The sequence below is a fragment of the Roseivivax halotolerans genome (assembly GCF_900115815.1).
Lineage (GTDB): Bacteria > Pseudomonadota > Alphaproteobacteria > Rhodobacterales > Rhodobacteraceae > Roseivivax > Roseivivax halotolerans.
In genome coordinates, this window is sequence record NZ_FOXV01000002.1 from 53,581 (window position 1) to 104,656 (window position 51,076).

Annotated in this window: 74 protein-coding genes (2 of these 74 running past the window's edge); 63 read left to right on the forward strand and 11 right to left on the reverse strand. The window is 63.9% G+C overall.

Annotated elements, in window-relative coordinates; genetic code table 11:
• The 3 genes in view from BM171_RS02985 to BM171_RS02995 are tightly spaced (at most 6 nt apart) and all read right to left on the reverse strand, a layout consistent with a single transcriptional unit that may run on beyond the window.
• A protein-coding gene (locus tag BM171_RS02985; RefSeq protein ID WP_093009343.1) for a hypothetical protein crosses the window boundary here: on the reverse strand, positions 1-115 show its 5' portion. It extends 284 nt beyond the left edge of the window; only the first 115 of its 399 coding nucleotides appear in the window; it begins with the start codon at positions 113-115; the stop codon falls past the left edge of the window.
• Positions 112-747, reverse strand: coding sequence for a DUF5671 domain-containing protein (locus BM171_RS02990; protein ID WP_093009344.1), 636 nt, complete (start codon positions 745-747; stop codon positions 112-114). The genes BM171_RS02985 and BM171_RS02990 overlap by 4 nt, the downstream gene beginning before the upstream one ends.
• A gap of 6 nt (positions 748-753) precedes the next feature.
• Positions 754-1,068, reverse strand: a complete 315-nt coding sequence (locus tag BM171_RS02995; protein ID WP_093009345.1) for a DUF1244 domain-containing protein — start codon at positions 1,066-1,068, stop codon at positions 754-756.
• Positions 1,069-1,290: 222 nt separating this feature from the next.
• Between BM171_RS02995 and pyk the strand changes: the two genes are divergently transcribed.
• The 4 genes from pyk (at position 1,291) to rplT (ending at position 3,706) form a co-directional block, all read left to right on the forward strand.
• Positions 1,291-2,736: a pyruvate kinase gene (pyk, locus tag BM171_RS03000; RefSeq protein WP_093009346.1), complete on the forward strand. Its 1,446-nt coding sequence runs from the start codon at positions 1,291-1,293 to the stop codon at positions 2,734-2,736.
• A gap of 32 nt (positions 2,737-2,768) precedes the next feature.
• Positions 2,769-2,990: a hypothetical protein gene (locus BM171_RS03005; protein ID WP_093009347.1), complete on the forward strand. Its 222-nt coding sequence runs from the start codon at positions 2,769-2,771 to the stop codon at positions 2,988-2,990.
• A gap of 121 nt (positions 2,991-3,111) precedes the next feature.
• On the forward strand, positions 3,112-3,312 hold the full coding sequence (gene rpmI, locus BM171_RS03010) for a 50S ribosomal protein L35 (RefSeq protein WP_093009715.1): 201 nt from the start codon (positions 3,112-3,114) through the stop codon (positions 3,310-3,312).
• A 28-nt stretch (positions 3,313-3,340) separates the two neighbouring features.
• On the forward strand, positions 3,341-3,706 hold the full coding sequence (rplT, locus tag BM171_RS03015; protein WP_093009348.1) for a 50S ribosomal protein L20: 366 nt from the start codon (positions 3,341-3,343) through the stop codon (positions 3,704-3,706).
• A gap of 71 nt (positions 3,707-3,777) precedes the next feature.
• Here the strand turns inward: rplT and BM171_RS03020 are convergent, their stop codons facing one another.
• Together BM171_RS03020 and BM171_RS03025 are read right to left on the reverse strand one after the other, a co-directional pair.
• Positions 3,778-4,452 carry an SGNH/GDSL hydrolase family protein gene (locus BM171_RS03020; protein ID WP_093009349.1) on the reverse strand — a complete coding sequence of 225 codons (675 nt, stop codon included), beginning with the start codon at positions 4,450-4,452 and terminating at the stop codon, positions 3,778-3,780.
• 139 nt (positions 4,453-4,591) lie between these two features.
• Positions 4,592-5,431: a DUF4394 domain-containing protein gene (locus BM171_RS03025; protein WP_093009350.1), complete on the reverse strand. Its 840-nt coding sequence runs from the start codon at positions 5,429-5,431 to the stop codon at positions 4,592-4,594.
• 189 nt (positions 5,432-5,620) lie between these two features.
• On the opposite strand from BM171_RS03025, the gene pheS reads away from it, so the two are divergent.
• The 4 genes from pheS (at position 5,621) to BM171_RS03045 (ending at position 10,138) form a co-directional block, all read left to right on the forward strand.
• Complete coding sequence (gene pheS, locus BM171_RS03030; protein WP_093009351.1) at positions 5,621-6,694, forward strand: phenylalanine--tRNA ligase subunit alpha; 1,074 nt, start codon at positions 5,621-5,623, stop codon at positions 6,692-6,694.
• Between the two features lie 178 nt (positions 6,695-6,872).
• Positions 6,873-7,157, forward strand: coding sequence for a YrhK family protein (locus BM171_RS03035; protein ID WP_093009352.1), 285 nt, complete (start codon positions 6,873-6,875; stop codon positions 7,155-7,157).
• Between the two features lie 69 nt (positions 7,158-7,226).
• Entirely contained in the window at positions 7,227-9,623 is a 2,397-nt protein-coding gene (pheT, locus tag BM171_RS03040; protein WP_093009353.1) for a phenylalanine--tRNA ligase subunit beta, read from the forward strand.
• A 65-nt stretch (positions 9,624-9,688) separates the two neighbouring features.
• On the forward strand, positions 9,689-10,138 hold the full coding sequence (locus tag BM171_RS03045) for a YtoQ family protein (protein WP_093009354.1): 450 nt from the start codon (positions 9,689-9,691) through the stop codon (positions 10,136-10,138).
• A gap of 422 nt (positions 10,139-10,560) precedes the next feature.
• Here BM171_RS03045 and BM171_RS03050 read toward each other — a convergent pair whose 3' ends face one another.
• Both BM171_RS03050 and BM171_RS19425 read right to left on the reverse strand, forming a co-directional pair.
• Entirely contained in the window at positions 10,561-10,923 is a 363-nt protein-coding gene (locus BM171_RS03050; RefSeq protein ID WP_093009355.1) for a hypothetical protein, read from the reverse strand.
• A gap of 25 nt (positions 10,924-10,948) precedes the next feature.
• A complete protein-coding gene (locus BM171_RS19425) occupies positions 10,949-11,776 on the reverse strand; it encodes an XRE family transcriptional regulator (protein ID WP_217646672.1) in 828 nt (275 codons plus the stop codon).
• Positions 11,777-12,016: 240 nt separating this feature from the next.
• Here BM171_RS19425 and BM171_RS03060 point away from each other — a divergent pair, with 240 nt between their 5' ends.
• Positions 12,017-12,208, forward strand: a complete 192-nt coding sequence (locus BM171_RS03060) for a hypothetical protein (protein WP_093009357.1) — start codon at positions 12,017-12,019, stop codon at positions 12,206-12,208.
• Between the two features lie 526 nt (positions 12,209-12,734).
• Here BM171_RS03060 and BM171_RS03065 read toward each other — a convergent pair.
• Positions 12,735-13,268: a hypothetical protein gene (locus BM171_RS03065; RefSeq protein ID WP_093009358.1), complete on the reverse strand. Its 534-nt coding sequence runs from the start codon at positions 13,266-13,268 to the stop codon at positions 12,735-12,737.
• A 271-nt stretch (positions 13,269-13,539) separates the two neighbouring features.
• Here BM171_RS03065 and BM171_RS03070 point away from each other — a divergent pair, with 271 nt between their 5' ends.
• The 52 genes from BM171_RS03070 (at position 13,540) to BM171_RS18670 (ending at position 48,210) form a co-directional block, all read left to right on the forward strand.
• Entirely contained in the window at positions 13,540-13,776 is a 237-nt protein-coding gene (locus tag BM171_RS03070; protein ID WP_093009359.1) for a hypothetical protein, read from the forward strand.
• Positions 13,776-14,006, forward strand: a complete 231-nt coding sequence (locus BM171_RS03075; protein ID WP_093009360.1) for a hypothetical protein — start codon at positions 13,776-13,778, stop codon at positions 14,004-14,006. Before BM171_RS03070 ends, BM171_RS03075 begins: the two co-directional genes overlap by 1 nt.
• Entirely contained in the window at positions 13,999-14,859 is an 861-nt protein-coding gene (locus BM171_RS03080; protein ID WP_093009361.1) for a ParB N-terminal domain-containing protein, read from the forward strand. Before BM171_RS03075 ends, BM171_RS03080 begins: the two co-directional genes overlap by 8 nt.
• Positions 14,856-17,018: a transposase domain-containing protein gene (locus tag BM171_RS03085; RefSeq protein WP_093009362.1), complete on the forward strand. Its 2,163-nt coding sequence runs from the start codon at positions 14,856-14,858 to the stop codon at positions 17,016-17,018. Before BM171_RS03080 ends, BM171_RS03085 begins: the two co-directional genes overlap by 4 nt.
• Before the next feature lie 66 nt (positions 17,019-17,084).
• Positions 17,085-17,828 carry an AAA family ATPase gene (locus BM171_RS03090; RefSeq protein WP_093009363.1) on the forward strand — a complete coding sequence of 248 codons (744 nt, stop codon included), beginning with the start codon at positions 17,085-17,087 and terminating at the stop codon, positions 17,826-17,828.
• On the forward strand, positions 17,828-18,625 hold the full coding sequence (locus tag BM171_RS03095; RefSeq protein WP_093009364.1) for a hypothetical protein: 798 nt from the start codon (positions 17,828-17,830) through the stop codon (positions 18,623-18,625). Before BM171_RS03090 ends, BM171_RS03095 begins: the two co-directional genes overlap by 1 nt.
• Positions 18,622-18,999: a hypothetical protein gene (locus BM171_RS03100; RefSeq protein ID WP_093009365.1), complete on the forward strand. Its 378-nt coding sequence runs from the start codon at positions 18,622-18,624 to the stop codon at positions 18,997-18,999. Before BM171_RS03095 ends, BM171_RS03100 begins: the two co-directional genes overlap by 4 nt.
• The gene (locus BM171_RS03105; RefSeq protein WP_093009366.1) at positions 18,989-19,336 is read left to right on the forward strand and encodes a helix-turn-helix domain-containing protein; all 348 of its coding nucleotides are present in this window, start codon (positions 18,989-18,991) and stop codon (positions 19,334-19,336) included. Before BM171_RS03100 ends, BM171_RS03105 begins: the two co-directional genes overlap by 11 nt.
• Complete coding sequence (locus BM171_RS03110; RefSeq protein ID WP_139218661.1) at positions 19,329-19,721, forward strand: hypothetical protein; 393 nt, start codon at positions 19,329-19,331, stop codon at positions 19,719-19,721. Before BM171_RS03105 ends, BM171_RS03110 begins: the two co-directional genes overlap by 8 nt.
• Complete coding sequence (locus BM171_RS03115; RefSeq protein ID WP_093009368.1) at positions 19,718-20,368, forward strand: DUF3164 family protein; 651 nt, start codon at positions 19,718-19,720, stop codon at positions 20,366-20,368. The genes BM171_RS03110 and BM171_RS03115 overlap by 4 nt, the downstream gene beginning before the upstream one ends.
• A gap of 4 nt (positions 20,369-20,372) precedes the next feature.
• The gene (locus tag BM171_RS03120) at positions 20,373-20,636 is read left to right on the forward strand and encodes a hypothetical protein (RefSeq protein WP_093009369.1); all 264 of its coding nucleotides are present in this window, start codon (positions 20,373-20,375) and stop codon (positions 20,634-20,636) included.
• The gene (locus BM171_RS03125) at positions 20,636-20,854 is read left to right on the forward strand and encodes a hypothetical protein (RefSeq protein WP_093009370.1); all 219 of its coding nucleotides are present in this window, start codon (positions 20,636-20,638) and stop codon (positions 20,852-20,854) included. Before BM171_RS03120 ends, BM171_RS03125 begins: the two co-directional genes overlap by 1 nt.
• 2 nt (positions 20,855-20,856) lie before the next feature.
• Positions 20,857-21,294, forward strand: a complete 438-nt coding sequence (locus BM171_RS03130) for a regulatory protein GemA (RefSeq protein WP_093009371.1) — start codon at positions 20,857-20,859, stop codon at positions 21,292-21,294.
• A complete protein-coding gene (locus BM171_RS03135; protein ID WP_093009372.1) occupies positions 21,291-21,530 on the forward strand; it encodes a hypothetical protein in 240 nt (79 codons plus the stop codon). The genes BM171_RS03130 and BM171_RS03135 overlap by 4 nt, the downstream gene beginning before the upstream one ends.
• Positions 21,527-21,892, forward strand: a complete 366-nt coding sequence (locus BM171_RS03140; protein WP_093009373.1) for a hypothetical protein — start codon at positions 21,527-21,529, stop codon at positions 21,890-21,892. Before BM171_RS03135 ends, BM171_RS03140 begins: the two co-directional genes overlap by 4 nt.
• A gap of 79 nt (positions 21,893-21,971) precedes the next feature.
• Positions 21,972-22,685, forward strand: a complete 714-nt coding sequence (locus BM171_RS03145) for a lysozyme (RefSeq protein WP_093009374.1) — start codon at positions 21,972-21,974, stop codon at positions 22,683-22,685.
• Positions 22,685-23,236 carry a hypothetical protein gene (locus BM171_RS03150; protein WP_093009375.1) on the forward strand — a complete coding sequence of 184 codons (552 nt, stop codon included), beginning with the start codon at positions 22,685-22,687 and terminating at the stop codon, positions 23,234-23,236. Before BM171_RS03145 ends, BM171_RS03150 begins: the two co-directional genes overlap by 1 nt.
• A complete protein-coding gene (locus tag BM171_RS03155) occupies positions 23,236-23,634 on the forward strand; it encodes a hypothetical protein (protein ID WP_093009376.1) in 399 nt (132 codons plus the stop codon). The genes BM171_RS03150 and BM171_RS03155 overlap by 1 nt, the downstream gene beginning before the upstream one ends.
• Complete coding sequence (locus BM171_RS03160) at positions 23,628-23,996, forward strand: hypothetical protein (protein ID WP_139218662.1); 369 nt, start codon at positions 23,628-23,630, stop codon at positions 23,994-23,996. Before BM171_RS03155 ends, BM171_RS03160 begins: the two co-directional genes overlap by 7 nt.
• Entirely contained in the window at positions 23,993-24,310 is a 318-nt protein-coding gene (locus tag BM171_RS03165; RefSeq protein ID WP_093009378.1) for a VpaChn25_0724 family phage protein, read from the forward strand. The genes BM171_RS03160 and BM171_RS03165 overlap by 4 nt, the downstream gene beginning before the upstream one ends.
• A gap of 12 nt (positions 24,311-24,322) precedes the next feature.
• Positions 24,323-24,613: a VpaChn25_0724 family phage protein gene (locus BM171_RS03170; protein WP_093009379.1), complete on the forward strand. Its 291-nt coding sequence runs from the start codon at positions 24,323-24,325 to the stop codon at positions 24,611-24,613.
• Positions 24,614-24,616: 3 nt separating this feature from the next.
• A complete protein-coding gene (locus BM171_RS03175) occupies positions 24,617-25,156 on the forward strand; it encodes a phage protein Gp27 family protein (RefSeq protein ID WP_093009380.1) in 540 nt (179 codons plus the stop codon).
• Entirely contained in the window at positions 25,156-25,437 is a 282-nt protein-coding gene (locus tag BM171_RS03180) for a DUF5658 family protein (protein ID WP_093009381.1), read from the forward strand. Before BM171_RS03175 ends, BM171_RS03180 begins: the two co-directional genes overlap by 1 nt.
• A 1-nt stretch (position 25,438) precedes the next feature.
• On the forward strand, positions 25,439-25,684 hold the full coding sequence (locus BM171_RS03185; protein WP_093009382.1) for a hypothetical protein: 246 nt from the start codon (positions 25,439-25,441) through the stop codon (positions 25,682-25,684).
• Positions 25,681-27,069 carry a phage terminase large subunit family protein gene (locus BM171_RS03190; protein ID WP_093009383.1) on the forward strand — a complete coding sequence of 463 codons (1,389 nt, stop codon included), beginning with the start codon at positions 25,681-25,683 and terminating at the stop codon, positions 27,067-27,069. The genes BM171_RS03185 and BM171_RS03190 overlap by 4 nt, the downstream gene beginning before the upstream one ends.
• Positions 27,066-28,601 carry a DUF935 domain-containing protein gene (locus BM171_RS03195; protein WP_175497478.1) on the forward strand — a complete coding sequence of 512 codons (1,536 nt, stop codon included), beginning with the start codon at positions 27,066-27,068 and terminating at the stop codon, positions 28,599-28,601. Before BM171_RS03190 ends, BM171_RS03195 begins: the two co-directional genes overlap by 4 nt.
• Positions 28,594-29,805 carry a phage head morphogenesis protein gene (locus BM171_RS03200; RefSeq protein WP_093009385.1) on the forward strand — a complete coding sequence of 404 codons (1,212 nt, stop codon included), beginning with the start codon at positions 28,594-28,596 and terminating at the stop codon, positions 29,803-29,805. The genes BM171_RS03195 and BM171_RS03200 overlap by 8 nt, the downstream gene beginning before the upstream one ends.
• Before the next feature lie 301 nt (positions 29,806-30,106).
• Positions 30,107-31,075, forward strand: coding sequence for a phage protease (locus tag BM171_RS03205; protein WP_093009386.1), 969 nt, complete (start codon positions 30,107-30,109; stop codon positions 31,073-31,075).
• Between the two features lie 5 nt (positions 31,076-31,080).
• Positions 31,081-32,004, forward strand: coding sequence for a Mu-like prophage major head subunit gpT family protein (locus BM171_RS03210; RefSeq protein WP_093009387.1), 924 nt, complete (start codon positions 31,081-31,083; stop codon positions 32,002-32,004).
• A 12-nt stretch (positions 32,005-32,016) separates the two neighbouring features.
• Entirely contained in the window at positions 32,017-32,436 is a 420-nt protein-coding gene (locus tag BM171_RS03215) for a hypothetical protein (protein WP_093009388.1), read from the forward strand.
• A gap of 246 nt (positions 32,437-32,682) precedes the next feature.
• A complete protein-coding gene (locus BM171_RS03220; RefSeq protein WP_093009389.1) occupies positions 32,683-33,117 on the forward strand; it encodes a gp436 family protein in 435 nt (144 codons plus the stop codon).
• Complete coding sequence (locus BM171_RS03225; protein WP_093009390.1) at positions 33,117-33,557, forward strand: phage virion morphogenesis protein; 441 nt, start codon at positions 33,117-33,119, stop codon at positions 33,555-33,557. The genes BM171_RS03220 and BM171_RS03225 overlap by 1 nt, the downstream gene beginning before the upstream one ends.
• A complete protein-coding gene (locus BM171_RS18835; RefSeq protein ID WP_175497479.1) occupies positions 33,557-34,108 on the forward strand; it encodes a hypothetical protein in 552 nt (183 codons plus the stop codon). Before BM171_RS03225 ends, BM171_RS18835 begins: the two co-directional genes overlap by 1 nt.
• Entirely contained in the window at positions 34,105-34,554 is a 450-nt protein-coding gene (locus BM171_RS03230) for a phage baseplate assembly protein V (RefSeq protein WP_175497480.1), read from the forward strand. The genes BM171_RS18835 and BM171_RS03230 overlap by 4 nt, the downstream gene beginning before the upstream one ends.
• Positions 34,551-34,757, forward strand: coding sequence for a hypothetical protein (locus BM171_RS03235; protein ID WP_093009392.1), 207 nt, complete (start codon positions 34,551-34,553; stop codon positions 34,755-34,757). Before BM171_RS03230 ends, BM171_RS03235 begins: the two co-directional genes overlap by 4 nt.
• Entirely contained in the window at positions 34,754-35,134 is a 381-nt protein-coding gene (locus BM171_RS03240) for a GPW/gp25 family protein (protein WP_093009393.1), read from the forward strand. Before BM171_RS03235 ends, BM171_RS03240 begins: the two co-directional genes overlap by 4 nt.
• Positions 35,131-36,036: a baseplate assembly protein gene (locus BM171_RS03245; RefSeq protein ID WP_093009394.1), complete on the forward strand. Its 906-nt coding sequence runs from the start codon at positions 35,131-35,133 to the stop codon at positions 36,034-36,036. Before BM171_RS03240 ends, BM171_RS03245 begins: the two co-directional genes overlap by 4 nt.
• Positions 36,029-36,682: a phage tail protein I gene (locus tag BM171_RS03250; protein ID WP_093009395.1), complete on the forward strand. Its 654-nt coding sequence runs from the start codon at positions 36,029-36,031 to the stop codon at positions 36,680-36,682. The genes BM171_RS03245 and BM171_RS03250 overlap by 8 nt, the downstream gene beginning before the upstream one ends.
• The gene (locus BM171_RS03255; protein ID WP_093009396.1) at positions 36,682-37,203 is read left to right on the forward strand and encodes a phage tail-collar fiber domain-containing protein; all 522 of its coding nucleotides are present in this window, start codon (positions 36,682-36,684) and stop codon (positions 37,201-37,203) included. Before BM171_RS03250 ends, BM171_RS03255 begins: the two co-directional genes overlap by 1 nt.
• Before the next feature lie 13 nt (positions 37,204-37,216).
• On the forward strand, positions 37,217-38,014 hold the full coding sequence (locus BM171_RS03260) for a hypothetical protein (protein ID WP_093009397.1): 798 nt from the start codon (positions 37,217-37,219) through the stop codon (positions 38,012-38,014).
• Between the two features lie 5 nt (positions 38,015-38,019).
• Entirely contained in the window at positions 38,020-38,532 is a 513-nt protein-coding gene (locus tag BM171_RS03265; RefSeq protein ID WP_093009398.1) for a hypothetical protein, read from the forward strand.
• Entirely contained in the window at positions 38,529-38,879 is a 351-nt protein-coding gene (locus BM171_RS03270) for a DUF1353 domain-containing protein (RefSeq protein ID WP_093009399.1), read from the forward strand. Before BM171_RS03265 ends, BM171_RS03270 begins: the two co-directional genes overlap by 4 nt.
• 79 nt (positions 38,880-38,958) lie before the next feature.
• Positions 38,959-40,140, forward strand: coding sequence for a phage tail sheath subtilisin-like domain-containing protein (locus tag BM171_RS03275; protein ID WP_093009400.1), 1,182 nt, complete (start codon positions 38,959-38,961; stop codon positions 40,138-40,140).
• Between the two features lie 18 nt (positions 40,141-40,158).
• Positions 40,159-40,668, forward strand: coding sequence for a phage major tail tube protein (locus BM171_RS03280; protein WP_093009401.1), 510 nt, complete (start codon positions 40,159-40,161; stop codon positions 40,666-40,668).
• Positions 40,669-40,679: 11 nt separating this feature from the next.
• Positions 40,680-41,000, forward strand: coding sequence for a phage tail assembly protein (locus tag BM171_RS03285; protein ID WP_093009402.1), 321 nt, complete (start codon positions 40,680-40,682; stop codon positions 40,998-41,000).
• Between the two features lie 26 nt (positions 41,001-41,026).
• Positions 41,027-41,152 (forward strand): GpE family phage tail protein, encoded by a 126-nt coding sequence (locus tag BM171_RS03290; protein ID WP_093009403.1) that lies wholly within the window; start codon positions 41,027-41,029, stop codon positions 41,150-41,152.
• A gap of 6 nt (positions 41,153-41,158) precedes the next feature.
• On the forward strand, positions 41,159-44,170 hold the full coding sequence (locus tag BM171_RS03295) for a phage tail tape measure protein (protein WP_093009404.1): 3,012 nt from the start codon (positions 41,159-41,161) through the stop codon (positions 44,168-44,170).
• The gene (locus tag BM171_RS03300) at positions 44,163-44,561 is read left to right on the forward strand and encodes a phage tail protein (protein ID WP_093009405.1); all 399 of its coding nucleotides are present in this window, start codon (positions 44,163-44,165) and stop codon (positions 44,559-44,561) included. The genes BM171_RS03295 and BM171_RS03300 overlap by 8 nt, the downstream gene beginning before the upstream one ends.
• A complete protein-coding gene (locus BM171_RS03305; RefSeq protein WP_093009406.1) occupies positions 44,558-44,770 on the forward strand; it encodes a tail protein X in 213 nt (70 codons plus the stop codon). The genes BM171_RS03300 and BM171_RS03305 overlap by 4 nt, the downstream gene beginning before the upstream one ends.
• Positions 44,767-45,744, forward strand: coding sequence for a phage late control D family protein (locus BM171_RS03310; protein WP_093009407.1), 978 nt, complete (start codon positions 44,767-44,769; stop codon positions 45,742-45,744). Before BM171_RS03305 ends, BM171_RS03310 begins: the two co-directional genes overlap by 4 nt.
• A 62-nt stretch (positions 45,745-45,806) precedes the next feature.
• Positions 45,807-46,766 carry a winged helix-turn-helix domain-containing protein gene (locus BM171_RS03315; protein WP_093009408.1) on the forward strand — a complete coding sequence of 320 codons (960 nt, stop codon included), beginning with the start codon at positions 45,807-45,809 and terminating at the stop codon, positions 46,764-46,766.
• A complete protein-coding gene (locus BM171_RS18670; RefSeq protein WP_139218663.1) occupies positions 46,726-48,210 on the forward strand; it encodes a HEAT repeat domain-containing protein in 1,485 nt (494 codons plus the stop codon). The genes BM171_RS03315 and BM171_RS18670 overlap by 41 nt, the downstream gene beginning before the upstream one ends.
• On the opposite strand, the gene BM171_RS19475 is transcribed toward BM171_RS18670, so the two are convergent.
• Positions 48,207-48,431: a WYL domain-containing protein gene (locus BM171_RS19475; RefSeq protein WP_093009410.1), complete on the reverse strand. Its 225-nt coding sequence runs from the start codon at positions 48,429-48,431 to the stop codon at positions 48,207-48,209. The genes BM171_RS18670 and BM171_RS19475 overlap by 4 nt on opposite strands.
• 279 nt (positions 48,432-48,710) lie before the next feature.
• Between BM171_RS19475 and mscL the strand changes: the two genes are divergently transcribed.
• The gene (mscL, locus tag BM171_RS03330; RefSeq protein WP_093009411.1) at positions 48,711-49,133 is read left to right on the forward strand and encodes a large conductance mechanosensitive channel protein MscL; all 423 of its coding nucleotides are present in this window, start codon (positions 48,711-48,713) and stop codon (positions 49,131-49,133) included.
• Between the two features lie 120 nt (positions 49,134-49,253).
• A complete protein-coding gene (locus tag BM171_RS03335) occupies positions 49,254-50,141 on the forward strand; it encodes a cation diffusion facilitator family transporter (protein WP_093009716.1) in 888 nt (295 codons plus the stop codon).
• 2 nt (positions 50,142-50,143) lie between these two features.
• Here BM171_RS03335 and BM171_RS03340 read toward each other — a convergent pair whose 3' ends face one another.
• The gene (locus BM171_RS03340) at positions 50,144-50,866 is read right to left on the reverse strand and encodes an FG-GAP repeat domain-containing protein (protein WP_093009412.1); all 723 of its coding nucleotides are present in this window, start codon (positions 50,864-50,866) and stop codon (positions 50,144-50,146) included.
• Positions 50,866-51,076, reverse strand: partial view of a 2Fe-2S iron-sulfur cluster-binding protein gene (locus tag BM171_RS03345; RefSeq protein ID WP_093009413.1) — the 3' portion only. 113 nt of this gene lie beyond the right edge of the window; the window shows 211 of its 324 coding nt (coding positions 114-324); its start codon lies off the right edge, out of view — the gene reads right to left on this strand; its stop codon occupies positions 50,866-50,868. The genes BM171_RS03340 and BM171_RS03345 overlap by 1 nt, the downstream gene beginning before the upstream one ends.

Here is a 51,076-nt window from a genome sequence, read left to right on the forward strand (position 1 = left end):
CGTCGCGCGCTTCCATCCGCCCGGCCTGCGGACCGCCGACTTGCCAGAGCGCGGCCACGACCAGGAGCACGGCCAACCCGGTGACGCCCGCCACGGCGATACGATCGGGCGTCATGCGCGCGCTCCTTCGGCCATGAGGCCCCTGAGATAGAGGAAGACCAGCCCGGCCGCGGCAGCGACCAGCGCCGCCTTGGCTACGAAGCGGATCGTCAGATCCCCCGACAGGAACGCGTAAAGGACCGCCACGGCATCGCAGATAAGCGCCGCCGCCGCGAGAAACAGCAGGACATGGCCGAGCCAGGCCCGCGTCGAGGACCGTCCTCCCGCCGGATCGCTCTGCCGGTTCACGACCATTCTGCGGTCAAGCAGCAGGAACAGCGGCACGAAGATCACGAGGTTCGCGATCGACCATCGCATCGTCCACGAGAAGCCGGACCGCCAGGGACGATCGGCGGCATCGGGAAACCACACGTTTATGAGCGAGAAGCCGAGCGAGATGATATAGCCGATACTGGCCCCGAGCGCGAGGAACAGGACGCCGTAGAGAAAGGCGTCGCGCGCGCCGAGCGCAGGCTGCGGACGCGGCACCGGCATTCCGCCCGGACCGTCAGCCCATTGACCGAGCGCGCGAGCGATCTCGGCCTCGGACCATCCGACATCCGCAAGGGCGGCGCTGATTTCCGCGCGCGCCGTGCCGCGCGCCAGGGCCTCGCGCACGAAGGCGTCCCGGCGTTCCTCCGGCCGCACCGGGCGCTACTCCTTCGAACCCACGTTCTGCGCGAAGGCGGTCTCGAAGGCGGTCTGTTTGTCGGCCCCGGCTTCGGTCTGGTACTTCGCCTTCCACTCGGACATCGGCATTCCGTAGAAGATCTCGCGCGCCTCTTCCTTGTCCATCTCGATGCCGCGCGCGTTTGCGGCCTCCTGGTACCAGCGCGACAGGCAGTTCCGGCAGAAGCCCGCAAGGTTCATCATGTCGATGTTCTGCACATCCGTGCGCTCCTCCATCAGGTGCTGTCGCAGGCCGCGGAAGGCGGCGGCTTCGAGCTCGAGGCGGGTCTGATCGTCCATCTGAGGTCTCCTGATGATCGCTTAAGTCAAAAAATCGTCTCTCTCTGCGGCATGTGCAAGGCCCCGCTTGCGCGATGCGTCCCAAGACTTGCGCCGCGCGTCCCTGTTCGGTTGAAGTTGAGCCGGGCGCGACCTTGCGTCATAAGGCGGTCAACCGATAGCGGTAACAGCTGCAAGAGACCCCAAGCGGACGCCCCAAGGCGCGTCGAGGAGCAGAACGATATGAGACGGATGCGAAACGTGAAGATCGTGGCCACGCTGGGCCCGGCCTCCTCGGATTACGAGATGATCCGCAAGCTGCACGAGGCGGGCGCGGATGTGTTCCGGCTCAACATGAGCCACGGCACCCATGACGAGATCCGCGAGCGTCACAGGATCATCCGCCAGGTCGAGACCGATCTCGATTCGACGATCGGCATTCTCGCCGACCTTCAGGGGCCGAAACTGCGCGTCGGAGCTTTCGCCAACGGCGAGGAGGAACTCGAGGAAGGCCAGGACTTCCGGCTCGACCTCACGGATGCGCCCGGCGACAAGTCCCGCGTGACGCTGCCGCACCCGGAGATTTTCCAGGTGCTCGAACCCGGCGCGTCGCTTCTCGTCAATGACGGCAAGATCCGGCTGCAAGTGAAGGAATGCGGAGAAGATTTCGCCAATTGCACGGTCACGGTCGGCGGCACGATCTCCAACCGCAAGGGCGTGAACGTCCCGGACGTGGTGTTGCCGCTGGCGGCGCTCTCCGAGAAGGATCGCGAGGATCTCGAATTCGTGGCCGATCTTGGCGTCGATTGGCTGGCCCTGTCCTTCGTGCAGCGCGCCGCCGACGTCGAGGAGGCGCGCCGCCTTGCCAAGGGACGCGCCGCGATCCTTTCGAAGATCGAGAAACCGGCGGCGGTCAAAGCGTTCGACGAGATTCTCTACGCCTCCGATGGCATCATGGTCGCGCGCGGCGATCTCGGCGTCGAGTTGCCGGTCCAGAACGTGCCGCCGATCCAGAAGCGGCTCATCCGCAAATGTCGCGCCGCCGCCAAGCCGGTGATCGTGGCGACGCAGATGCTCGAATCGATGATCGAGAGCCCGATGCCGACCCGCGCCGAAGTCTCGGACGTGGCAACGGCGATCTACGAAGGCTCGGACGCGATCATGCTGTCGGCGGAATCGGCGGCGGGCGACTACCCGATCGAGGCCGTGACGACGATGAACAACGTCGCCGAAGAGGTCGAGAACGACCCCACTTATACCGAGATCATCGAAGCCTCGCGCATCACCGACAAGAAGAGCGTCGCCGACGGTATCGTCGCCGCCGCGCGCGAGATCGCCGAGAGCGCCAAGGTCAAGGCGATCTGCTGCTATACGCAATCGGGCACGACCGCGCTTCTGGTGGCCCGCGAGCGTCCGCGCGTGCCGATCCTCGCGCTGTCCTCCTCGATCTCGACGGCGCGGCGCCTCGCGCTCACCTGGGGGACGCAATGCGTGACGACCGGAGATCTCGACCGTTTCAAATCGGCGGTGGTCGATGCGGCCAAGGCCGCCCGCAAGCTCGATTATGCAACGTCCGAAGATCTGATCGTCGTGACCGCGGGTGTGCCCTTCAACACGACCGGCACGACGAACATTCTGCGCGTCGCGCCCTGCGATGAGCGTTTGATCTACGCCACCGACCCGGAATAACCTTTCCGAGGTGATTTGGGTTTGGGGGTGGCATGTCGCCCGACATCGCTTTGGCGTTCGGTGTTCTTCTTGTCGCGCTGGCGATCACGTCGATCCTGGCGGCTCTTGCCGAAGGTCGCCGCCCCCTGGTGGGCGGCCTCCTCGTCCTAGGGGGCGCCGCGTCGATATGGCTCGCCTGGCAGCAAAGCGGCGGCTCCCTGACATTCGAGGATATCCCGATGTCTTTCGTGCGCCTGATCGCCGAATTCCGCTGAGGAACGCGGCGCTTGCAATTGGACGCGGCAGCCCTTAGAGGGACCGCTCACGCCTCGTGCGGCCGGCCAAGTGGCATTGCCGAGTCGCATGGAACGACACTCAAAGTCTGAGGAGATGGAAATGCCCAAGATGAAGACGAAGTCGAGCGCGAAGAAGCGCTTCAAGATCTCGGCAAGCGGCAAGGTGATCGCGGGCCAGGCCGGCAAACGCCACGGCATGATCAAACGCACGAAGAAGTTTATCCGCGACGCGCGCGGCACGACCACGCTGTCGGAGCCCGATGCGAAGATCATCAAGGGCTATATGCCCTACGATCGCTGATCCCACGGATACGAGAAGGAGCTAGATCATGTCTCGAGTCAAAGGTGGGACCACGACCCACGCCCGTCACAAGAAAATCACCAAGGCCGCAAAAGGCTATTACGGCCGTCGCAAGAACACCTTCAAGGTGGCGACGCAGGCCGTCGACAAGGCCAACCAGTACGCGACCCGCGACCGGAAGAACCGCAAGCGCAATTTCCGCGCGCTCTGGATCCAGCGGATCAACGCCGCCGTCCGCGCGCATGACGAAGCGCTGACCTATTCGCGGTTCGTCAACGGCCTGACGCTGGCCGGTATCGAGGTGGACCGCAAGGTTCTCGCCGATCTCGCCGTGCACGAGCCCGAAGCCTTCGGTGCGATCGTCGAGAAGGCGAAAGGCGCGCTGGCCGCCTGAGCCGGACGCCCGTCACCAAAAGAAAGCCCCGGCGCACCAGATGCGGCCGGGGCTTTTTATTTGTCCGCGTGTCATCGCGTCAGGGCCGGATCCGCAGCCCTCAGCGCCTCCGCGATCTGCCGGGCGATCCGCGCGGAGCCCTCGACCGAAGGGTGGATCTGATCGCGCGCGAAAAGCGCTCCGTTCGAGAAGGGCACCACGTCTCCCATATCGACGAAGACGATACCGGGATCGGCGGCGGCCATGCGTTCGGTGCGCGCCGCCATCTCGTCGTAGATGCGCCCGCATGTGGTGCCGGCGAATCTTGGCGACGTATAGTAATCGGCCCAAAGGACGTTACTGCCCCGTACCCGCAATCCCGAGACCATGCGAGGTATAGCGCCGGAGCGTCCATCCTCCGAGATAAGCGTGTCGAGCGTGCCGCGCGTATCGGGCCCCGAGCAGCCGACCCGCAGATCGTTCGCGCCGCCATTCATCACGACCCAGCGGGGGCTCAGATCCGAAACCTGCTCGGTGATGTTGAGCGCGCCGCGCCCCGTCGAGCCGGTGACGCTGGCGAAGGGCAAGGATACATCGCCCACAGGCTGCCCGAGAAGGCGCGAGAGGTTCCGCGCGACGGACGCGTCCTGCGTCCGGTTCCAGGCCATGACGGAATCGCCCGCCACGACGAGACGCGCGCCCTCCGGCACGCCGCGCCCGCAGGCCGCGACGAGGCCGATGAGGAGAAATGCGAATGCGAGGCGCATGTGTCGTCCTTTCCGTGCAGTCCGGGAACAGCCTAGCGGCGCTTGCGCGACAGGCAACGCGGCGCCCGGTGTGTTGTGCGAAAAAGAAAGGGCGGCCGAACCCGGCCGCCCCTGTCGCGTATCATACCAAAGCCGTGACTTACATGCTGTTGGACGCGGCGAAGCCCGTGAAGCCGCCCATGCCGAGATCGGCTTGCATGGTCGCTTCGCCGGTCTCGAGGTCGATCATGTAGAGGCCGGCGCTTTCTGCGCCTTCAATCTGAAGGATCGCGTAAGCTTCGTTCTCGCCTTCGGATGCGGAGAGGATCTCGAAGCCGCCCATCGGGGCAAGGTCGACCGCCTCGCCGTCGACCATGATCGGCGCGACGGTTTCGAGCGTGCCTTCGTTGTTCGCCACGCTCACCAGCGCGTCGGTTTCAGCGTCAAGACCGTACTGGAACGTCTCGGACGCGGTCTCACCATCGATGGCGTTGGTGTAGGCGTTCGCAAAGACCATCGGCGTCGCGTCCGCGTTGTCGTCGCCTTCGGCATAGGCGAGATCCGTCATGCGCACGACGGTGTTGGCGCGGTCGTCATTGTCGCCAAAACCTTCGGGGAAGTAGACGAGATTGTCGCCCGTGGTCGTTACGGCGCGCACGGCGTCGATGGCGTTGTTGAAGTCAAAGGCCACCATTGCGCCGTCGCCGATGGTTGCATCGTCGCCGAAGCTCGCTTCGAGATCGGTCATCTCTCCCGAAGCCGGATCGACAGTGTAGATCGCATCTGCGGAGAACCCGACGAGATCGCCGGTGACCGGGCGATAGGCGATGGCCGAGAGCGGCATGTTCAGCTCATAGGTTTCAATTTCGCCCGGCGCCGAGATATCGGCCATCACGACGAGCGTGCTGCCGTCTTCCGCGAGGGCATAGCCGGAGGCGGCATGTGCTGCGCCAGCGGCGGAAAGAGCGAGAATGGACGTGGCTGCAATAGTGCGGATCATCTTACATACTTCCGTTCTGTTCATCTGTTCGCGGCAGGGCTCACCCCTGACGCTCGGCCTCATCCACGAAAGCCGCCGGGAATAAGTTTCGCGCGATCTGCACAGGAAGCCGCGCGGTCCAGTTGCGCGCCTCGCAACCCGCATGTAGCAAGGCGCGCAAGAGCGAAGGGCCGAGCCTGCGAGGACGAGATGGACGATCTGCGCGACAAGTATATTCAGGCGATTGCCGGGGCCGAGGACGAGGCCGCGCTAGAGGCGTTGCGCCTCGAGGCGGTCGGCAAGAAGGGCGAGATCAGCCTGAAGATGCGCGAACTCGGCAAGATGAGCGCCGAGGAGCGGCAGGTCGCGGGCCCGAAGCTCAACGCGCTCAAGGACGAGATCAACGCCGCGCTCGCCGCCAAGAAAGCCGCGCTCGGCGATGCGGCGCTCGATGCGCGGCTTCGCGAGGAATGGCTCGATGTGACGCTGCCGGGCCGGCCGATGCGGACGGGCTCGATCCACCCGATCAGCCAGGTCACCGAAGAACTGACGGCGATCTTCGCCGATATGGGGTTCTCGGTCGCCGAAGGGCCGCAGATCGACACCGACTGGTACAATTTCGACGCGCTGAACATTCCCGGCCATCACCCCGCCCGCGCGGAGATGGACACGTTCTACATGCACCGCGACGAAGGCGATAATCGCCCGCCTCACGTCCTTCGGACTCATACCTCGCCGGTGCAGATCCGGCACATGGAGAAATACGGCGCGCCCTGCCGGATCATCGCTCCGGGCCGGGTCTACCGGGCTGATTACGACCAGACGCACACGCCGATGTTCCACCAGGTCGAGGGGCTCGCGATCGACCGCGACATCTCGATGGCGAACCTCAAATGGGTGCTGGAGGAGTTTTTCGCGGCCTTCTTCGAGGTGGACGGGATCAAGACGCGGTTCCGCGCCTCGCATTTCCCCTTCACCGAACCCTCCGCCGAGGTGGATATCCAGTGTTCTTGGGAAGACGGGCAGCTCAAGATCGGCGAAGGGGATGGCTGGCTTGAGGTTCTAGGCTCCGGCATGGTGCATCCCAAGGTGTTGCAGGCGGCCGGGGTAGATCCGTCCGAATGGCAGGGCTTTGCCTTCGGCATGGGGATCGACCGGATCGCGATGCTGAAATACGGTATCCCGGATCTCAGGGCGTTTTTCGACAGCGATCTGCGCTGGCTAAAGCATTACGGCTTTTCGAGCCTCGGCGTTCCGACGCTGCATGGGGGTCTTTCGGCCTGACGCACTCCGCACGCGGAGTGCGAGCCGGTTTTCGACGCGAAAACCGGAGCCGTGCGGAGCGCGTGACCGCTTCTCGCGGCGAAAATCGGAACCCTAACCGGACGGGCACGCTTTTCGCGTCGAAAAGCGCGCGCTCTTTGCGACAAAGAGCGCGTGACCACTGCCGAAAGGAAACCCCATGCGTCTCTTCCGCCATGAAAACCGCCAGCAGACCGATCAGACCCGCCGTCTCTATGCCCGCTACGAGCTTGCCCATACCGCCGTCGATTTCGCCGCCGCGTTTCTCTTTCTCGTGGGCTCGGTCCTGTTCTTCTGGCAGTCGCTCGAAACCGCAGCGATCTGGTGCTTCGTCCTCGGCTCGGTGTTCTTTTGCGTGAAGCCGACACTGCGCCTGATCCGCGAAATCCACCTTTACCGCATCGGCGAGACCGACGCGCTCGCCAAGGCCGACCAGATCGGCTGAGCCCTTTCCGTCCCGTCTGCGATCCGCTAGGAGATCCCCGACCCGATCCAAGACCCCGAGGCGCATGCGATGAAGTTCACCCTCTCCTGGCTCAAGCACCATCTCGACACCACGGCCTCCGTCTCGGAGATCGCCGAGACGCTGACCGATCTCGGCCTCGAGGTGGAAGCTGTGGAAGATCCCGCGGAGCGCCTCGGCGACTTCACCCTCGGCCGCGTCATCGCCGCCGAGAAGCATCCCGATGCGGACAAGCTGAAGGTCTGCCGGGTCGAGACCGACGAGGGCGAGCGCCAGATCATTTGCGGCGCACCGAATGCCCGCGAGGGTATCACCGTCGTCCTCGCCAAGCCCGGCACCTATGTGCCCGGCATCGACACGACGATCCAGGTCGGCAAGATCCGTGGCGTGGAGAGCTTCGGCATGATGTGTTCCGAACGCGAAATGGAGCTGTCGGACGAGCATTCGGGCATCATCGAGCTGCCCTCGGGCGAGGTCGGCCAGCGCTTCGTCGACTGGCTCACCGCGAACGACCCTGCCAAGATCGACCCCGTGATCGAGATCGCGATCACCCCCAACCGGCCCGATGCGCTCGGTGTCAGGGGCGTGGCGCGCGACCTTGCGGCACGTGGCCTCGGCACGCTGATCGCGCGGGACACGGACCCGGTCCCGGGCACGTTCGAAAGCCCGATCAAGGTCACGATCAACGACGAGGCCCGCGAGGCCTGCCCGGTTTTCTATGGCCGTCTCATTCGCGGCGTGAAGAACGGCCCCTCCCCCGATTGGCTGCAACAGAGCCTCAAGGCGATCGGTCTTCGCCCGATTTCCTTCCTCGTGGATGTGACGAACTTCTTCACCTATGACCGCAACCGCCCGCTGCATGTCTTCGACGCGGCCAAGGTCAAAGGCGATCTGCGCGTGCATCTGTCGAAAGGCGGAGAAGAGCTTCTCGCGCTCGATGAGAAAACCTACCGCCTCGCGCCCGGCATGACGGTGATCTCGGACGACACCGGCGTCGAGAGCCTGGGCGGCATCATGGGCGGCGAGGCGTCGGGCGTGACCGAGGAGACGACGGATGTCTTTCTCGAGGCAGCCTTCTTCGACCCGATCCGCACCGCCTATACGGGCCGCTCGCTCAAGATCAATTCCGATGCGCGCTACCGCTTCGAGCGCGGTATCGACCCCGAGTGGACGCCGCACGGCATCGAGCACGCGACGCGGATGATCCTCGATCACGCAGGCGGCGAGGCGTCCGAAGTGGTGGTTGCGGGCGAGATCCCGGACCATGCGCGCGCCTACCGGCTCGACACGGAGCGTTGCTCCCGGCTCGTCGGAATGGACATTCCGGCCGAGACGCAGCGCGCGACGCTGGAGGCGCTCGGCTTCGTCATGGACGGCGACATGGCGCATGTGCCGTCCTGGCGGCCCGACGTGATGGGCGAGGCGGATCTCGTGGAAGAGGTCGCGCGGATCGCGTCGCTCACCAAGCTCGAGGGCAAGCCCCTGCCCCGGATGCATTCGGGCGTCCCGCGCCCGATCCTGTCGGCGCTGCAGAAGCGCGAGCAGGCAGGACGGCGCACGGCCGCGAGCCTTGGCTACAATGAATGCGTCACCTACAGCTTCATCGACCGAACCGCGGCAGAGCTTTTCGGCGGTGGACAGGACGCGAGCATGCTCGCCAACCCGATCTCCTCGGAGATGAGCCACATGCGCCCGGCGCTGCTGCCGGGTCTGCTGCAGGCGGCGGCGCGCAACCAGGCACGCGGCATGTCCGACCTGGCATTGTTCGAGATGGGTCATGTTTTCGAAGGCGGCGAGCCAGGCGAGCAGAACCTGTGCCTCGCGGGCATTCTCGTCGGCCGCACCGGGCCGAAGGATGTGCATGGCGCCTCGCGTGCGGTCGATCTTTACGATGCCAAGACCGACGCGGAGGCGCTTTTGTCCGCTATGGGCGCGCCCGCGAAGATGCAGATCCTGCGGAGCGGCGATGCATGGTGGCACCCGGGCCGCCACGGCGTGCTGTGCCTCGGGCCCAAGAAGGTGCTCGGAATCTTCGGCGAGATTCATCCGCGCATTCTGCAAGCGCTCGACGTGAAAGGCCCCGTCGTCGGCTTCACGATCTGGCCCGAGGCGATCCCGATGCCGAAAAAGGCGGTGTCGACCCGCCCCGCTCTGGCGCAGAGCGACCTGCAACCCGTGGAGCGCGATTTCGCCTTCGTGGTGGACCGGGATGTCGCCGCGCTCGATCTCGTGAATGCCGCCGCAGGCGCCGATAAGGCTCTGATAGAAGAGGTGCGCGTCTTCGACGAATTCGTCGGCGGCAGCCTTGGCGAAGGCAAGAAATCCCTCGCGATCACCGTCCGAATGCAGCCGAAAGAGGCGACGCTGAAGGAAAAGGACATCGAGGCCGTGGGCGTGAAAATCGTCGAGAAGGTCGGCAAGGCGACGGGCGGCACGCTCCGGGGCTGACCCCCTCACCTTGTCCGGCCTCTGCGGCGGGATAGCTGAAGACGGGTGCAACAAGGGAGAGCGACATGGGCCTCAACGTCTACCTCGCGGGCGAGATTCACACCGACTGGCGCGACCAGATCATCGACGGGGCGCAAGGGCTCGACGTCACCTTCTCGGGACCCGTCACCGACCATGCGGCCTCGGACGATTGCGGCGTGGCGATCCTCGGCGCGGAAGAGAACAAGTTCTGGCATGACCGCAAAGGCGCGCTTCTGAACGGCATACGCACGCGCAAGGCGCTGGACGATGCCGACATCGTGGTGGTGCGCTTCGGCGACAAGTACAAGCAGTGGAACGCCGCGTTCGATGCGGGCTATGCGGCCGCCCTCGGTAAGAGCCTCGTCATCCTGCAGCCCGAGGATCACGACCATGCGCTGAAGGAAGTCGACGCCGCCGCGTCCGCGGTTGCCCGTGATCCTTCCGAGGTGGTGGAGATCCTGCGCTACGTACTGACGGGCCAACTTCCCGGCTGACGGTTTTCGCGAAACGCTTGTAGATTGACACCGTAGACTGCAGTGAGCCGGAAGAGCCCGGATGACATCGGAAGATGCCGGAAGCGCCATGTAAATAAGGGCTTTGCGAACGGTTGCGGCGCAGAAGTGCGATTATGTTCAATGTTTGCAGTGAGCCCCGAAACCGGGCTTTTCAGGGGTTTCGAAGAGGATCCTGTCCTCAGACCATGGCGCGATGCGTTACTGCCACGAAAGCCTTTTAATATTGAGTTTAAAGGCCCGTTAGAGGCAGCTGGAAGGGCTTTCAAACGTGCGCTTCGAGTGTCGTGAACTGGAACGGCTGCGTTCCGGTTGTCTTGCTCCGTTCCAGTTCGATAAAATCGATACGAAAACAAACACTTATGTCGGCACCGCGGCTGGTCCGTTGCGGACGAAGTGGAACGCTATTTCTCCTCCAAGAGGCATTCCGCAGCTGCTCTGTCCCGTATGTTCTTAGCGGCTCTGACGTTCTCGGCCTCGTCGGTCGCGATCCCAACCTGGAAAACGCTGATCGCTATCGCGGACAACTCTTCCTTGGTCAGCGTCGTCTCTTCGCGAATCCGTTCAGCAGGAGCCGCGTCGATGTTTTCGAGGACATCAAAGATATTGAGGTCACCCCTGAAGCGATCAGTGAAAAGTTGGAAAGTCCAATTTGACACCTCTTCACAGTGGTCCATTTCCACCGCACTGACTGCTTGCGCCGCAAAAGGCTGAATAAGCAAGACAGGCAGCAGAAATCTCTCAAGAGCAACACGAAGCAAATACATGATCCACCCATCTAAAGACTAACGATCAGGTTTCGGCAGTGTGACCCCACCAAACGACTTTACCCAAGATCTCTAGCTCACCAAAACTCTCAGATGATAGCAGCTCAACCGAAATATTTGGGTTATCGGAGACCAGAGCGATAATGCCTTCATCCACCTTGGACACCCGTTTCACACGGGCTCCCATCTCTGTTCGGATAGCGTAGATTGGTGGCTTAAACTTATTGGAAGCCGTCCTGATAGGTATGGTTACACGCGATGTGTCTATGAGAACCATATCGCCGGGTTGAATTGTGGGCGACATACTCTCGCCTGCTTCGCCCAGTTCTATTCTTGCGAGAACAGCATCCTTTGGCGCGACACCAATACGTCGCAGCCAAGTTCGTTTGAACGCGAGATAATCAGTTATTTCGTCAGAGTTAAGCCTTCCAACACCCGCAGCTAACGTAGCGGCGTGGACTGGGATATGTGCGAATTCTTCATCGGGGAAGGAAGTGTTGTGGTTGGAATTACTAAAGTCTCGCGCTTCGCCAACGTATAGTTCGAGACGTAAAGCTTCGCAAAGGGCTCGAACTTTATCCCATGAAGGTGACGAACCTCGCCTAATGCCTTGAAGTGCGGAGTTGTCCTCTTTTCCGAACGCCCTCCTCCCGACCTCAGCCTGGCTAAGGCCTAGCTCCTTTCTACGCGCTTCGAAGAGCTCAAAGAGTTGGATTCGATCCGGTATCATAAGTGCAAATTTGCACCGAACTACCCTCCAGGCACAACCCATACACTCGGCACAAGACCGTTTCGATTTTTGATGCAATTTTACATTGACTGATAGGTGTAAAAACGCATAATCAGTCCCCATGAACACCGACCACCTCCTTGTGCTCGCCGAACTCTACACCGCCCACATGGGCGGTGCAGAAGCTTCCTTGGCAAAACGAGCTGGCAGCCATGCCCGCTTATTCTCACGTCTTCGCGCCGGCAGAGGATGCTCAGTAAAGACTTTTGCTTCGACGCTGTCCTGGTTCTCCGCCAACTGGCCGAGCGACCTCGAGTGGCCCGCCGATATCCCGCGGCCTGAGCCAGCCGAGGGGGTATCGAAATGACAGCCACGCCCGATTTCGAGACCTCGGCTCTTCAGCTGACCGACGAGCAGAAGATCGCACTGGCGATCTCCCTGGCGAACACCGTCACCGATGCGCGTCAGGCCTCAGGCTTGATGCGCCTCGCCCGCGTCGCCGATCAAAGCGCAATGCTGATGTTGCGCGATGCCTATGAGGGAGAGAGCGCATGAATAAGCCTCTCAATTTATTCATCGACATGCTGTCGGCAGACTTCTTTCGCGCAGAGCGCCCCAGCTTCGACGATTGTTATCGGCGGACATGCGTTCATGCAGTGCGAGCCGATATCTCCAAGCCCAGCAGACACCTGGCATTGCGCCTATTGCTCAACGAAGCGCGACTGCGCCAGCTCGACTCCTCGGGGTGTGGAACTGATGAGCGAAGCTCGGCTCACAATGTCAAAGAACTCGGCCCCTCTAAGGGGTCGATAGGCTCCAGTGGGCGCTTGAACACCCATCGGTGCCGTCAGGATTGTCAGGCGAGTGATCGTCTGTCTCCGCCGACAGCTGTCGGCGGAGAAATCTGCCGCGATCGGGCTTCACTGTCCCCCGATCGCCACCTCCCCGGTCGGTCGGGCAAAGCTTCTTCGAGGCGGGCCGGCCGGGGCTTTTTATTCCTAGGTGACCTCACCGGAGCGCTCGCGCTGTTCGCGATACTCTTCGGTCTGCTCGCTCTCGATTGGGGGTTGTCGTGATGTGCTCAGCCAGCCTGCGCTTCGCTGACTTTCCGGTACGTATGACCGTCGAAACTCAAGAAGCTGCCAGCAATCCGGTGCAGGAACGGGACGACCAGGCGCTCTCCCTGATCATACACCTCCACGGCGTCGAGCGCGTCGTTGTAAGCCTTGGCGTCGATGGCGCGAAGCGTCGGCGGTTCCTCGGCCGTGATCTCGAACATGCGGCCGCGCCAATGCGCCAGATCAGCCTCGGTCGGATCGGCAAGCTTTTCGATCTCGCTCAGCAGGACGTAGTAGTCGCGCTGGAGGATCTGATGATCCCGGGCCTGCCGCCCGAAATCGAGGACGAGCTGAAGCGCGCCGATGAAGGCGACGGCACCGCCGATATAGAGCGCCCCCGCGCCTGCGCGGGCGGCGAGATCAGCGACCACCGCCGTGCCGAGAAGAATGACCAGGAGATTGCAGATCCGGTTGGCGCGCTCGAGCCAGCGGCGACGCGCCGTGTGGTAGAGCGCGTTTCTCAGAACGTTGAAACGGATTATCTCGCGGTCATTCATCTTGATCAGTCCTTTTTGGGCGGCGGCGCCTGCTCCGGTTTGAGCTTCGAAGGTTGGCGTGGACCTGCAGATTTCTTTGTGGGGCCTTCGCCGGAAATGGGTTTCTTCTCAGACATCGTATTCGTCTCCTCTGAGCTGAGGTTGGAGGGGTCGATAGGTGCCGGCGGGCGCGGATTCGCCTGCTGGCACCGCCAACATAGCACAAAATGTGGCGATCCGTTTCAGAACAGAACGCTATATTCTGTTTGTTGCGCCATGGGAGGTACTTGCCATGCGTGATCCCCTCGCTGATTTCGACGCGCTTGTCCGCTCGCTTCGCGACGCGAGCGAGCACCGCGCCAAAGCCAAGGCGAGCGCGGGCAACGAGCCGCACAAAGCGTTCGAAGACACGCTGGCCGAGGCGTCGCTCGTCGAGGCTGTAGATGCCTTCGAGCGCCTGTCTCACGAAAGCGAAATCCTCGACGACATCCGCGCGATGCTTGTCGTCATCTACGGGGGTGACGCCTGATGCATGCCGCTCCGCTCTCATCCCCCCGCCTGCAGCGACTTCTTCGCGTCCTGAAGGACGGGAAACCGCACACCACGAAGGATATCGCGCGCCGTGCGCATCTCCTGGCGATCAGCGCCGCGGTCGCCGAGCTGCGCCAGCACGGCGCGAAGATCATTTGCGAGCGCAAGAAGGTCGGCGACGACTGGCGCTTTTTCTACACGATGCTGGAGGCCCCTAAGAATGCGTGAAGCTCGTCGGATCGAAGGCGTGACCGAAGTTCCTGTCGCCGAAGTTCTCGAACGCAATCGTCTGCGTCCGGTATCTGATGCAGGCGTCGCCGCGCTGATCTCCTCGATCGAGGATATTGGCGGGATCACCTACCCAATCCAGGTGCGCCAGGTCCGGCATCGCGAGAATGAGCTCGTGCTGATCGCGGGCGCGCATCGGCTCGAAGCTGCGCGGCGTCTGGAGTGGACGACGATCCCCGCGATTGTCTGGGACTGCGCCGACGACTGGGCTCGGCTGGTCGAGATCGATGACAATGTCGGCGGCTCGGAACTCACGGCTTTGGACACCGCGATTTTCCTGGCCGAACGAAAGGATGTCTATGAGCGCTTGAACCCTGGCGCGAGGCACGGTGGCGACCGTCGGAGCGATCAAGTGGAACTCGGTTCCGTTTGGTCATTCGCCGCAGCGACAGCGGAGAAATATGGCATCTCGGATCGTCAGGTCCGCAAGCTCGTCTCGGCAGGCAAGGCGCTGGCCCCCGATGAGCGTACCCGGCTCAGAACAGCCCCGAAGCCAGTCTCGCTCGCAGATCTGCAAGCGATCGGAAAGATCACGAATCCGCCCGAGCGCTATCACGTTGTCGGCGCGCTCGCGGAGGGTACCGCCAAAAGCGCCGCCGATGCACGTCGGTCTTGGAAGGCCCGGGATCTCCCCAAGACGGAGACGCCCAGTCCCGCCGAGAAGCTCCTCGACCAGCTTTGGAAACTCTGGTCGCGCGCATCCTCTGGAGTGAAGCGACGGTTCGTTGAGCGCCACCTTGACGAGATTGCCGAACTTGTCGCCGAGATCGACGAGGGCTGGTCAGACGCATGAGTGACGTCGCGCAACCCAAACAGATCTGGTGGAGCGTCTCGGAGCTTGCCGAAGCGCGTCTTCCCGGGCTGCCGGGGACGCGACAGCGGATCAATGCTTTAGCCAAACGACAGCAATGGACTTCGTACGCGGACAAGGCACGACGCAAAGTAGGCGGAGGAGGCGGCTGGGAATATCACTGGACGCTCCTGCCGCTTGAGGCGCGCGCCAGGCTCTTGAAGGATGCCAGCGCCGGTGCTGCGATCGATGCGATCGCGCAGTCATCGCTCGATCTCGCCGAGCGCCACTATGCCTTCGAACAGCTGTCCGAGCGCGCGAAGCAAACCGCACGCAAACGGTTGCGCATCCTCAACGCCGTCATGGCCCAGGAAGCCGCTGGGCTCGGCAAGGATATCGCCGTGCGCGAAGTGGCGCGAGCCGAGGGCTGCGCGGCTCGCTCGATCTGGAACTGGTTCGACAAGGTTCTCGGCGTTGAGCGCAGCGATTGGCTGCCCTGTCTCGCGGATGGGCGCGGCCTGGTCCGGCGGGACAGCGGGCGCAAGGAGATCGATCCGGAGTTCATGGAGGTCTTCAAGGCCGATTACCTACGCTTTGAAGGACCCGGTATCAGTTCGGCCTATCGCCGCGCTGTCCGCGTCTGCGAGGCACAAGGCATTGAGTGTCCGCCGGAAAGCCGCCTGCGCCGGCATCTCGACGCCGAGGTGCCGCGCGTGTCGCAGATCTATCAGCGCGAAGGTCTGACCGGCCTGCAGAAATGCTATCCGCCGCAGATCCGCGACCGGACCGGCATGACGGCGATGGAGGGCGTGAACGCAGACTGCCACAAGTTCGATGTCTTCGTGCAATGGGAGGGCCGCGATAAGCCAGCCCGTGCCCAGCTCGTTGCCTTCCAGGATATCTATTCGGGCAAGATCCTCAGCTGGCGGATCGATCACACCCCGAACAAGGTCATGGTGATGGCCGCCTTCGGCGACATGATCGACAATTTCGGCATCCCGAAACACGCCCTTTTCGACAACGGCCGCGAGTTCGCGAACAAGTGGCTGACTGGCGGCGCAGATACGCGGTTCCGCTTCAAGATCCGCGAGGATGATCCGCTCGGCGTTCTGGCCCTCCTCGGCATCGATATCCACTGGGCGACACCCGGCCACGGCCAGGCCAAGCCGATCGAGCGTGCTTTCCGCGACCTCGCCGAGGACATCGCCAAGGATCCGCGCTTCGCCGGTGCCTATGTCGGCAACAGGCCAGATGCCAAGCCGGAGAATTACGGCTCACGCGCGATCCCGATCGACGATTTCATCGCTATCGTCGCCGAAGGCATCGATGCGCATAACGCGCGCCAGGGTCGCCTGTCGCAGACCGCCAACGGGCGCAGCTTCGACGAGACCTTCGCGGCGAGCTACGCCAATGCGCCGATCCGCAAGGCTGCGATCGAGCAGCGCCGGCTCTGGCTGATGGGTCAGGAGCCCCGGAAGCTGCATGCAAACCATGGCGAGCTGACGCTCTTCAAGAACAAGTACTGGGCCGATTGGATGGCCGAGCATGCCGGTCAGCAGATCGTCGCGCGCTTCAATCCGGCCGATCTGCATTCCGGGGCCGAAATCTACGATCTCAAGGGCCGCTACCTGGGCTTCGCCGCCTGCCGCGAGGCGGTCGGGTTCTTTGACCTCACCGAGGCGCATGACAAGGCGCGTCAGGATGGCCAGATCCGCCGCGCGCAAAAGCAGCTCGCACAGGCGATCAATCCCGGCAGCGTCAAGGACGTGGCAACAAGGCTCGACGAGCTCGCGCCGGAGGAGCCGGCTGCAGCCGAGGCTCGTGTCGTGCGCCCGACCTTTGGCGATCCGGCGCAGACTGACGGCGCGAGTGTGCGCAAGCCGGCTCTGCCGACACCGGACACATCGCCCGAGGCCCAAAGCGAGCATTCCGCCTTCGTCCATGTCTTCTACGGCAAGCAGGGCCGCAAGAAGCCGGAGACGGTCGAGGACGAGGCACGCTCCCGGTTCCGCCGGGCGCTGGACGTCGAGGCGCGTAGCGAGGCCGGAGAGCGCATCGGAGAGGCCGAGGCGAAGTGGCTCCAATCCTACCAGGAGACGCCCGAATACCGGCAGCTCCGCAACATGTACGAGAAATTCGGGGAGCGGCTGCTTCTCGGGTGAGAGTGCCGCCGCCCGGGACCCTCCTCCCGAGCGACGGCGTGTTGAGCAGTTACAACAGAGGTGAAAATGCCAGACGACACACCACTCTACAATAGCCTCGCACCGCTGCGGAACGTCTCCGCGCTCGCGGCGCTCGTGGACCGGCTGAAGAACCGCGCGCATGGGCTGCCGGGCATGGCGACGTTCTATGGTCCCTCGGGCTACGGGAAGACGACGGCCGGCACCTACGTGACCAACGAATTCGACGCGGTCTGCGTCCAGGTGAAATCCACCTGGACGCAGAAGAAGCTCTGCGAGGCCATCCTGTCCGAGATGTCGGTGCCCCCGCACCGCATGACGATCAGCGACATGGTCGACCGGATCAGTGCCACGCTCGCCGTCACGGACGCGCCGCTCCTGATCGACGAGGCAGACTTCCTGGTCAAGCGCCGCATGATCGAGATCGTGCGCGACTTCCACGAAGGCTCGGGCGCACCCGTGATCCTGATCGGTGAAGAGCTACTGCCCCAGAAACTCAAGCAATGGGAGCGCGTTCACGGCCGGATGCTTGACTGGGTGGCCGCGCAGCCGGCGGATACGCGCGATCTTTCAGCGCTGATGCCGATCTACGCACCAGGCATCGATATCGCGAGCGAGCTGCAGGATCGGCTTATGAAGGCCGCGAACGGCTCGATCCGGCGGATCTGCGTCAATCTCGAGATGGTGCGTGAGTTCGCGCGGCTCGAGGGGCTCGACGCCGTCACGCTCGAGGACTGGGGCAAGAAGCAATTCTGGACCGGCGAAGCACCGGGACCGCGGAGGGGCGTGTGATGAGCGATCAGTCACCAACCCGTCGCCAGGCGCTCTGGGATCTCCTGCGCACTGAGGGCACACTCACCCCGGCCGCCGCAGCTGAAGCCGGCATCCCGCTCAACACCGCCCGGATGTACTTCGCCGAATGGAAGCGCAACGGCGCGATCGTTCTCGATCACCAGGACGGCAAGACCCGCTTCTTCCGCGCGGCACAGGACACCGCAGAGGCCCCGCGCGAGATCCGCACCGAGGTCGCCGAGGATGATCCGCGCGCGCATCGCCAGATCGCCTGGGATCTCTTGTGCGAGGCGGAAACGGTCAGCGTGCCCGATCTCATTGAGATCGGCCTGCATCGGAACACGGCCGAGCTTGCGCTCAATCACTGGCTCGAGGCCGAAGCGATCCGGTTCTCGCACAGAGACGGCAAGGTCCGGTTCTACACACGCGTACTCGACACCGACACGGCCCCCGCCTTCACGCGCAGCGATCACCGTCTCGCCCCGCGCGAGCGGCGCGCCAAGAAGCTCTGGACCGCTGCGCGCATGCTCAAGACGTTCACTCCGCGCGATGTTGCGGCGCACGCGGCCACGTCAGAGACCGAGGTGTCGATCGACGATGCCACGCGCTTCTGCCGGATGCTTCTGCGCGCGGGGTACGTGCGCGTCCTGCGCAAGGCACGTCCGAGCGACGGCGTCGAGCCGCGCTACCGCCTGACCCGCGATACCGGCCCGAAACCGCCCATCGAAAAGCGTGTCCGCGCGGTCTGGGACGAGAACGAGGGTTGCTTCACGCATCTGCCGGAGACCGCGTCATGAGCCGGGTAGAGGCAGCACGCGACGCATGGGGCAGCGCCCTGCCCGATTGGATCGAGGCGCTCGCCGCCGAATGCGACCGCACGAGCCAGAACCAGGTGGCAACGCGCCTCGGCAAGTCCGGCGCGCTCGTGAGTCAGGTCCTGCGCGCGCGGTACCCGGCCCGCCTCGATCCGATCGAGGAACTCGTCCGGGGGATCCTGATGAAGGCGACGGTCGATTGCCCGGCGCTCGGCCGCCTGCCGCTCAACGAGTGCCAGGCATGGCGGCGCAAGGCGACGGCGTTTCAGGGCAGCAACACGCTGCGCGTCCAGATGTACCGCGCCTGCCACCGCTGCCCGATTTTCAAGAACGGAGGCACGACGGATGCGAGCTGATGTCCAAGCACGGAACGCAAAAATCGTCGAGATGGCGAAGAAGGGCTATGCCCGCCCCACGATCGCACGGGAAGTCGGCATCAACGTGCAAGCCGTCTACACCGTGATCTCGCAGGCCCGGGTCGGGGGCGCGGATATCCCCCGCGTCCACGGCTATCATCTCGGGGCGTCACGCTCGCCGAGGGTCCTCGTCGACAAGGACGTGTTCATCCGGCTCAACCCGGTCGCCGCCGAGCGGCAGATTACGACGCGGGAGCTGATCTCGCAGATCCTTCACGTCGTGGCGCGAGAAAACCTGACCGATGCCATTCTCGATGATGGTGATCGCGATGAGTGATGCACCCTTCACCCCCGCCGAGCTGATCACCCATACAGGCCACGCGATCCACAAGGTCGACACCTCCGGCCCACGCGGCGTGAGCTATGTCACCTGGGTCGAGATCGAGGCGATGTGCGTGACCCTCGCGCTTCTCGGGATCCCGAGCCTCCCGCCATCCGAGACGGTCGAGGATGGCGCGCCCGATCTCGATCCGCGCGTGCCGATCCCGGCCGACGTGCTCGCGAGGCTCGAGCGCCATGCAGATCGACACGAGATAGCCCTCGCGGCCTTCGTTCGAGAGCTTCTCGATACCCTCAGCCAGTCAGGCGACACCCGGCTGTTCGAGATCCTTCTCAATCCGGCCAACGCCAATCCACCAGCTCCAGAAGGAGAGGACACATGAGCGAGTTCACCCCCATCCCCGTTCCGAGCGGCCGCAAGGACATCGACGGCAAGATCTACGTCGTCGACGCCAAGGGCGGTCTGCAGCCGGTCGAGACCGTGAAGCCGCAGGATCTTCTCGAGGACGAGACCGTGCGCAAGATCATCGGCTACGCCTTGGCGCTTTCGGGCCAGATCGCGCGGTTCAAGGAGCACACCTTCGAGGATCTGTCGGATTTCGAAGCGCTGCTCGCCCAGGAATACGACGCCAAGAAAGGCGGCGCGAAGGGCAACAAAACCTTCATGAGCCATGACGGGCTGATGAAGGTTCAGGTCTCGGTCGCCGACTATATCGATTTCGGGCCGCAGCTTCAGATCGCCAAGGAGCTCGTGGACGAGTGTCTGAACGAGTGGGCCGCCGATGCCGGCCCGGAGCTCCGGTCAGTCGTTACGCGCGCCTTCAACACCGACAAGGAAGGCAAAATCAACCGCTCGGAGATCTTCATGCTCCTGCGCCTCGATATTGGCGATCCGCGCTGGGTGAAGGCCATGTCAGCGATCCGGGACGCGATGCGCGTCGTCGGCTCAAAGACCTACGTGCGGTGCTATCACCGCGAGACCCACGATGGCCCGTGGCAGCCGATCACCATCGACCTGGCGAAGGTCTGAACCGATGGCCGCGTTCGAACAAAGGAAAGTGCCCGAAGCCGAGATCGAAGCGATCCAGTCGCTTGTCGAGAGCATGAGCTCTCGTGGGATCTCGCCCGTCGATCAGATCGGACTTCTCGCGAACCTCACCGGACGTCTGAGCGTCGTCGCCGCCACGTGCGGCATCGCGCCGAAAGACATCGAGGAGCTGATGAACCGCAATTTCGAGAAAGGCGCATCCGAAGCGCACCGCCGTCTCGATGGGAATTTCAAAGGACGGATGAGCTGATGATTACCTTTGAGACCACAATCACCGGGAACGAGATCGGCCGAAAGCTCCGGGACGATCCGGAAGAGCTGGCCTACGCCCTCCAGGAGCTCGCCGGGAACTTCACATCCGAGGATGCAGACGAGTTGATGGCCTACCTGGACCCGGCATTGATGCTCCAGGTCGCCGAATTCGCATCAGTCCTGAACACGGCAACAGAACGCGCGGCCGGAGAATAGCCATGACCCGCGCGCTTCAGAAAACCATCCATGTCGGCTGCCGTGAACTCGGCCTTAATGCCGAGGCGCGGCACGACCTCCAGCTCCTCGTGACCGGCAAGGCCAGCCTGCGCGACATGAATGAGACGGAGCTGAAGGCAGTTGTCTCGGCCCTCAAAGATCGAGGCTTCAAGCTCTCCGCGGGCACTGGCCGCAAGCCCCGCGCAAAGCGCGCAGACATCCGCTACATCCACGTCCTCTGGAGCCTCCTCGGCAATGCCGGCAAGCTCACCCGACCCGGCAGAGACGGTCTCAACGCTTTCCTCAGGTCGCGGTTCGAAGGCAAATGGCAGTCGGTCCCGATCGATGTCGATGCGCTCCGCGAGCCTGCCCAGATCAACGCGGTGATCCGTGCTCTGCGCGACTGGTGTCACCGTGAAGGGATCGACACCGAGCAATGAAGAAGTCGCGCGCCCACGTCACGGACCACGCGGTCATTCGGTATCTCGAGCGCGAGCTCGACATCGATATCGAGACCGTGCGTCGCCGGATTGGGCGCGCGGTCGACGCAGCGGACGTTCCGATGGGCGCGAGCGGCGTGGCGATCGGCCGGCTGATCTACAAACTCGCACATGATGAGAGCGGCGTGACGGTGATCACCTGCATCGAACGGAGCCGCCCGGAGCGCGGCCGGTGAGCGAGATCCACGATCAGCTCATCGCCTGTCTCGGCGAAATCGACACGCAGAAGCTTTTGCGTACTCTCGGCGGCACGCGCATTGAGGTGCCGCAGACTGCGCGCAGATCGAAACTCTCGAAGATCATCGGACCCGATGGTGTCGCCCGGCTCATCGCAACATTCGGCCCCGGCAGGCTGGTCTTGCCCATGGGCGATGTCCGCGGCCAGGCAGGCCGCAGAGCCCATGCAAAACGGCTCTTGACCGAAGGGGCAGCGACCCGCGATGTTGCCCGCCAAGCCGATCTTCACACGCGCTCCGTCGAGCGCTACCGGCGGCAACTCCGCGAAGATCGACAGCTATCCCTCTTCGACGACGACTAGCCCCCGACAGCTGTCGGCGGAGATCGCGCGCCCCTGACATGCGATCTCGGGACCTGTTCCTAAGGTTCCGGAGAAGATCATGAGCAATCTGACCGATGTCGCCGAGATCACCGACCGTGGTCTCCTCGAAATCGCCGAGCATGAAGGCATCGTGCCTGCCCCCTACCGCGACAGCGTCGGCGTCTGGACCTGGGGGCTTGGTCATACCGCAGCGGCCGGCGGGCCGGACCCATCCAAGATGAACCGCGCCATGCCGAACGATATCGACGCCGCGATCGAGGAGGTGCTCGACCAGTTCCGGATCGACGTCGCCCGCTATGCCCGGCGCGTCGGCGATGCCGTGAAGGTCGCCTTGAAGCCCTATGAGCGCGATGCCCTGGTGAGCTTCGATCTCAACACTGGCGGCATCTACCGCGCCAAGCTGACGGCCGCGATCAATCGCGGCGACGCGGATGCCTCGCGCCATTTCTTCGGCTGGCTGAAGCCGCCGGAGATCCGCAAGCGCCGCACGGCCGAAAAGCGGCTCTTCGAGACGGGTGACTATGATGCCAACGGCGACGAGATCGCGATCTGGCGCACCAACGGCCAAGGCAAGCTCCTGGGCGTGATGACGACGATCCGGGGCGGCGAGCTTCTGGAGCGCCTGCACGGCAAGCCGGTGCCGGACGCTGGCCTCGAGCCGCTGCCCGATCTGGAGCCGGTCGACGAGGCTCTGCGCCAGGTGGAAGCCCGCACCCTTGATCTGGCAGATTCCGTCGCCACCATGCGCCAGAAATTCGACGGGGTCGCGTGATGCTGGGACAACAGGTTCGCGACATCATCGGCTCGGTCGCGCCGACGCTCGGCTCGGCCCTCGCCGGCCCCTTGGCAGGCGTTGCGGCCCGCGAGATCTCGACGCGCGTTCTAGGGTTAGAAGAAACCGACGCCCGGGCGATCGAGCAGCGCTTCGCCGCGCCGTCCGCCGAGGACCTCGCGACGCTTCAGGACGCAGATCGCGAGTTTCGCCAAACGATGGCCGAGCTCGACATCCAGCTAGAGCGCATTGCCGCGAGCGATCGGGCCGATGCGCGCGAGATGAAGGCGAAGAGCGGCAGCCTGACGAACACGACATTGTCGGGCGTCATCCTCGCGGGCTTCTTCGCTCTGACCTTTGCGATCTGGTGGCGCCCGCCTGCCGAGGGCTCGGGCGAGATCGTATACATGATGCTCGGCGTCGTCGGCACCATGGCCATGGCGGTCGTGACGTTCCACTTCGGCAGCTCGTCCGGATCGAAGGACAAGACGGCGCTTCTGGGTGAATTGAAGAAGTCCACGCCTCTTATCGGAGGCGGGGGAGCGCGCTGATGGATTTGGCCTGGTCTGCCGTCACGATGTCCGCGCATCTCGCGATCATCCTGTCGATCCTGATTGCGCTCGGGAACGCCGTCTATCTCAGCGCGCGCGAGCATACGATCCGCGTGACGCCGCTCTTGCGCTTCGCGCTGACGGGTGTCGCCTCCGCCCTCGTGGTCGAGCGCTGCTACTACGTCATTGCGCGGCTTCTCGTGAACTCGCCGGTTGATCTCTGGTCGATGCATCCCGCCCCGGAGATCCTGTCGGGGATGGTCGCCTCTGCTTGTCTCTTCTGTGCCACAGCGATCCTTTCGACGGGCCGTGATGCGGAACACCGCCGGCTGATCGCCGCGATAGAGATCGTCTTCGTCATCCTCTGCGGTGTCAGTCTGGCATGGCTCGCATGGTAGATCTCGAAATCCTCAAATCGGTTGAGGTGGTCATCGGCTTGATCGTCCTGTTCTTCGGTGCATTCGCCGCTCTCGTGCGCTGGGTCTGGGGCAAGGTATCGATCAAGGTCGCCTCGAGCGTCGACCCGCTCGCGGTCAGCAGCCGGAACGTTGTCAAGCGGCTCGAGGACGTCGAAGGCGATGTCCGCGCGCTCAAGCAGCAACTCGCGGCGGTCGAGAAGAGCTTGGGCGGAATGGCTCGGCACGAAGACCAGCAGAAGCTCGCGATCACCCTGGCGCGTGTCGAGGAGAGATCTCTAGCGAGCGACCAGAAGCTCGACACGCTCTACCGGGCGATCATGGACCGGGCGCCCAGAGGATGACGGACTTCCTGGCAGAATGGGCGGCGAGCGCCACCCGGATCGAGACGCAGAAGCGCCGCCTGGAAGCGCTGCGCTTCCTTGCGAAGATCCCGGGATACCGCGCCTCGGCCAGCCTCATCCGCCACGAATGTCATCGCCTCGGCGTGCCCACGACTAGTGACCAGATGATCGGCGCTCTGACATGGCTCGACGAGAATGACCTCGTCGCCCTCGAAGGTGTCGAGGACGCGATCGTCGCCCGGCTGACGCCACTGGGCCGTGACGTCGCATCGGGCCAGAAACTCTATCCCGGGGTCCTGCGCCCCGACCCTTGAAGGAGACCTTGAATGGACAACGAAACCACCCTTCACCGCCGCCTGGCGATCCTGCGCCATCTCGAGAAGGCGGCGGATTACACGGCGAACTCCTCGATCCTCCTCGACGTCGTGCGCGGCGTCGGTGTCAGCTCGACCGAGGATCAGCTCCGGAGCGCGCTTGCCTGGCTCGACGAGCAGGAGCTGATCACGCTCACCGATCTCGAGACGGTGTCGGTTGCGACCGCCACGACGCGCGGGGTCGATGTGGCGCTCGGCCGGGCGCTGCATCCGGGCGTCAAGCGGCCGAGCCCGAGGGGCTAAGCGATGCCGCCGCCCCGCAAGGTCGATCTTCTTCCCTCCGAGATCCGCGACTGGCTCCAGGAGGAGCTGAAGCTGCGCGGCTTCGGCGGCTACGAGGAGCTGGCCGAGGCGCTGAACTGGCGTCTCGAGGAGGCCGGGCTCGAGCTCCGGATCGGCAAGTCGGCGCTCCACGCCTACGGCTCGGAGTTTCGCGAATACGCCCAGCTCCAGGAGCAGGCCCAGGACGAGATCCGCGCCTTCCTGGCGGATGCCTCGCTCGGGCAAGAGATCGACGTCACCAAGGCGCTCTTCCAGCAGCTGACCACAATCGCATTTCGCGTGCAGATGGCCATGGCGACGGCGAACGAGCTGCCGGATCCGCGCGGGATGAAGGATCTGACCACGGCGCTCAACAATCTGATCCGCTCGACCGAGCTCCGCGACAAGATCGCGGCCGAGGAGCGCCAGGCGATGAGCGAGAAGCTCGCGGCCGCGGAGGCCTCGGGCGATGCAGCAGACCAGGCGGCACTTGCGCGCGCCCGGGAAATCATGGGGTTCGACTGATGACGACGATGACGATCATATCGCTGATCGCGCTGGCACTGGCGCAGCTGGCCGATGTCTGGACAACGATCCGCGGCCTCGAGGCCGGCTACACCGAGACCAATCCGATCATCCGCTGGGCCATGGAGCGGCTCGGCCGGCATGGGTGGATCGCCTTCAAGCTCGGCGTGGCAGGCGGCCTCGCCTGGCTCGCGCTCTCGCTCAGCATGCCGGTCATTCTGTGGATCGGCGCGGCGCTGACCGGGCTCGTGGCGGTGCGGAATTACCGGCTGGTGAGCTGAGATGGGCCTGACCATCGAGCAGATCCGGCAAGCTCGTGGGGCTTATGCCGCAATTCGGCCCGATGGTCGTCGTTTGAGAACGCGGCGAATGCTGAAAACAGCGCTCTTGGACATGGTCCACGACCACAAAAAGGAGGAGTGGCACCAAGACGGTGTCAGGCTCCGGGTCGATTTCGATATCGCCATGCAATTCATGCCAGAAGCATTCGATGCGGGATACCGGATCGAGGGGTACAAATTGACATGAGCAAGACACCATCCGTCATCGACTGGCTGCCCTATCAGCGCGCATGGATCGAGGACCGGGCGCGCTTCAAGATCGGGATGTTCACTCGGCGCGGCGGCAAGACCTTCGGCTCTTCGGGCGAGATCGTCGACGAGTGCATCCGCGCCGAGATGGAGCGACGGCGCGTGCGTTGGACGATCCTCTCGCGCTCGGACAACACGGCGAAAGAGGCACTCGAGGACGCGCTGAAACCGATCACGCGCGCCTTCTGGGCGGTCTACAACGAGGTCTCCAAGCTTGGCGGTGAGCCCGAGTTCGGCGAGGACACGTTCTATAGCCGCGAGCTCGATGCGACCTACAAGACCCACGAGGTGCGCTTCCCGGGCGGCAGCCGCGTCGTCGCGATCTCCGCGAGCCCCGACGCGGCGCGCGGTTTCGGCGGCAATCTTCTCCTCGACGAGTTCGCCTTCCACCAGGACAGCCGGCGCATCTGGGCCTCCGCCTTCCCGGTTGCGGCGCGCGGCGGTCACAAGATCCGCGTGATCTCGACCCCGAACGGCAAGGGCAACAAGTTCTACGAACTGATGACCACCGAGGATAATGGCTGGTCGAAGCATCACGTCGATATCTACGAGGCGGTGCGCCAGGGCCTTGATGTCGATATCGAACAGCTGCGCGCCGGCATGGCCGACGAGGATGCCTGGGCGCAGGAATTCGAGCTCAAATGGCTCGACGAGGCCTCGTCCTGGCTGAGCTACGATCTGATAGGCGAATGTGAGCGCGAAGGCCTTGGCGCGCCGCGCCGATACCTGGGCGGGCCGTGCTTCGTCGGTATCGACATCGCCGCCCGTAACGACCTCTTCGTGATCTGGGTTCTCGAGAAGGTCGGCACGAAGCTCCTGACCCGCGAGGTGATCGCCAAGCGCCGGATCACCTTCGCCGAGCAGGACATGCTCCTCGACGATGTCATGCGCCGCTATCACGTGGTCCGCGTCCGGATGGACCAGACCGGCATGGGCGAGAAACCCGTCGAGGACGCCAAGCGACGGCACGGCCAGGAGCGCGTCGAAGGCATCCTCTTCACCGCCACGGCCAAGCTCGACATGGCGACGGGCATGAAAGAGCGGATGCAGGACCGCGAGCTTCTCCTGCCGCTCGGGGACCCGGAAATCCGCTCGGACCTGCATGCGGTCAAGAGCCGCGTCGGCCCGACCGGTGCGCGCCGCCTCATCGCCGATGACAGCTCGGACGGTCACGCCGACCGCTTCTGGGCGCTCGCCCTCGCCTCGAGCGCGGCCGAGCTCGACTATCAGCCCTATGCCTACCAGCCCGTGCGCATGGGCCAGGACATGGATCGCGACATCGCCGTCACCGGCGGCTTCAGAACAAGGGAGGGGGTCTGGTGAGCCAGCTTCTCGATCAGAACGGCCAGCCCGTGCGCCGAAAGGAACTTCTCGAGATGCAGTCCGAACCGCGTCTTGCGGGGATCCGGAATGCCTTCGCCGAGACCGTCGCCGCCGGGCTCACGCCGCAGAAGCTCGCCAATATCCTGCGCGCCTGCGACCAGGGCGAGATCACCGAGTTCGTGACGCTCGCCGAAGAGATCGAGGAGCGCGACCCGCATTACTTCTCGGTCCTCGGTACGCGCAAGCGGGCGGTCTCGGGCGTGGCGCCCCGCGTCGAGCCCGCTGGCGAAGACGCCGCCTCGCGGCGGATCGCCGAGGCAGTGAACGAGCGGATCGCAGAGCATGAGGAGTTTCCCGATCTCGTCGAAGATCTGCTCGACGCGCTCGGCAAGGGCTTCTCCCTCGTCGAGATCGACTGGCACCGATCGGGGCGCGAGTGGTGGCCTGGCAGCTTCCGGCATGTCGATCCGCGCTTCGTGATCTTCGATCGAGAGACGGGGCGCGAGATGCGTCTCATCGACGATGAGGACCCGGCCAACGGCATTCCGCTCACGCCTCTCGGCTTCATTCAACACCGCGCCAAGCTCAAATCCGGCCTGACCTTCCGGGGCGGCATGGCGCGCGTCGCGGCCTTCAGCTGGATGTGCAAGGCCTACACGCTCAAGGACTGGACGGCCTTCGTCGAAACCTACGGTCTGCCGCTGCGCCTCGGCCGCTACGATGCCGGGGCGACGAAGAAAGACCAGGAGATGCTCCTCCGTGCCGTCGCCAATATCGGCACGGATGCCGCGGCGATCCTGCCGAAGTCGATGGAGATCGACTTCACCGAGACCAAGGCCACGGGCGGCGACAAGGTCTTCGAGAACCTTGCGCGCTATGTCGACGAGCAGATCTCGAAAGCCGTGCTCGGTCAGACCATGACCAGCGACAACGGCTCCAGCCAGGCGCAGGCCAAGGTCCACAACGAAGTGCGCCACGATATCGCGCAGGCCGATGCGCGCGGGGTCACCGGCTCCATCAATCGAGATCTCGTCCGTCCCTTCGTCGATCTCAATTTCGGTCGGCCGGCGGACGGACAATACCCGCGCCTCGTCATTCAGATCGAGGAGGCCGAGGACACCGACAAGGTCATGCAGAACGTCCACCGGATGGCGCGGCTTGGCACGCGCTTTTCTCAGGCGGATGTGCGCAGCCGGCTCGGTTTTGCAGAGCCCGACCCCAAAGAAGAGATCATCGGCGGTCCGCGCAAATCAGCCCGATCGCAGCCCACGGAAGAGATCGCCCGGAACGCGGCCGAGACGCCGTTCGACGATCTCGACCTTCTCGAGCGCGAGATGTCCGAGGATTGGGAGCCGGTAATCCGCCCGATGGCAGATCCGATCGACGCCGCGATCGAGACCGCCGAGAGCTTTGAGGACGCGCTTGCAAAACTCGAGGCCTTGCGCCCCGAGATGTCCTCGGCCGAGCTGATCGATCGCCTGGTAAAAGGCATGGTGAAAGCGCGCGGCCTCGGGGACGCGCGGGATGACTGAGTTTCCCGATCGCCCGGGCTACAGCTTCGATCCCGGCCCGCCACCTGAGGTCGCGCGGTTCTTCGCGAACAAGGGCATCGCGCCGTCGTTTTCCTTCCAAGACGTCGAGCCGGCAGAGCACGCCGTCTCCTTCGTCGTCGCGAAGATGGCGCAGGAGGACATGCTCTCGGCCGCGAAGGGCGAAGTGCAACGCGCCATCGACGAGGGGATGACCTTCGAGGCTTTCAAGAAGAGCTGGCGCGGCAATGCAGCACTCAAAGAATGGTGGGGCCGCGAGGTCCAGACCGATCCGGTGACGGGCCAGGAGCGCATCGTCCAGCTCGGCTCGCCGCGCCGCCTGCGCACGATCTACCGCGCCAATCTGCGCGCCGCCCGTGCCGCCGGGCAATGGGAGCGGATCGAGCGGACGAAACGCGCGATGCCCTATCTCGAGTATCGCCTCGGCCCCTCCGAGCGGCACCGCCCGCACCATGTCGCCAAGGAAGGGCTCGTGCTGCCGGTGGACGATCCTTTCTGGGATGATTGGATGCCGCCCAATGGCTGGGGCTGTAAATGCTGGGTGCGCCAGATCACCCGCCGCGCAGCCGAGGAAAAGGGCATCTCGCGATCGCCAGGCAGGGAGACCCGCGAGTTCATCAATCCGCGCACCGGCGAGGTGAAGGACGTGCCCGTCGGGCTCGATCCAAGCTGGGACCGCAATCCCGGCAAGCTGCGCCGCCAGCACATGGAACAGCTCCTCGAAGGCAAGCTCTCGGCCGCAAGCGAGCCCGAGGCGCGCGCCGCACTTCGCGACATGGCCTCGAGCTGGGCCGTGCAGCGCGTCCTCCAGGGCCGCTCGGATGCGGCCGTGCCAGTGGCGCTGATGCCGCCCGAGATCGGCGCGGCGCTCGGCAACCAGGCGCGCTTTGTCCGGATCACCGATCGGACCGGACAGACAATCGGCGCGCAATCCGGCGCAGCCGTGACCCCGGAGGTGATGGCGCGCGTCTCCGATGCCCTGGTCGAGGGGCCGCTGGCCGAAGAGACCGACGCGGAGGGTCGCAGGAGCCTCGCGATCCTCGTCGACGGGCCGGACGCATGGGAAGCGATCGTCACATCGCTCCCCGAGACCGACGAGCTCTGGATCAGCGCCGTGCGCCAGACGAGCCGCGCCGAATGGCGCGAGCGGCTGGCGCGCGAAACCCGCACGCTTTTGAGGGAATAACCGGGGCAAAACGCCCAAATTCGCCGCCGAGCCGCAATCTGCATCGAGCGCAACGTCTCAGGACGTCCGTTAAATACCCATTAAAGGGGTCTGTGTGCGCAGGAGCCGATTTTCCGACCGGGAGGGCGGTTCGGGCATTAAGGGCGCTCCTGAGGCCGCTCAGCGCTTCATCTCTTGGCAGCCGGACGCTCGGTCGCTAGCGTGAAGCTTGGGCGGGGGTCTCGCAAGATTAGCTTCGAAGCGAATCCCCCGACAGCTGTCGGCGGAGATCGCGAGACTCCCGCCGTCTAGAACGGACCTCATGAACGAGGTCGTGCCATCCCATCTCATTGCTCTGAATTTCGCCGAGGGCGAGGTGCCGGACTGGATCAATGTGATCCCGGCCGAGACCGGCCTGACGGGCATCGACGGCCGGCAATGGACGATGACTGACGCCAACGCGGTGATCGAAACCTTCCGCCGTCGCGGCAACCGTCTGCCGGTTGATATCGAGCATGCAACCCAGATCAAGGGCGCGCGCGGCGAAGCGGCCCCGGCCGTGGGCTTCATCACCGACATGGAAGGCCGCGATACCGGTCTCTGGGCGCGCGTTGAATGGAACCAGGCCGGTGAGGACATCCTCAAGGCCCGCTCCTACGCGCATTGCTCGCCGGTCTTCGTCTACGACCAGGCGCGAAATATCAGCCGCCTCGTCTCGGTCGGCCTCACAAACAATCCGAACCTCGACCTGGTGGCACTCAACCAGGCACTCACCCCAACGCAGGAGACACGCGCCATGGACAAGGCGGTCCTCGAGGCCCTTGGCCTCAATACCGATGCGAGCGCGGCCGATGCCGTGGTCGCCATCAACAAACTGAAAGAGCGCGAGCAGACCGCGCTCAATCGCGCCGAAACACCCGACCCCGAAAAGTTCGTGCCGAAGGCGGACCACGAGATCGCGCTCAACAAGGTGCGCGAATTCGAGACCGCCGAGGAAGAGCGCGCGCAATCCGAGATCGAGACGGCCGTCGATGCCGCGATCGAGGCCGGCAAGGTCGCACCCGCCAGCCGCGATTTCCACATCGCCGCCTGCCAGGCAAACGGCCTCGAGAAGTTCACCGCGATGGTCGGCGAGATGCCCGAGATCGTCGGTGCGGCCAAGCCTCGCAAGAAAGATCCCGCGGGCGGCACCGCGCTCAACGCCGATGAGACCGCGATCGCCGCGGCCTTCGGATGGGATGACGAGACCGCGCGGAGTGCCTTCTCCGACGCGAAAGACAAGAAGGACTGAGCCCGATGGCCGTTATCACCCCCGCATTCCTCTCGACCCTGAACCGCGGCTACCGCCGGGAGTTTCAGACGACGTACCAGGCGACCGTCGAGGAGAGCTTCTTCCGCGATGTCGCGACAGTCGTGCCCTCCATGACCGCCTCGAATACCTATGGCTGGCTCGGCGATGCGCCGCAGCTGCGCGAATGGATCGGTAACCGCGTCGTCAAGGACATGAAGTCCTCGGGCTACGAGCTGCAGAACAAGCTCTACGAGAGCACCGTCGGCGTGCCGCGCACCTCGATCGAGGATGACACGTTCGGCCAGTTCGGCCCGCTCATGGCGATGATGGGCATGGAAGCCGCGAACCATCCCGACCGCCTGATCTCCACGCTGATCGAGAACGCGGTCGCGGGCGTCTGTTATGACGGGCAGAACTTCCTCGACACCGATCACCCGATCGCGGCGAACCATGACGGGACTGGCGCGGTCACGACCGTGTCGAACTATGACGACGATGCTGGCTCGGGCGATCCGCTCTGGCTTCTCCTCGACACGCGCAAGCCGCTCAAGCCCTTCATCTTCCAGGAGCGCACGCGCCCCGAATTCGAGGCCAAGACAAACGCCGCGACCTCGGACGATGTCTTCATGGCCGATGAGTACAAGTGGGGCACGCGCTATCGCTGCAACGCTGGCTACGGCTTCTGGCAAATGGCCTACGGCTCGCGGAACGATCTGACGCCCGCGAACTTCGAGGCCTACCGCACGGCGATGCGCAAGATCACCGCCGATGGCGGTCGCCCGCTCGGTATCCGCCCGAATGTCTGCCTCGTCTCGCCCGACAACGAGAGCGCAGCCAACCGCCTCTTCAAGACGATGGTGGATGCCAACGGCGCATCCAACCCGCACTACAACGCGTGCGAGGTCATCGTCTCGTCCTGGCTCCAGTAAGGAGGCTGATAGATGCAGCATTTCGTAATCACCGCCGTCGCACGGATGCCCGAGCAGACCACGCTTTGCCGCTGCGGCCGGGTCTTCTCGACCTCCGGCACCGTCGTCGCTCTGGGCGAGTTCGAGAACGACGAATGGAAACGCCTCGAAGCGGACAAGTATCTGCATATCCGCGAGGCGCGCGACGATGAGGTCGCGGCCCAGGCGGTCACAGCCGAGCCGCTCGACGCCGAAGCCGCCGCCGAGCTCGCCGAACGCCTCGACGAGGTCATCCGTGCGCTCGAGCCGGGGGATTTCGGCCAGGACGGCAAGCCGAAGATCACTGCCATCCGCAAATGGCTGCCAGAGGAGAAAGATCGGATCGACGCCACGCTGCGCGATGCGGTCTGGAAGTTGATGACCGAGGGCGGCTTCGAGGCCCCGAAGGCCTGAGAACATACCAGGCGAAAACCGCGCGCCGATCCGGGACAGGCAGAGAAGAGGCAGCCCGGGGAGCGCGGTGAGTAGGTCGGAGCGACGGAGCCGACAGAGGGCCGTGACAGCCGGGAGAGACCGGCACCTGAATTCGAAACCCGGCGCGCAAGCGAGCAGGCATCCCTCAGATGACACGCGCGCCGGCCAAGGCCCGGACCGGGGAACAGGCACATCCCCGGCCGGGCACCCAGCAAGAGGACGCACATGGCCTACGCCACGCAGGACGACATAACCGATCTTTATGGCCCGGACGCGCTCTTCGCCGCCGACCGCGATGGTGACGGCGTGGCCGACGCGGTGCCCGTGACGCGCGCGCTCGATGCCGCCTCGGCCGAGATCGACAGCTACCTCGCCTCTCGCTACTCGCTGCCTTTCGAGACCACGCATCCCGTGCTGACCCAACTTTGCGTCGATATCGCGCTCTACCGCCTGGCAAGCGCGGCCGATGTCGCGACCGAGGAGCTGCGCCGGCGCTACGAAGACGCGGTCGGTGCGCTCAAGCGCCTTGCCAAGGGCGAGCAGAGCCTCGCGATCGCAAGCTCCGATCTCGACGAGGATGGCGAGGCGGACGGCCCGCAGCCCGTGGTGATCGACGGTCCTCCGCGTCTCTTCTCTCGCGACAAGCTGAGGGACTTCTGATGTCGGGCGTCGTCTTGAGCGCGGATTTCGACTTCGGACGCGCGGCGGACGCAATCGCGCGACTTGCCGATCCTGATATCGACGAGCTGGCCTTCAATGTCGGCCAACTCCTCGAGACCCAATCGCGCACGCGGATCTCGGACGAGAAGGTCGCCCCGGGCGGCGCGCCATGGGCCGCCTGGAGCGCCGACTACGCCGCCACCCGCTCGGCGCAGCACTCGCTTCTCGTCGGTGAGAATGACCTTCTCGAGAGCGTTCAGAACTACTCGGCCGGCGCCGAAGCCAAGGTCGGCACCAACCTCGTCTATGGCGCGATCCACCAGTTCGGCGGCGAGCCTGTCGGGATGCCGATCCCTGCGCGCCCCTATCTCGGCGTCTCGGACGAGAATGCCGCGGAGATCGAGGATCTGGTCATCGACTATCTCGAGGAGCTGCTCTGATGGCGATCGAGACACTCCTGAAAGATCTGCCGGATCGTATCGCGGCCGAGATCGGGACACTCCTGCCCGAGCTGCGCGAATGCCGCGCCGTCGCCGGCCGCTTTGATCTGCAGCGCCTGACCTCAGAGGGCATCGCCGCGCCGGCAGTTCTCGTCTCGCTCCTGCGGCTGAGCGGCAACGAAGAGTTCGCCGAGCACCATCACGGCTTCCTTCTGCACATGGCCGCCTTCGTCGTGACCAAGGACCGGATGGGCCTGCCGCGCGACGCCGCCGCCGCAACCATTGCCCAGACACTCGTCTCGCTTATCGCCGAAACGGATTGGGGGCTCGATGATTGCGGCGCTGCCAAGGATCTGCGCGCCGAGCCTCTCGTGAGCCAAGGAAGCCTTAAATCCGCCGCGTCCCTCTGGGCCGTCACCTGGCGGCAGCCATGCGTCTTCGAGGCGATCGATCCCGGCGCACCGGTCCCAATCCAGCTCTATGTCGGGCAGGCCCCGGATATCGGCCCCGGCAACGAGGACGCCTACGACGAAATCGGGAGCTTGGCATGAGCAGCTTCCAGGCAGCCGAGGCGGATCGCCGTATCAGCCAGATGGTCCAGGTCGGCGTCGTCACCGAAGTCTCGGGCGACAAGGCGCGGGTTCGGATCGGCGATATCATCACGCCGCTCATTCCGGTCGGACAGACCGCAATGGGCAATCTGCGCATCAAGTCGATGCCGTCGGTCGGCGAGCAGCGCATGGTATTCGCCCCGGGCGGCGACATGGCCCGCGCGATGCTGGGTCTCGCCGTCTCGGCCTCGAACACGCCCGGCGATCCCAACGAGCACATGATCATCGATCTCGGCGGCGCGGAGCTCCGCATCACCGGCGACATCGTCCTGACCGGCAAGCTGATCGCGAGCGAGGACGTCATCGCCCAGGGCGTGAGCCTCGTCGAGCACGTCCATGACGGGGTCACTCCCGGCAATGCTGAAACCAAGGAGCCTGTTAAATGAGCCGTAAAACCCCTCAGTCACCCGACCTTAAAACCTATGTCGTGACCGCCGATGGCCGCGTTGCCGGCAAGCGCCGGAAACAGGGCGACGAGCTGCAGATGACCGAGAGTGCGGCGCGCTACGAGCCGCGCCTCGCGCTCAAGTCCGAGCCCAAGCCCGCGAAGGCGTCCAAGCCCGCAACCGAGAGCGCTGCCAAGGCATGATCGGGCTCGATCGCCATACTGCCCGGCCGATTGGCCAGGACGCGCATCTCGCGCAATCGGTGCATGATATCCTCATGACGCCGAAAGGCTCGCTCGTGACCGAGCGGCGGTATGGCTCCGATCTGCCAGATCTTCTCGACAACCCGATCAACGGCGAAACTAAGATCGATCTCTACCAGGCGACGGCAGAGGCGCTGGATCGCTGGGAGCCAAGGATCCGCCTCGAGCGCGTGTCGATGGTCTCGAGCGCCGCCGGCCGTGTTGAACTGCAGATCTCTGCACGAGGCCGGGACGGCCAGCCCATTGTCCTCGATCTTACGCTCGGGCTCTCGCCTGAGAGACAAGCGCAGGCTCTTGTGGCGGGAGGTGCGGCATGAGTGCTTACACCGCCGTTCCCCTCGATCGCCTGCCGCCGCCGGAGATCGTTCAGGTTCCCGAGTTCCAGGCACTCTTCGACGAGATGCGCGCCGCCGCGATCGCGGCCGAGCCCGACCTCGCCGAGGCACTGATGCTCGAAAGCGAGCCGGCGACGAAGGTCCTGCGCGTCTGCGCCTATTACCGCATGCTCGATCATGCCGAATTCAATGACCGGGCGCGCGGCAATATGCTGGCCTTCGCCACCGGCGCGGATCTCGAGCATCTCGGCGCGCCCTGGGGCGTTGCGCGCCTCGTGGTCGATCCCGGGGATCCAGATGCGATCCCACCCATCGAGCCAACGTATGAGGATGATACGAGCCTGCGCCGGCGGATCCAGCTCGCGCCCGAAGGCTTCACCACGGCCGGCTCGGAAGCGAGCTACCTCTTTCACGCGCTCTCCGCCTCGGGCGAGGTGCGCGACGCGGCCGTCGAAAGCCCGGCGCCGGGCGATGTCGTTGTCACGGTGCTGTCTCAGAACGGGGATGGCACGCCCGACCAGGCGCTCCTCGATGCCGTTGAGGCTGCCATCTCGGCGGACGATGTGCGCCCGCTTACCGATCTCGTCTCCGTCCAGGCACCGAACGTGATCGGGTTCGAGATCGAGGCGGAGTTGATTTTGCGCCCCGGGCCGGACGGGGCGGTTGTCGAAGCAGCCGCCCGAGCGGCGCTTGAGGCGATGATCGCCGAGACCCGCCGGCTGGGCGTCGATATCCGCAGCTCGGCGATCTTCGCCGCCCTGCATCAGGACGGTGTCGCCTATGTCGAGCTCACCAAGCCCGCCGCCGACATCGTGGTGAGCCCGAGCGAGGTCGCGCATCTCACCTCGGAACCGATCCTGACGATCGGAGGTCGGGATGTCTGATCCGGTGTCGATCCTTCCGCCGAACGCCAGTGATGCAGAACGCGCCCTCGAGACTGCCATTCGATCGGGACGTCCGGATCTCTCCATCGTCTCGAGCCTCCTCGATGCGCAGGAGGTCGCGGCCCCTCTTCTCGGCTGGCTCGCCTGGGCGCTCTCTGTCGACGAGTGGGACGCCGACTGGCCCGAGGCCGTGAAGCGAGCCGTCGTCGCCTCGTCCATCGAGGTGCATCGCCGCAAAGGCACGAAGGCCGCAGTCCTCGACGCGCTGGCGTCACTCGGCATGGAGGGACGCCTGTCCGAGTGGTTCGAGTATAGCGGTGAGCCGCATACCTTTCGGATCGATGTTCTCATCGAGGAGGTGTTCGAGGCCGGCTTCCGGGTCAATCCCGCGCTCGTCGAGACCGTCGACACCATCCTTGGCAACGTCAAACCGGTGCGCGCGCATTTCGATCTTCGGCTTGGCGAGCGCTTCCGCTCAGAGGTCTTCGGTCGCACCGGTCACCGCGAGATCGCTCGGGACAAAGAGCCCCGCGCCGTAACCCCGCCGACCTTTCGTATCGTCGCGTCCGCACTGCCCGCGGCGGGCCTGCGGCAACGCGCTTACGACCGCGCAAGCTTCACACCAATCGACAGGAGTGCCGCCTGATGCCTGACACCGCTCTCATCACGGATATCGGCCTCAATAAGATCGCCGCCGCCGCTGGCAACGCATTCGCCGTCGAGATCACCCATGTCGCTCTCGGGAATGGCGGCGGCGCGGCGTATGAGCCTGATTTCGAGCAGACTGCCCTGCAGAACGAGGTCATCCGCCGCGCCATCGACCAGCGCGTCCGTATCGAGGCGCGTACCTGGCTCGTCCGGGCGAGTTTCGCGGCCGACATCGTTCCGGTCATGCAGGTGCGCGAGATTGGCTTCTTCGACGGAGATGGCGATCTCATCGTGATCGTTGCCGGTGCCGGCTTCCAGCCACGCTCGCTGGGCGGCTTCGACTACATCCTCGAGCAGCCGCTCACCTTCGACCGCGCCGCTGAGGGCGTCGTGGTCATAAACGCCCCCGATTGGGAGCTGTTCGATCACGCCGTCCTTAACCTCGAAACGCACGCGATCGTTGCCGCAGAGCAATGGGATCAGCGGATCATGATCCGCGATCTGCAATCCGCCATCTAAGGAGATCAGCCTTATGGGCATGTCAGACATCAACAATGCCGCCGCCGCTCAGAATGCTCTCACGGCGCGGATGAACGCTTTCCTCGATGACATCGACGCCGACATTGCCACCCGTCAAGCGGCCTATGATGCTCTGGCGGCAGATCTGCGCTCGGTCGTGACCGAGGTCATGGATCAGGTGATCGCCTGGCGTCCCTCGGGTGGCCTCGACAACCGCGTCGACGGCGGTGAGGTCTCGACCTTCTCGCAGTTGAATGCCTTCCTCAGTCTCGTTCCAACCGGCGCGCGAGTAACGGTCAACGTCTTTCCCGGCGAGACCTACCTCATCCCTCAGACCATTCTCTCAACCGAGGCGGCCGAACTGCGCTTTCAAGGACCGGATGGTCTGAGCGCGGGAAGCCGGCCAGTCCTGATGGCGGGGCTCTATGAAAATAGCGGCAGCAACGCGGTCGATTTCCTGAGGATCAGTGGATTTGTCGAACGCCTGTTCTTCAGAGACGTCGATTTCGACCTTGGAGACGCGACCCAGGCCGGAGGCACCGGGTTCAATGCCCAGCACCATCCATTCCGCTTTGAAGGGATCCGCGATCTTCAGTTCTGGAACTGTCACATCGATGGCGACGCGCCGTATTTATGCAAATCGAATGCCCCGTCTATTTTCTCGCTCACCCTCAATGGCGTCGAAATCGACAAGGCAACCCTTCTCGACATCTCGGGCGTGCTTCTGGTGTCGAAGAACAACGTCACGCTGACGAGCGGCGGCGGCATTCACAACGGTCGCACACTCGGCACCAACCTCCTGGAGGCATAAGCAGTATGGCATTTCAACTGACGCTCACGGTCAACGACCGACAATTCCTCGAAGCATCTCCGGAGTTCCTCGCCGACAAGGGCGTGCCCGCTGTCGTGATTGGCGCGGCGATCAAAGCTGCAGCCGCCAGAACAGTGGCTTCTTATGCCGAAACTTACCGAGCACGGCTCGCAAGCACCTCGGCAGGCAAGCTTCAGGCATACCGCGTCAAAGAAGAGATCGCCCGCGAACCCGACACCGCCGATGCCGCTGAGCTTGCCCTTATCGATCGCGAGGCGATTGCGCGAAGTATCACACGCGACGAGCTGATCGGACGTATCACGGCCCAGGCGACCGCCTACCGCCAGATCGCTCTCCTGATCGAGGCGATTGAGGCGGAGACGAACGCGGCCGTCTCCGAAATCCCCGACGACGCCTCTGATATCGAGGCCCAGATAGCATCCGTTCTGAGCGCGGCAAAAGCCTCAGCCGATGCGGCGTTCGAAGAAGCGAAGGCCGATATCGAGGCGGCGCGTTGAGCGTCTACACCGATATCGGCACCTGGTGCGAGCACGTGAGCGGGATCGAATACCGCACCACGGCTCCGCTCACCTTCGAGATCGGCCGGAAATGGTCCGGGCTCGAGATCGAGGTGCGGCGAGGTACATATTTCGACTGCTCGATCCCGCGCGGCCTTCGCTGGGCCTTCGACCCGCACGATCCGCGCTTCCTGAAAGCCTCGGCGATCCACGACCATCTCCTCGGCATGCGATGGGACCGCGTGACCGCCGGGGCGATCTTCCACGACGCGCTCAAGGCCGATGGCGTGGGCCGCGCCCGCCGCCTCGCCATGTGGCTCGCCGTCAGCCTCAAGGGCTGGCGCTAGACGACGAAGAGCCGGCCTCGCCGGCAGACCATCCGCGCGCCAAACGGCACGCCCGCAACGGCACGAAAGGAGCATCACGATGCCGGAACAGTTCCTCCATGGGGTCGAGGTCGTCCAGGTTGACGACGGCATCCGGCCCATCGCTACCGCCAACGCCTCGATCATCGGGCTTGTCGGCACCGCGCCCGACGCGCCCGCCTCTACTCCGATCAACGAGCCGTTTCTCGTCGCCGGACCGCGCGCAGCTGCAGAGCTTCTCGGTACCACTGGCACGCTGCGCGATGCCTACGAGGCCGTCCTGCAGCAAGGCGCGAAGACCGCCGTCATGGTGCGCATCGAAGAAGGTGCCGATGCCGAGGCGACGAAAGCGGCCGTTGTCGGAGATCCCGTCACGCAGACCGGTGTCTTCGCGCTCGAGCAATCCGAGAGCCTGCTCGGCCTCACGCCGCGCATCCTAGCCGCGCCCGGTTTCACGACCGGCGACATCGATGCGGTGAACCCAGTCGTGTCCTCGCTCCTGAGCGTGGCCGACAAGGTCCGCGCCGTCGTCATCATGGACGGGCCGAACACCGATGAGACCGACGCCGTGGCCGACAAGGTCAATTACGGCTCTGACCGCCTCTACATCGTCGATCCCGGCGTCCTGGTCTTCGACACAGAAACCGCGCAGGATGTCACCCGCCCCGCCTCGGGCTTTGTCGCCGGGCTCATCGCCAAGCGCGATCTCGAGCGCGGCTTCTGGTGGTCGCCCTCGAACCAGATCATCCGTGGGATCACCGGCACCGCCCGGCCCATCACCTTCCACCTCTCGCAGCCCGACACGGAATCGAACCGACTCAACGAGGCGGGTATCGCGACCATCATCCGTCGCTCTGGCTTCCGCCTCTGGGGCAACCGCGGTGCGGGCGAGGATGCGCTCTGGGCCTTCCTCGCGGTGCGGCGTACGGCCGACGTGCTCTACCAGTCGATCGAGGCCGCGCATCTCTGGGCGATGGACCGGCCCTTCTCGGCGCAGCTCATCGAGGACATCCGCGACAGCGTCCAGGCTTTCGGCCAGAGCCTCGTGAACCAGGGCGCGCTTCTCGGCTTCAATTGCTGGCTCGATCCCGAGCTGAACACCGAGGCGAACCTCAAAGCGGGCAAGCTCTACATGAACTTCGACTTCGAGCCGCCCGCGCCGCTCGAACACCTCATCTTCCGCGCATACCGGAACGGCGACTACTACGAGGACCTCGTAGCCGACGTTCAGTCCGCGGCCTGATCCGGAAAGGACCGAGACATGATCCGCTACCCCCGCAAGATCCGCAACTTCAACGCTTTCATCGACGGGGTCGGCTATGCCGGCCTCGCCACCGCCGCCGCGCTGCCGAACCTCATGCTGCAGGTCGATCGCCACCGCGGCGCCGGCATGGATGGCGGCACACCGATCGACATGGGCCAGGAGGACATGCAGGCGAGCGTGACGCTCGCGCAGTGGATGCCCGAGCTCGTGAAGATGCTCGGACGGCCCGACACCACGATGACGCTGCGCCCGACCGAGCGCTCGAATGCCGGCGATTTCGAAGCCGCCGCTTTCGTATGCACGATCGGCGGGCTCTGGTCGGGCCTCGAGTTCGCCAATCTCGAGCCGGGCGGGACGAGCCAGACCATCACGCTCAATCTCGCCGCCGACTACTACCGCATGGTCTACCAGGGCGACGAGCTCTGCGAGATCGACTTCAAGGCGGGCAAGCGGGTGATCGGCGGCACCGATCAGCTCGCCGCGCTCCGCCGTGAAATGGGCGTTTAAGGGGGTCTCACATGAGCGTTGAAAAGCTGAACAGCTCGAAGCTGCAATTCCCGATCAAGACCGCCGAAGGCACGGTCGATACCGTCGAGCTGCGCAAGCCCGGCACCGGCGAGCTCCGCGGCGTGAAGCTGACCGATCTTCTGCAGATGGACGTGAACGCGATGTTCACAGTCATCCCGCGGATCTCTCAGCCCGCGCTGACGGCAGACGATCTCGCCAAGCTCGATCCGGCCGACTTCACCGATCTCGCGGTGCGCGTGACGGCTTTTTTCGTGAAGCGCCACCAGCTCGAGGGCCGGGCGCTGACGATCGAGGACGCGGAGACGAGCTGACCCTGCCCGACGATGTCGAGGAGGTCATGGCCGATCTCGCCGTCGTCTTCGGATGGGCTCCGCGGGACATGGACCCGATGAGCCTCGAGGAGCTGATGCGCTGGCACGGCCATGCCGGCCGGCGCACCCCGAAGCAGAAAAAGGACACCTGAGCCCCCATGTCGGATCTGAACGTCGCGCTGATCATGCGGCTCGTCGATCGGGTGACGGGACCGCTCAAGGATATCCAGGGCGAGCTCGGCCAGGTGGAGCGGCGCACCAACCGCTTCGCCAAAGCCGGCGTCTTTGCCGGCAAGGCGATGCTCGGCATCGGCGCGGCGGCTGCCACCGGTACCGCCGCTGCCATCGGCCAGGCTGCCTCGATGGAGGATGCCTGGTCGGAGGCGAACAAGACGCTCGAGATGACGCCCGATCAGCTCGAAGCGCTCAAGAACGGTGTCGCGGGCCTTGCGACCGAGATCCCGATCGCGACGCGCGGGCTTGTCGAGATCACAGGGGTTGCGGGACAGCTCGGCCTACGCGGGCGCCAGGACGTGCTGGCCTTCACCGAAGACGCTGCCAAGATGGCCGCGACCTTCGATGTCACCGCCGGGCAATCGGCGCAGATGATGGGCTCCTGGCGCGAGCAGATGGGCTACACGCAGGACGAGGTGCGCCGGCTCGCCGACCAGATCAACTATCTCGGCAACACAACCGCGGCCGACAGCGCCGGCATCGCCTCATACACGACCGCCGTCGTCGGCATCGCCAAGGAAGCCGGCATGGCCGAGGAAACCGTGCTGGCGCTGGGCGCATCGATGATCGCCTCGGGCCGCGCGCCCGAAGTCGCGGCGACGGGTCTGCGCGCATTCATGCGCACCATGACCGAGACGGCCGATGGGATGTCGAGCGCCGAGGCGGATATCGTCAAGAAGATCGGCCTCGCCGATGAATGGTCGAGCATCCAGACGCAGTTCTATACCGATGCCGAGGGCGCGATCCGGCGCGTCGTCACGGCCATCGAGACCCTGCCCGAGGCAGACCAGAACAACGCGATCTCGAAGCTATTCGGAGAGGAGGCCGGGCGCGCGCTCGGCCCGCTTCTCGGCAATGTCGAGAACCTCGAGAAGGCGCTCGGCCGGATCCCGCAGATCAAGCTCGCCGATGGCTCGATGCAGGCCGAGTTCGAGGCGCTCTCGGACGATGTGGTCGACAATTGGCGCAAGGTCCGCAACGCGCTTGGCGAAGGCGTCGTGGGTTACGGCGATACCTTTCTCGATCCGATCAACGATGCGCTGCGATCCACGCTCGACTTCCTCACGACGCTCGACGAGCGCGTGACCGTCTTCGACCGGCTGGGCACGAGCTGGGACGGGTTCATGGCCGGGATCGGCGGTGGTCAGGGCGCGGCGCTTCTTGAGCGGCTCGCCGAGATCCGCGCGGCGATCGGCGCGTTCGTCTTCGGGACAACGGATGGCGATGCCGGCGAGGAACTGGCGGGGATTTTCCAGAAAGCGGAAGCCGCCGGCGTGCGGGTCTCGGAGGTGATCGGGGATATCTCGGAGTTCAGCTCCGCGATCGCCGAGGGGGATTGGCGGTCCGCGCTGGGCGATGTCCGCGCCTTCTTCGCTTGGTTGGGCGAACTGGTCCTGCCGAGCTTTCTTCTCGATCCGTCTGTGCCGGAAGGGCTGCAGACCTTCGTTGACGGCTTTACCGAGCCCTTCGAGCGGGCGAAGGCGCGGCTCGGCGATGCCTGGGATCAGCTCGGGCCGGTTCTCGAGAACTACCGGCGCATCTTCTCCTCGATCTGGGAGCTGATGAGCGGGCTTGGCAGCTCCGGTGAGCTCGATGCCTCGATGGCGGGGCTCGATACGATCAACCGGATCCTCGGCACGCTGCTTGGGTTTGCGGTCGAGGGCGCTGCGCGCGGGATCGAGGCGATCGCGCGCGGGCTCGAAACGATCACCGGCACTGTCGCTGCGCTTCTTGAGGGCGACTGGGCGGGCGCGGGCCGCGAGATGCGCGAATGGTTCGAATTCCTGGACGATCTCATCATCCCCGATCTGCCGGATCTCGGCGCGGTGCTCGACGATGCGCTCGATTTTGCCTGGGCCGATGTGCTGCCCGACTGGGACTGGGGCAAGATCATCCCGGAAATGCCGAGCCTTGCGGATCTTCGAGGCATGTTCTCCTTCGGCGGCGAAGAGGTCGATGCCGCGAAGGCCGAGATGCAGGCGGCGCTTGATGAGGCGCGCAAAGCGGCCAATGGCGACTTCATTCCCTTCGGCCGTGAAGACTTCACCCTCGGCCAGGACCTGGTCGCGGAGATCGAGGCGGGCTCGCTCGAGGTCGAGGCGGCCGTCTCGCGCCTGAGAGACGCGCGCGCGACGCTCTCTGAGGATGACCGGGACCGCGCCGAGGAGATGATCGCGATCCTGGACGGCATCGAGGCGCGCCGCGCCACGCTCGACGTGCCGATCGAACTGCCGCCGCCGACCCAGATGCCGACCATCGCCGATGTCGCGGCCGATGCCGAAGACGTGGCCGACCTCGAGCGCAAGATCGCCGCCGTCACCGAAGCGGCCGAGGCGCTGCCGCCGGAGATCCGGGCGATGGTAACGGATGTCGAGGGGATCCTGTCGGGGCTGGATTTCACGGGGCACGGCCAGCGCATGATGAACACCCTCGCCGAAGGGATCCGCGCCGGCACGGCCGAGGTCATAGCCGCAACGCAGGCGATGGCAGCGCAAGTCAGCGCCGCGCTGCCGACAAGCCCCGCCGTGACGCTCGCGGCCGAGACCGCCTCGGTGCCCGTTCAGGCGCGCGCCGCAGGCGGCGACTTCGGCCCCGGCTGGCTTCTGACCGGCGAAGAAGGCCCCGAGCTCGAATACCGCAGCCGGGGCGGGTTCATCGCCCATCACGGCCAGCTGCAAGAGATGGTCGCGATGTCGCGCGAGGTTGTGCAAGGCATGACCTCGATGCCTGCTATTGCCTCCGCAAAGCCCCTCCTCTCGTCCCGCGCCGGCGGCGCCGCCCGCGAGACCCGCGTAAGCGTTGGCGACATCCATATCCACGCCGCGCCGGGCATGGATGAGCGCCGCCTGGCGCGCGAAGCAGTCGCCGAGCTCCATCGCCGCGCTCGCGACGACGATGACGACGCGCTTCACGACGGAGGGCTCTTCGATGCTTGATCTCGTGATGATGGCGCTCGGCAGCTTTCGCTTCGGTCTGACCTCGGGCGACTACCAGACCTTCCGCCGCGCCGCGTCCTACCGCTGGGAGAAAGTTGATCGCATCGGCCGTGCGCCCGCGCTCCAGTTCGCCGGCCCCGACACCGAGACGATCTCGCTCTCTGGCGTGATCTATCCCAGCTTCGCCGGCAGTTTCCGCCAGGTCGAGCAGATGCGCCTTCAGGCCGGGCTCGGCCTGCCCTTCATGCTCACCGACGGGATGGGCTTCATCTGGCAGCGTTGGTGTATCGCCTCGGCCGAGGAGACCCGCACCGTCCTTTTCGCCGACGGCGCCCCGCGCAAGCTCGAATTCTCCGTCGAACTCATGGCCTACGGAGACGATTTCCTATGACCGAGTATCGCACGATCGACGGCGACATGATCGATGAGATCGCCTTCCGCCACTACGGTCGCCAGGACATGGTCGAGCGGGTTTATGACGCCAATCCTGGGCTCGCCACGCGCGGTCCGGTCCTGCCTTCGGGCGTGATCGTCTTCCTACCCGAGGCGGATCCGCGAACGGTGAACGTGCCGATCCGGCTCTGGGGGCGCAGCGCGTGACACCCGATTTCGAGCTCCGCGCCGATGGCGACGACGTCACGGCGATGATCCGCGATCGGCTGATCTCGCTCACCGTCACCGACGAAGAAGGCCTGAAGGCCGACAAGCTGAGCTTCGAGCTCGACGATCGGGGCAACCTCCTCGCCGTGCCGCCGGCCGAGGCGCAGCTCGAGCTCTCGCTGGGGTTTCGTGAGACTGGCCTCACCCGCATCGGCACCTTCGTCGTCGAGCGCCGCTCCGGCCGGGGCATGCCCGATACGATGTCGATCGACGCCAAGGCGGCCGACATGTCGAGCCAGATCCGCGCCCCGAAAACCCGCGCCTGGGAGAATGTCACGCTGGGCGAGATGGTAGAGACGATCGCCGGTGAGGCGAACCTCACACCGACAGTAGGCGAGGACATCGCGCCGACCTTCTATACTTACGTCGCGCAGACAGCCGAGAGCGACTTGCACCTCCTCACGCGCCTTGCAGCCGTCCTCGACGCCACCGCGAAACCCGCCGACGGCCGACTTGTCGTTGTTCGTCGCGGCACCGGTACCGCGGCCGACGGCACGGCCCTGCCAGTGATCGCGCTCCTGAAGCGGGAGTTTCGCAGCTACGACTGGGCGCTCGGCGAGCGCGGCAAATACAAGAGCGTCACGGCCGAGTGGAGCGAGACCGGAACTGCGACGCTCCACAAGGTGACCGTCGGCAGCGGCAAACCGGAACGCCGCCTCCGCCATCCCTTCGGGAGCCAGGACGAGGCGCAGCGCGCCGCCCAGGCCGCCCTCGATCGCGCGGAGCGCGGCAATACCAGCGTCTCCGGAGAGCTCGGGGGCTTCTGGCCAGGGCTCTTCGCGGGCGGGCTCGTCGAATTCCCGGATCTGCGCGCAGAGCTCGGCGGGCGGTTTCACCTGAGGAGCGTGACGCACGTTTTAATGCGGACTTTAACGACCCGTTTCGAGGCGGAGATCGCAGGCCCAAAAGAGTGAAACCGCGATTTGCCATCCGCGTCTATGCCAGCTAGCGTCTTTTGATCGAGTCGGTGTGATGTATGAGCAGCTATCTTGAACTTGCAGAGACTGTGCTTCGGCTCGAGCGTCGGCCTCTCAGTGCCCGTGCCCTTCTGAGAAGGGCGTACGAGCATGATCTGGTACCAACTCACCTGTATGGACAAACCCAAGAGAAGACACTGCAAGCGCGCCTAAGCGAAGACATCCTGCATCAGCGGGAGCGAAGCCGTTTCTTTCGTAATTCTCCCGGACGGTTTTTCTTGCGCGAGTTCCTCTCCGATTCCTCAGTTCCACCGGAGTATCGACGTGAGATGCGCGCAAGACGCCGCACACGAGATCTTCTGCGCAACTCAGCTCTCGGAGTGTCCAAAGAATGCGTCGAGAGCTTGACTGACGGATCGCAGATGGACCCCGGGGCGACGTTGGAGAAACTCCAAGATGAGCATTGTTACAGGTACCTGAACCCTCGCGAGATCGATGAGGAATGGGCTTTGGTTTGGTCGATCGCCGTCGTACGCCGCCGATCGAAGATACTTACTTATCGTACAGGCAGGTATAGAGACGATCGCGATAGTTTCGCGCACAAGCGTTCAATCTGTTTCGCGGGCTTAGTCGCAGAGGACGACAGAACACTCTTTGATTGGATTGGTCTCGGGATCGTTGAGTGCGCCCTGACTGCTGCCTCCACAGACCTGAACGTCCCGATTGACCAACAGAACGACCCCGACAATTTGGGCTCGATGTTTCTTCATGAGTTTAAGAGCTTGTTCAAGACGTACCGCAAAGGTCGCGTAGAGCTGCTTGCCCTCGTTGAAATCATAGCGCCCGACTGGTTCGAACCCGCGGGCCCAAGATTGTCTATCAACGATCTTGGCTGGATGGACCCTTGCGCTTTAAACAACATCTCCGATTTCGACCCTTGGTCGCAAGTTCTTCTAGAAAACGTTTTTGGATCTAAAAATGCCGCCAACCGCAGGCAAAGGCTTCATTCAGGAACTTGAGGCTGAATTACTTAAAGTATCAATAGAGTCGGGTGACAATCCTCGTGTAAAGCGCGCACTTCAGACACTGTGCAAGCTCTATTGGGATGGTTCTCGGCTCATGCCACAAGGCCGGCAGAGTCTCGAGCCAACCATCCTCGGCGCACTGGTAAGAAGCGACTCCGACGAAAAAGTTCGCCGTTGGTCATTGAGTGCCCTAGCGCAGCTGGGTCGTCCTGAGGTCAGTTGGTCGCCGGTTCTACAAGCAATCATCCAACATGAACATGAACCGCAGGTCGTATCCGCGGGCATTGCCGCGGCATTTAAACTAGATGGAAAAGCAGCATTTCGAGAGCTCCAGGCAAAAGATATTGTTTCGCCTGAGTTTCTTGCAATTTCTGCGATGCAAACGGCACCGCACTCACTTTTTGAGGATAACCCTCCAAGCTTAAACGTTGAGGAAGCAAGTGTAACAACGCTTAAACTCTCTCTCATACTGGTTGGGTTGGAACGTGCGCCCGAGAACCTATTTCATCCCAAATATCAAAATAACGAACTCATCCGAAGCCTGAGCACTCATCACGATCCGCTTGTTTCCCAATACTCAATTTGGGCCGCATCTGAAAATTCTAGTCTGGGTGTCTTGGATGTTTCTGTCGATGTCAAAGACATTGAGCAAATGCCTCCAAATATACGCTCATACATCTACCGTCTCTACGCATCAAACAAAGAGCCTATACCTCTGCAGAACGACGTTATTGAGGCGGCATCTACCGATAAGGATATTGAGGCGCGACTTGGAGCGGCAATAGGCTTACGAGACAATGCTTACGATGGAATTGGTCCAATCGTGCTAGACTGGTTCTACGATGAGGAAGACACGGAGGTGCAGAAATATCTACTTGACCATATATCACGCCAAGCAGAACGCATCAGCGACTACCATGCACATGTACCCAGCCTGTTTTCTAGCTTTGAGAACGACCAAACTATGCGACAAGTCATGCTCAGCGCTACACAGGGCACCGATCTTTACAAGACGCTCAGACAGATGGAGTACAGAGAGAATGACCTTTTCTCAGGAGGAAACACAGTGACGAACAATATCAACATCAACAACTCTGGAAATATGTCTGGCACGTCACTCTCTGGACAGGGTGACATCGATGCTTCCAGAGCTTCCAACGTTGCAAATTCTGGCACTATGAATTGGGAACAGGGCTTGTCTGCAATTTCTGACGCCCGAGAAATCATCAAGGACGCACCACTTCCTCCAGACATGCTTGAAGCAACACAAAGCGCTCTAGATGAAGCTGAAAAAGCGCCCTCGGAAGTTACATTCAAATCTGCAGCGGATTCACTTGAAACATGCGAAAAGGCGTTGGGAAGCATCAACGGAATGGCGGAGAAAGCGACAAGTCTCGCAGGAAAGATCGCATTGATTTTGAAAGTGATAGGCCTTTAGCGCGCCGGAGGATGGGTGAACACCATATCGACGAGTGCAAAATCGCGGATCTCATTTTTCTCGAGGTCTAGAGCCTGCATGAACCATTGGGGACCCGAATGCCACTCGCTCTCGCCGAACCAGATCCTTTTCGGAAGCACGCGCCTAGTACTCTCAGTCCCGCGCCAGTTCCGGTAATTGAATACCAACTCTTGAGATTGGTGAACTTCTGCCATCGACATGGTGTCCTGTGCCCTGCCTGAGATCGTTTTGATGTTCTTTTTGCATCGCACGAGGTGGCTGAAGCCGCAAGTTCTGCTTGCTCACGTTCAGTCATCTTGGCGTACTTCAGCCAAGGCTGGCGAGTTTGATGACACTTGCTGCAAACTTCGATGCAAATCACTGCAAACTAGCGCGCGAAGCTACAACGCTCCACGAATTTACATCTCGCGCGACATATTGCTTCGGGGTAATCCTGTGCGCGGTCACGAAAAGGGCCGCAGCTACTGGGAGCGTGGGACATGATTAACGAATTCAAGGATTTTATCGCCAAGGGCAATGTCATGGACATGGCCGTCGGCATCATCATCGGCGCGGCCTTCACCGCGATCGTCACCTCGCTTGTCGGCGATCTGATCAACCCGATCATCGCGCTCTTTACCGGCGGGATCGATTTCTCCGGGTGGTTCTACACGCTCGACGGCTCGGACCAGAGCTCGCTCGACGCCGCGCGCGAAGCCGGAGTGCCGGTCTTCGCCATCGGCTCCTTCCTGATGGCCGTCATCAACTTCCTCATCATTGCCTTCGTCGTCTTCATGCTGGTCAAGATGGTGAACCGCGTGAAAGCCGCGGCGGAAAGACCCGACGAGGTCGTCCCGGAAGTGAAGAGCGGCCCGTCCGAGCTCGATATCCTGATCGAGATCCGCGACGCTCTGAAGCGCTGATCACAAGACGCACCTCTCGAGCGGCCCGCCCCGCTGGCGGGCCGTTTTTTATGCGTGGGGCGTTGTGCGCGCGGCATGGCTTGCGTATCAGCCTCGCAGGACATGCCGCAGGAGGCCGCCATGACCGAGACGACACGGATCGCCGCCTTCTCCGTCCTCGTGGGCATCGCCGTGCTCGCGATGAAAACGCTGGCCTGGTGGGTCACCGGATCGGTCGCGCTTCTCTCCGACGCACTTGAAAGCATCGTGAACGTCGCCACTGCGCTTGCGGCGCTCCTGGCGGTCCGCATCGCCGAGCGCCCCGCCGATGACGGTCATCCTTACGGCCACCACAAGGCGGAGCTGTTTTCCGCGACGCTCGAAGGCGTCCTCATTATCCTCGCCGCGCTGTTCATTTTGCGCGAAGCCTGGGCCGCTTGGGCGGAGCCGCGTGCCATCGCCGCACCGGCTCTCGGAATTGCGATCACTGGTATTGCCAGCGTCGTCAACGGCCTTTGGGCGGCGTATCTCGTGAGCGCCGGGCGGCGGCTCTCCTCCCCGGCGCTCGGGGCGGATGGGCGGCATCTCTGGACCGATGTGATCTCGTCGGCGGGCGTGATCCTCGGGATAGGCCTTGCGCTTGCCACTGGCTGGCTCTGGCTCGATCCGCTCCTGGCGGCGCTTGTGGCGGTCAATATCCTCTGGTCCGGCGCGAAGGTGATCCGCGGCTCGGCGGACGAGCTCATGGACGCCGCGGTGCCCGCGGCCGACCTTGCACGGTTGCGAGAGATCATCCACGAGAACGCGGACGGCGCGCTCGAGGCGCATGACCTGCGGACCCGCAATGCCGGGCGCGCGACCTTCGTCGAATTTCACCTGATCGTCCCCGGAGAGATGAGCGTCCTCGACGCCCACGCGATCTGCGACCGGATCGAAGCCGCGCTCAAGGCCGAGATCAGCGAATGCACCGTGACCATCCATGTCGAGCCCGAGCACAAGGCGAAGGCGAGCGGGATCGTGATGACCTGATCTCAGCGGGCGGGCAGAGCGTCGCAGCTTTCGGGCAGCGCCGCGTTCGGACCTTGAAACGCACCGATGCGGCGTGTCGAGAGCGCGTTACCGTCAAAGCTCACCGCCAGCACATCGCGCCAATTCGCATCCGAAAGGACCAGCGCCGGGCGTCCCTCGCAGAGCGCCGCACCACCGAAGATCGTGTCCCATCCGATCCGGTGATTGCTGACACCCGAGAGCGCCGCGACTTCGCGGAGGCCGCCACTTTCGAGGCGCAGGAGGCGCAAGACGCGCGCAAGGTGCGGTCGGTCCACGTAAGCGATCTCGATCCGCCCGTCACCGTCAAGATCGGCCACACCGGCAGGTGCAAGCCAGCGGTTCGTCTGTCCGATGAAAGGCGTGCGCGCGAGTGGCGAAAGACGTCCCTCTGAGACCTGCCAGATGGCAAGCCGCGCTCCGCGCTCTGCATGGGTCTCGACCGTGATGATCTCCGGCGTGCCGTCGCCGGTCACGTCGGCGAGCCGGGGCGCGGTATCCTCGAAGACCATCGGCGCATCCCAATGCACGCGAAGAGACGTGCCGCCGGACAGCGTGACGACCAGATCTTCGTATTCCACCGCGTCGCCCAGAACACCATGCGCGTAGCGCGTCGTCGGGCTGTCGTAGCGCGCTGAAACGATTGTCTCCGCGGCAGCCGGACCCGCGAGCGTCGCAAGAACCAGGGCCGCCGCGAGAGGCCGCATCAGATCTGCTTTTCAGGCATCTGCACGCGCAGCCCGTCAAGCGCGTCGCTCACCTTGAGCTGGCAGGTCAGGCGCGAGCGCTCGGGATCGGGCTCATAGGCGAAATCGAGCATGTCTTCTTCCATGTCCTCGCGCGGCGGCAGCTTGTCCACCCAGGCGGGGTCGACATAGACGTGACAGGTCGAGCAGGCGCAGGCGCCGCCGCAATCG

Bases quoted from the DNA above. Each gene is read 5' to 3' on its own strand.
- BM171_RS02995 (WP_093009345.1), bottom strand. From the start codon at position 1,068: ATGGACGATCAGACCCGCCTCGAGCTCGAAGCCGCCGCCTTCCGCGGC.
- pyk (WP_093009346.1), top strand. From the start codon at position 1,291: ATGAGACGGATGCGAAACGTGAAGATCGTGGCCACGCTGGGCCCGGCC.
- BM171_RS03005 (WP_093009347.1), top strand. From the start codon at position 2,769: ATGTCGCCCGACATCGCTTTGGCGTTCGGTGTTCTTCTTGTCGCGCTG.
- rpmI (WP_093009715.1), top strand. From the start codon at position 3,112: ATGCCCAAGATGAAGACGAAGTCGAGCGCGAAGAAGCGCTTCAAGATC.
- rplT (WP_093009348.1), top strand. From the start codon at position 3,341: ATGTCTCGAGTCAAAGGTGGGACCACGACCCACGCCCGTCACAAGAAA.
- BM171_RS03020 (WP_093009349.1), bottom strand. From the start codon at position 4,452: ATGCGCCTCGCATTCGCATTTCTCCTCATCGGCCTCGTCGCGGCCTGC.
- BM171_RS03025 (WP_093009350.1), bottom strand. From the start codon at position 5,431: ATGATCCGCACTATTGCAGCCACGTCCATTCTCGCTCTTTCCGCCGCT.
- pheS (WP_093009351.1), top strand. From the start codon at position 5,621: ATGGACGATCTGCGCGACAAGTATATTCAGGCGATTGCCGGGGCCGAG.
- BM171_RS03035 (WP_093009352.1), top strand. From the start codon at position 6,873: ATGCGTCTCTTCCGCCATGAAAACCGCCAGCAGACCGATCAGACCCGC.
- pheT (WP_093009353.1), top strand. From the start codon at position 7,227: ATGAAGTTCACCCTCTCCTGGCTCAAGCACCATCTCGACACCACGGCC.
- BM171_RS03045 (WP_093009354.1), top strand. From the start codon at position 9,689: ATGGGCCTCAACGTCTACCTCGCGGGCGAGATTCACACCGACTGGCGC.
- BM171_RS03050 (WP_093009355.1), bottom strand. From the start codon at position 10,923: ATGTATTTGCTTCGTGTTGCTCTTGAGAGATTTCTGCTGCCTGTCTTG.
- BM171_RS19425 (WP_217646672.1), bottom strand. From the start codon at position 11,776: ATGGGGACTGATTATGCGTTTTTACACCTATCAGTCAATGTAAAATTG.
- BM171_RS03060 (WP_093009357.1), top strand. From the start codon at position 12,017: ATGACAGCCACGCCCGATTTCGAGACCTCGGCTCTTCAGCTGACCGAC.
- BM171_RS03065 (WP_093009358.1), bottom strand. From the start codon at position 13,268: ATGAATGACCGCGAGATAATCCGTTTCAACGTTCTGAGAAACGCGCTC.
- BM171_RS03070 (WP_093009359.1), top strand. From the start codon at position 13,540: ATGCGTGATCCCCTCGCTGATTTCGACGCGCTTGTCCGCTCGCTTCGC.
- BM171_RS03075 (WP_093009360.1), top strand. From the start codon at position 13,776: ATGCATGCCGCTCCGCTCTCATCCCCCCGCCTGCAGCGACTTCTTCGC.
- BM171_RS03080 (WP_093009361.1), top strand. From the start codon at position 13,999: ATGCGTGAAGCTCGTCGGATCGAAGGCGTGACCGAAGTTCCTGTCGCC.
- BM171_RS03085 (WP_093009362.1), top strand. From the start codon at position 14,856: ATGAGTGACGTCGCGCAACCCAAACAGATCTGGTGGAGCGTCTCGGAG.
- BM171_RS03090 (WP_093009363.1), top strand. From the start codon at position 17,085: ATGCCAGACGACACACCACTCTACAATAGCCTCGCACCGCTGCGGAAC.
- BM171_RS03095 (WP_093009364.1), top strand. From the start codon at position 17,828: ATGAGCGATCAGTCACCAACCCGTCGCCAGGCGCTCTGGGATCTCCTG.
- BM171_RS03100 (WP_093009365.1), top strand. From the start codon at position 18,622: ATGAGCCGGGTAGAGGCAGCACGCGACGCATGGGGCAGCGCCCTGCCC.
- BM171_RS03105 (WP_093009366.1), top strand. From the start codon at position 18,989: ATGCGAGCTGATGTCCAAGCACGGAACGCAAAAATCGTCGAGATGGCG.
- BM171_RS03110 (WP_139218661.1), top strand. From the start codon at position 19,329: ATGAGTGATGCACCCTTCACCCCCGCCGAGCTGATCACCCATACAGGC.
- BM171_RS03115 (WP_093009368.1), top strand. From the start codon at position 19,718: ATGAGCGAGTTCACCCCCATCCCCGTTCCGAGCGGCCGCAAGGACATC.
- BM171_RS03120 (WP_093009369.1), top strand. From the start codon at position 20,373: ATGGCCGCGTTCGAACAAAGGAAAGTGCCCGAAGCCGAGATCGAAGCG.
- BM171_RS03125 (WP_093009370.1), top strand. From the start codon at position 20,636: ATGATTACCTTTGAGACCACAATCACCGGGAACGAGATCGGCCGAAAG.
- BM171_RS03130 (WP_093009371.1), top strand. From the start codon at position 20,857: ATGACCCGCGCGCTTCAGAAAACCATCCATGTCGGCTGCCGTGAACTC.
- BM171_RS03135 (WP_093009372.1), top strand. From the start codon at position 21,291: ATGAAGAAGTCGCGCGCCCACGTCACGGACCACGCGGTCATTCGGTAT.
- BM171_RS03145 (WP_093009374.1), top strand. From the start codon at position 21,972: ATGAGCAATCTGACCGATGTCGCCGAGATCACCGACCGTGGTCTCCTC.
- BM171_RS03150 (WP_093009375.1), top strand. From the start codon at position 22,685: ATGCTGGGACAACAGGTTCGCGACATCATCGGCTCGGTCGCGCCGACG.
- BM171_RS03155 (WP_093009376.1), top strand. From the start codon at position 23,236: ATGGATTTGGCCTGGTCTGCCGTCACGATGTCCGCGCATCTCGCGATC.
- BM171_RS03160 (WP_139218662.1), top strand. From the start codon at position 23,628: ATGGTAGATCTCGAAATCCTCAAATCGGTTGAGGTGGTCATCGGCTTG.
- BM171_RS03165 (WP_093009378.1), top strand. From the start codon at position 23,993: ATGACGGACTTCCTGGCAGAATGGGCGGCGAGCGCCACCCGGATCGAG.
- BM171_RS03170 (WP_093009379.1), top strand. From the start codon at position 24,323: ATGGACAACGAAACCACCCTTCACCGCCGCCTGGCGATCCTGCGCCAT.
- BM171_RS03175 (WP_093009380.1), top strand. From the start codon at position 24,617: ATGCCGCCGCCCCGCAAGGTCGATCTTCTTCCCTCCGAGATCCGCGAC.
- BM171_RS03180 (WP_093009381.1), top strand. From the start codon at position 25,156: ATGACGACGATGACGATCATATCGCTGATCGCGCTGGCACTGGCGCAG.
- BM171_RS03185 (WP_093009382.1), top strand. From the start codon at position 25,439: ATGGGCCTGACCATCGAGCAGATCCGGCAAGCTCGTGGGGCTTATGCC.
- BM171_RS03190 (WP_093009383.1), top strand. From the start codon at position 25,681: ATGAGCAAGACACCATCCGTCATCGACTGGCTGCCCTATCAGCGCGCA.
- BM171_RS03200 (WP_093009385.1), top strand. From the start codon at position 28,594: ATGACTGAGTTTCCCGATCGCCCGGGCTACAGCTTCGATCCCGGCCCG.
- BM171_RS03205 (WP_093009386.1), top strand. From the start codon at position 30,107: ATGAACGAGGTCGTGCCATCCCATCTCATTGCTCTGAATTTCGCCGAG.
- BM171_RS03210 (WP_093009387.1), top strand. From the start codon at position 31,081: ATGGCCGTTATCACCCCCGCATTCCTCTCGACCCTGAACCGCGGCTAC.
- BM171_RS03215 (WP_093009388.1), top strand. From the start codon at position 32,017: ATGCAGCATTTCGTAATCACCGCCGTCGCACGGATGCCCGAGCAGACC.
- BM171_RS03220 (WP_093009389.1), top strand. From the start codon at position 32,683: ATGGCCTACGCCACGCAGGACGACATAACCGATCTTTATGGCCCGGAC.
- BM171_RS03225 (WP_093009390.1), top strand. From the start codon at position 33,117: ATGTCGGGCGTCGTCTTGAGCGCGGATTTCGACTTCGGACGCGCGGCG.
- BM171_RS18835 (WP_175497479.1), top strand. From the start codon at position 33,557: ATGGCGATCGAGACACTCCTGAAAGATCTGCCGGATCGTATCGCGGCC.
- BM171_RS03230 (WP_175497480.1), top strand. From the start codon at position 34,105: ATGAGCAGCTTCCAGGCAGCCGAGGCGGATCGCCGTATCAGCCAGATG.
- BM171_RS03235 (WP_093009392.1), top strand. From the start codon at position 34,551: ATGAGCCGTAAAACCCCTCAGTCACCCGACCTTAAAACCTATGTCGTG.
- BM171_RS03240 (WP_093009393.1), top strand. From the start codon at position 34,754: ATGATCGGGCTCGATCGCCATACTGCCCGGCCGATTGGCCAGGACGCG.
- BM171_RS03245 (WP_093009394.1), top strand. From the start codon at position 35,131: ATGAGTGCTTACACCGCCGTTCCCCTCGATCGCCTGCCGCCGCCGGAG.
- BM171_RS03250 (WP_093009395.1), top strand. From the start codon at position 36,029: ATGTCTGATCCGGTGTCGATCCTTCCGCCGAACGCCAGTGATGCAGAA.
- BM171_RS03255 (WP_093009396.1), top strand. From the start codon at position 36,682: ATGCCTGACACCGCTCTCATCACGGATATCGGCCTCAATAAGATCGCC.
- BM171_RS03260 (WP_093009397.1), top strand. From the start codon at position 37,217: ATGGGCATGTCAGACATCAACAATGCCGCCGCCGCTCAGAATGCTCTC.
- BM171_RS03265 (WP_093009398.1), top strand. From the start codon at position 38,020: ATGGCATTTCAACTGACGCTCACGGTCAACGACCGACAATTCCTCGAA.
- BM171_RS03275 (WP_093009400.1), top strand. From the start codon at position 38,959: ATGCCGGAACAGTTCCTCCATGGGGTCGAGGTCGTCCAGGTTGACGAC.
- BM171_RS03280 (WP_093009401.1), top strand. From the start codon at position 40,159: ATGATCCGCTACCCCCGCAAGATCCGCAACTTCAACGCTTTCATCGAC.
- BM171_RS03285 (WP_093009402.1), top strand. From the start codon at position 40,680: ATGAGCGTTGAAAAGCTGAACAGCTCGAAGCTGCAATTCCCGATCAAG.
- BM171_RS03290 (WP_093009403.1), top strand. From the start codon at position 41,027: ATGGCCGATCTCGCCGTCGTCTTCGGATGGGCTCCGCGGGACATGGAC.
- BM171_RS03295 (WP_093009404.1), top strand. From the start codon at position 41,159: ATGTCGGATCTGAACGTCGCGCTGATCATGCGGCTCGTCGATCGGGTG.
- BM171_RS03300 (WP_093009405.1), top strand. From the start codon at position 44,163: ATGCTTGATCTCGTGATGATGGCGCTCGGCAGCTTTCGCTTCGGTCTG.
- BM171_RS03305 (WP_093009406.1), top strand. From the start codon at position 44,558: ATGACCGAGTATCGCACGATCGACGGCGACATGATCGATGAGATCGCC.
- BM171_RS03315 (WP_093009408.1), top strand. From the start codon at position 45,807: ATGAGCAGCTATCTTGAACTTGCAGAGACTGTGCTTCGGCTCGAGCGT.
- BM171_RS18670 (WP_139218663.1), top strand. From the start codon at position 46,726: ATGCCGCCAACCGCAGGCAAAGGCTTCATTCAGGAACTTGAGGCTGAA.
- BM171_RS19475 (WP_093009410.1), bottom strand. From the start codon at position 48,431: ATGTCGATGGCAGAAGTTCACCAATCTCAAGAGTTGGTATTCAATTAC.
- mscL (WP_093009411.1), top strand. From the start codon at position 48,711: ATGATTAACGAATTCAAGGATTTTATCGCCAAGGGCAATGTCATGGAC.
- BM171_RS03335 (WP_093009716.1), top strand. From the start codon at position 49,254: ATGACCGAGACGACACGGATCGCCGCCTTCTCCGTCCTCGTGGGCATC.
- BM171_RS03340 (WP_093009412.1), bottom strand. From the start codon at position 50,866: ATGCGGCCTCTCGCGGCGGCCCTGGTTCTTGCGACGCTCGCGGGTCCG.